This window comes from Sphingobacterium sp. UBA7249 (assembly GCF_002472835.1).
GTDB lineage: Bacteria > Bacteroidota > Bacteroidia > Sphingobacteriales > Sphingobacteriaceae > Sphingobacterium > Sphingobacterium prati.
This window is the reverse complement of sequence record NZ_DKST01000030.1, coordinates 173,015-230,685: the sequence shown is the minus strand read 5'-3', so window position 1 is coordinate 230,685 and position 57,671 is coordinate 173,015. Positions and strand designations below refer to the sequence as shown.

Annotated in this window: 37 protein-coding genes and 1 tRNA gene (2 of these 38 running past the window's edge); 20 read left to right on the top strand and 18 right to left on the bottom strand. The window is 39.3% G+C overall.

Annotated features, from left to right (window positions below; genetic code table 11):
- Positions 1-766, top strand: partial view of a hypothetical protein gene (locus B4A24_RS22465; RefSeq protein WP_293947189.1) — the 3' portion only. It extends 56 nt beyond the left edge of the window; 766 of the gene's 822 nt are visible here — the last part of the coding sequence; its start codon lies off the left edge, out of view; it ends in the stop codon at positions 764-766.
- A 52-nt stretch (positions 767-818) separates the two neighbouring features.
- Here the strand turns inward: B4A24_RS22465 and tsaD are convergent, their stop codons facing one another.
- On the bottom strand, positions 819-1,820 hold the full coding sequence (tsaD, locus tag B4A24_RS22460; RefSeq protein ID WP_293947188.1) for a tRNA (adenosine(37)-N6)-threonylcarbamoyltransferase complex transferase subunit TsaD: 1,002 nt from the start codon (positions 1,818-1,820) through the stop codon (positions 819-821).
- Positions 1,821-1,872: 52 nt separating this feature from the next.
- Between tsaD and B4A24_RS22455 the strand changes: the two genes are divergently transcribed.
- Positions 1,873-6,276, top strand: a complete 4,404-nt coding sequence (locus tag B4A24_RS22455; RefSeq protein WP_293947187.1) for a translocation/assembly module TamB domain-containing protein — start codon at positions 1,873-1,875, stop codon at positions 6,274-6,276.
- 204 nt (positions 6,277-6,480) lie between these two features.
- Here the strand turns inward: B4A24_RS22455 and B4A24_RS22450 are convergent, their stop codons facing one another.
- Both B4A24_RS22450 and B4A24_RS22445 read right to left on the bottom strand, forming a co-directional pair.
- Positions 6,481-7,806, bottom strand: a complete 1,326-nt coding sequence (locus B4A24_RS22450) for a trigger factor (protein ID WP_293947186.1) — start codon at positions 7,804-7,806, stop codon at positions 6,481-6,483.
- 68 nt (positions 7,807-7,874) lie between these two features.
- Positions 7,875-7,956 (bottom strand) — tRNA-Leu (locus B4A24_RS22445).
- Positions 7,957-8,106: 150 nt separating this feature from the next.
- On the opposite strand from B4A24_RS22445, the gene B4A24_RS22440 reads away from it, so the two are divergent.
- From B4A24_RS22440 to B4A24_RS22420, 5 genes are all read left to right on the top strand, one after another.
- Positions 8,107-8,718 (top strand): hypothetical protein, encoded by a 612-nt coding sequence (locus B4A24_RS22440; RefSeq protein ID WP_293947184.1) that lies wholly within the window; start codon positions 8,107-8,109, stop codon positions 8,716-8,718.
- Positions 8,715-9,017: a winged helix-turn-helix domain-containing protein gene (locus tag B4A24_RS22435; RefSeq protein WP_293947183.1), complete on the top strand. Its 303-nt coding sequence runs from the start codon at positions 8,715-8,717 to the stop codon at positions 9,015-9,017. Before B4A24_RS22440 ends, B4A24_RS22435 begins: the two co-directional genes overlap by 4 nt.
- 50 nt (positions 9,018-9,067) lie before the next feature.
- The gene (locus tag B4A24_RS22430; RefSeq protein ID WP_293947182.1) at positions 9,068-9,559 is read left to right on the top strand and encodes a hypothetical protein; all 492 of its coding nucleotides are present in this window, start codon (positions 9,068-9,070) and stop codon (positions 9,557-9,559) included.
- Between the two features lie 4 nt (positions 9,560-9,563).
- Complete coding sequence (creD, locus tag B4A24_RS22425) at positions 9,564-11,039, top strand: cell envelope integrity protein CreD (protein ID WP_293947181.1); 1,476 nt, start codon at positions 9,564-9,566, stop codon at positions 11,037-11,039.
- A 252-nt stretch (positions 11,040-11,291) separates the two neighbouring features.
- Entirely contained in the window at positions 11,292-13,373 is a 2,082-nt protein-coding gene (locus tag B4A24_RS22420) for a S9 family peptidase (RefSeq protein WP_293947180.1), read from the top strand.
- Between the two features lie 483 nt (positions 13,374-13,856).
- Here the strand turns inward: B4A24_RS22420 and B4A24_RS22415 are convergent, their stop codons facing one another.
- Both B4A24_RS22415 and B4A24_RS22410 read right to left on the bottom strand, forming a co-directional pair.
- On the bottom strand, positions 13,857-14,804 hold the full coding sequence (locus tag B4A24_RS22415; protein ID WP_293947179.1) for an MlaD family protein: 948 nt from the start codon (positions 14,802-14,804) through the stop codon (positions 13,857-13,859).
- A gap of 62 nt (positions 14,805-14,866) precedes the next feature.
- Positions 14,867-15,667 (bottom strand): N-acetylmuramoyl-L-alanine amidase family protein, encoded by an 801-nt coding sequence (locus B4A24_RS22410; protein ID WP_293947178.1) that lies wholly within the window; start codon positions 15,665-15,667, stop codon positions 14,867-14,869.
- 156 nt (positions 15,668-15,823) lie between these two features.
- Between B4A24_RS22410 and B4A24_RS22405 the strand changes: the two genes are divergently transcribed.
- From B4A24_RS22405 to B4A24_RS22395, 3 genes are all read left to right on the top strand, one after another.
- Complete coding sequence (locus tag B4A24_RS22405) at positions 15,824-18,499, top strand: putative LPS assembly protein LptD (protein WP_293947177.1); 2,676 nt, start codon at positions 15,824-15,826, stop codon at positions 18,497-18,499.
- Positions 18,500-18,642: 143 nt separating this feature from the next.
- Positions 18,643-19,902 (top strand): competence/damage-inducible protein A, encoded by a 1,260-nt coding sequence (locus tag B4A24_RS22400; RefSeq protein ID WP_293947176.1) that lies wholly within the window; start codon positions 18,643-18,645, stop codon positions 19,900-19,902.
- Positions 19,903-20,014: 112 nt separating this feature from the next.
- Positions 20,015-21,367, top strand: coding sequence for a dihydrolipoamide acetyltransferase family protein (locus tag B4A24_RS22395; RefSeq protein WP_293947175.1), 1,353 nt, complete (start codon positions 20,015-20,017; stop codon positions 21,365-21,367).
- A gap of 130 nt (positions 21,368-21,497) precedes the next feature.
- On the opposite strand, the gene B4A24_RS22390 is transcribed toward B4A24_RS22395, so the two are convergent.
- Entirely contained in the window at positions 21,498-22,877 is a 1,380-nt protein-coding gene (locus tag B4A24_RS22390) for an MATE family efflux transporter (RefSeq protein WP_293947174.1), read from the bottom strand.
- Between the two features lie 240 nt (positions 22,878-23,117).
- Between B4A24_RS22390 and B4A24_RS22385 the strand changes: the two genes are divergently transcribed.
- From B4A24_RS22385 to B4A24_RS22370, 4 genes are all read left to right on the top strand, one after another.
- The gene (locus tag B4A24_RS22385; RefSeq protein WP_293947173.1) at positions 23,118-23,633 is read left to right on the top strand and encodes a Sec-independent protein translocase subunit TatA/TatB; all 516 of its coding nucleotides are present in this window, start codon (positions 23,118-23,120) and stop codon (positions 23,631-23,633) included.
- A gap of 86 nt (positions 23,634-23,719) precedes the next feature.
- Positions 23,720-25,957: a Tex family protein gene (locus B4A24_RS22380; RefSeq protein WP_293947172.1), complete on the top strand. Its 2,238-nt coding sequence runs from the start codon at positions 23,720-23,722 to the stop codon at positions 25,955-25,957.
- Positions 25,958-26,089: 132 nt separating this feature from the next.
- Entirely contained in the window at positions 26,090-26,797 is a 708-nt protein-coding gene (locus B4A24_RS22375; RefSeq protein WP_293947171.1) for a hypothetical protein, read from the top strand.
- 4 nt (positions 26,798-26,801) lie between these two features.
- Positions 26,802-27,077 (top strand): hypothetical protein, encoded by a 276-nt coding sequence (locus B4A24_RS22370; RefSeq protein ID WP_293947170.1) that lies wholly within the window; start codon positions 26,802-26,804, stop codon positions 27,075-27,077.
- Positions 27,078-27,428: 351 nt separating this feature from the next.
- Here the strand turns inward: B4A24_RS22370 and B4A24_RS22365 are convergent, their stop codons facing one another.
- The 9 genes from B4A24_RS22365 to B4A24_RS22325 form a co-directional block, all read right to left on the bottom strand.
- Positions 27,429-28,586, bottom strand: a complete 1,158-nt coding sequence (locus B4A24_RS22365; protein WP_293947169.1) for a sialidase family protein — start codon at positions 28,584-28,586, stop codon at positions 27,429-27,431.
- A gap of 52 nt (positions 28,587-28,638) precedes the next feature.
- A complete protein-coding gene (locus tag B4A24_RS22360; RefSeq protein WP_293947168.1) occupies positions 28,639-30,618 on the bottom strand; it encodes a family 20 glycosylhydrolase in 1,980 nt (659 codons plus the stop codon).
- 4 nt (positions 30,619-30,622) lie between these two features.
- Entirely contained in the window at positions 30,623-31,843 is a 1,221-nt protein-coding gene (locus B4A24_RS22355; protein WP_293947166.1) for an AGE family epimerase/isomerase, read from the bottom strand.
- A gap of 32 nt (positions 31,844-31,875) precedes the next feature.
- Positions 31,876-33,981, bottom strand: coding sequence for a GDSL-type esterase/lipase family protein (locus tag B4A24_RS22350; RefSeq protein ID WP_293947165.1), 2,106 nt, complete (start codon positions 33,979-33,981; stop codon positions 31,876-31,878).
- A gap of 29 nt (positions 33,982-34,010) precedes the next feature.
- The gene (locus tag B4A24_RS22345; RefSeq protein ID WP_293947164.1) at positions 34,011-35,246 is read right to left on the bottom strand and encodes an MFS transporter; all 1,236 of its coding nucleotides are present in this window, start codon (positions 35,244-35,246) and stop codon (positions 34,011-34,013) included.
- A gap of 56 nt (positions 35,247-35,302) precedes the next feature.
- A complete protein-coding gene (locus B4A24_RS22340) occupies positions 35,303-36,442 on the bottom strand; it encodes a hypothetical protein (RefSeq protein ID WP_293947163.1) in 1,140 nt (379 codons plus the stop codon).
- Positions 36,443-36,536: 94 nt separating this feature from the next.
- On the bottom strand, positions 36,537-37,457 hold the full coding sequence (locus B4A24_RS22335) for a dihydrodipicolinate synthase family protein (RefSeq protein ID WP_293947161.1): 921 nt from the start codon (positions 37,455-37,457) through the stop codon (positions 36,537-36,539).
- A gap of 75 nt (positions 37,458-37,532) precedes the next feature.
- Positions 37,533-39,098 (bottom strand): RagB/SusD family nutrient uptake outer membrane protein, encoded by a 1,566-nt coding sequence (locus B4A24_RS22330; RefSeq protein WP_293947160.1) that lies wholly within the window; start codon positions 39,096-39,098, stop codon positions 37,533-37,535.
- A gap of 10 nt (positions 39,099-39,108) precedes the next feature.
- Positions 39,109-42,417, bottom strand: coding sequence for a SusC/RagA family TonB-linked outer membrane protein (locus tag B4A24_RS22325; RefSeq protein WP_293947159.1), 3,309 nt, complete (start codon positions 42,415-42,417; stop codon positions 39,109-39,111).
- Positions 42,418-42,565: 148 nt separating this feature from the next.
- Here B4A24_RS22325 and B4A24_RS22320 point away from each other — a divergent pair, with 148 nt between their 5' ends.
- From B4A24_RS22320 to B4A24_RS22305, 4 genes are all read left to right on the top strand, one after another.
- On the top strand, positions 42,566-43,294 hold the full coding sequence (locus tag B4A24_RS22320) for a FadR/GntR family transcriptional regulator (RefSeq protein ID WP_293947158.1): 729 nt from the start codon (positions 42,566-42,568) through the stop codon (positions 43,292-43,294).
- Between the two features lie 553 nt (positions 43,295-43,847).
- On the top strand, positions 43,848-47,030 hold the full coding sequence (locus tag B4A24_RS22315) for a SusC/RagA family TonB-linked outer membrane protein (RefSeq protein WP_293947157.1): 3,183 nt from the start codon (positions 43,848-43,850) through the stop codon (positions 47,028-47,030).
- A gap of 4 nt (positions 47,031-47,034) precedes the next feature.
- Positions 47,035-48,582, top strand: a complete 1,548-nt coding sequence (locus B4A24_RS22310) for a SusD/RagB family nutrient-binding outer membrane lipoprotein (RefSeq protein ID WP_293947156.1) — start codon at positions 47,035-47,037, stop codon at positions 48,580-48,582.
- A 104-nt stretch (positions 48,583-48,686) separates the two neighbouring features.
- Positions 48,687-49,112, top strand: coding sequence for a tetratricopeptide repeat protein (locus B4A24_RS22305; RefSeq protein WP_293947155.1), 426 nt, complete (start codon positions 48,687-48,689; stop codon positions 49,110-49,112).
- On the opposite strand, the gene B4A24_RS22300 is transcribed toward B4A24_RS22305, so the two are convergent.
- The gene (locus B4A24_RS22300) at positions 49,109-49,984 is read right to left on the bottom strand and encodes a glycerophosphodiester phosphodiesterase family protein (RefSeq protein ID WP_293947154.1); all 876 of its coding nucleotides are present in this window, start codon (positions 49,982-49,984) and stop codon (positions 49,109-49,111) included. The two genes, B4A24_RS22305 and B4A24_RS22300, sit on opposite strands and share 4 nt — an antisense overlap.
- Before the next feature lie 301 nt (positions 49,985-50,285).
- On the opposite strand from B4A24_RS22300, the gene B4A24_RS22295 reads away from it, so the two are divergent.
- Together B4A24_RS22295 and B4A24_RS22290 are read left to right on the top strand one after the other, a co-directional pair.
- Entirely contained in the window at positions 50,286-52,616 is a 2,331-nt protein-coding gene (locus B4A24_RS22295; RefSeq protein ID WP_293947153.1) for a TonB-dependent receptor, read from the top strand.
- On the top strand, positions 52,617-53,798 hold the full coding sequence (locus B4A24_RS22290; RefSeq protein WP_293947152.1) for a PepSY-associated TM helix domain-containing protein: 1,182 nt from the start codon (positions 52,617-52,619) through the stop codon (positions 53,796-53,798).
- A gap of 219 nt (positions 53,799-54,017) precedes the next feature.
- On the opposite strand, the gene B4A24_RS22285 is transcribed toward B4A24_RS22290, so the two are convergent.
- Together B4A24_RS22285 and B4A24_RS22280 are read right to left on the bottom strand one after the other, a co-directional pair.
- Positions 54,018-55,502 carry a RagB/SusD family nutrient uptake outer membrane protein gene (locus B4A24_RS22285; RefSeq protein ID WP_293947151.1) on the bottom strand — a complete coding sequence of 495 codons (1,485 nt, stop codon included), beginning with the start codon at positions 55,500-55,502 and terminating at the stop codon, positions 54,018-54,020.
- Between the two features lie 35 nt (positions 55,503-55,537).
- Positions 55,538-57,671, bottom strand: the 3' portion of a protein-coding gene (locus B4A24_RS22280) for a SusC/RagA family TonB-linked outer membrane protein (RefSeq protein WP_293947150.1). Its footprint extends 977 nt past the window's final position; only the last 2,134 of its 3,111 coding nucleotides appear in the window; the start codon falls outside the window, past its right edge — the gene reads right to left on this strand; it ends in the stop codon at positions 55,538-55,540.

Genomic DNA, 57,671 nt, shown 5'->3' with positions numbered 1-57,671 from the left:
TCAAAACCAATCCAAACCATCGGTTAAGAGTGAAAGTAAAGAACAGTCAATTTCACCTTATTTTGGCTTTTTGAATCAACAAAAAGATTCATTAATTGCACTTCCTATGGATCAAGCCATGGAAAGTCCCGAAAAATATAATTATGTTATTATCGAAAATCAAGTTAGCCCACTGGAATTTATACAGAACAAAACTGATAATAAGGAAAGTAATGGCCGACAAACAGCGCATAACTTTGCAAATAGCGAAGGTTCATTGTTTACAATAAAAAATGAAATTAAGTCGGGGGATTTTGGAATGCTCGTCAATCAGGTGTTCATGAATCAGTATAAAATTGAACCTTTTACAAAAGTTCAGCATGAGACAAGTCCGGAAATTAAGGAAAAACTTGAAAAAAAATATAATAGGAAAATAAATAAAAGCACAACTATCGCTGTGCTGAAAGACAAAGCTGAATTCAATCTAACAGTTTTTGAAAATCAGCAGGATTCAGCGCTGGCTGTATTCTCCTATACAAAAGAAGATCAGTTAATTAATCTAGATTTTCCGGCCATCTATGATGACATTAGTACATGGCGAGTCGATGATGGTGGCCAATTTGATAATGAGGCTTTTCAGATTCTCACCGTACTACGTTCGGAAACAGGCGTTAGTTTTGTCAGCATCTTTTGGGGTGCCGAAGGCTATGAGCTAAACTTCTATCAACCCAAAAAAGACAAATTTAGTTCAGCTGCACAGGCCTATGGCTATAGCTCACCTTTATAAAATAAGATATTGTTCCCTTAATCCAATTCATTAAAGGAACAATACTTTACTTTTAAAGATGCATCCTAGCCATCGGAGCGACATCCTGCCCAACAAACTCTCCTTTCAGGAATTTATAATATCCAGCGATAGCAATCATCGCTGCATTATCTGTACAATACTCAAATTTTGGGATAAAAACATTCCAATGATAGAGCTCTCCCATTTCGATCAATCCCTTCCTTAACCCTGAATTTGCTGAAACACCACCTGCGATGGCAATATCCTTTACCCCAGTTTGTTTCGCAGCCTTCTTCAATTTGTTCAATAAGATGGAAACAATACGGGATTGCACACTGGCACATAGATCTGCCATATTTTCTGTCAAGAAATCAGGGTTCAGTTTTAGCTGATCTTGAACGAGGTAAAGGATTGCTGTCTTTAATCCGGAAAAACTAAAGTTTAGCCCAGGTATCTGCGGTTCGGGTAATTTGTAGGAACTAGAATTGCCCTCCTTTGCAAATTTATCGATAAGCGGACCTCCGGGATAAGGAAGATTTAAGATCTTAGCCGTTTTATCAAAAGCTTCGCCTGCTGCATCATCCAGTGTCTCGCCTAATAATTCCATTTCGAAGTAATCTTTTACTAGGACAATCTGCGTATGCCCACCTGAAACAGTGAGGCATAAAAAAGGAAAACTTGGCTTCGGCTCCTCGATAAAATGAGCTAAAATATGTGCTTGCATGTGATTTATATCAATTAATGGGATATCCTGTGCGAGTGCAAATGATTTTGCAAAAGAAGTTCCGACCAAAAGCGCACCTAATAATCCAGGCCCACGCGTAAAACTGACTGCATCTATATGATTTTTGCTTATTTTTGCTTGACGAATGGCTTCGTCCACCGTAGGAATAATATTTTGTTGATGGGCACGTGACGCCAATTCAGGAACAACTCCACCATATTTTGCGTGGATTGCCTGAGTAGCAATAACATTTGAATGAATTTCACCGTTAATACAAATAGAAGCGGAGGTTTCGTCACAAGAGGATTCAATTCCTAAAATAATAGCCATAGCTAGAGGTAATAAATTAGAATACAAAAGTATCAAAAAAATAATTAAAATAATGTCAATAGTCCTGGGTAGTATATTCATTATACTGCTTGCATTGGCATTATCGCTACAGCTAAAACCTGTACAGAACTTTGTTGCCTTGAAGGCAATCAACTATTTATCCAAAGAATTAGATACCAAAATCAATTTAAAAAGCATCTATTTTAAACCTTTTAAATCCATTGTCATAGAGGGATTCGAAATCTATACACCGCAGGGAAACAAAATAATACAGTCTGAAAAAATTGAAGCCAGCTTCAATCTATCCCAACTGATAGAATTGAATAAGATTGTCATCAATACATTGAAGATTGAAAATACGGAAAGCAATTTCGAACAATATAAGGACAGTAGCAACATCTCATTTTTAGTTCGATACTTCAATCCACCAAAGAAAGAAAAGAAGAAAAGTTCAAAAAAAATAGTTTTCGATATCAAAGAACTTATCATTAACAATAATTCATTCAACTACGTTAATCACAATAAAAAACACTACAATAAAGTTGTTGACTTTGGTGATTTAGGCATATCAAAGCTTAATGCACACTTTAAGAATATTAAGATAGATTCCAATCAGATCTCCGCTGATATCAAAACGTTCAATCTTAATGAGAAAAAAGGATTGGTCATTAAAGGCCTTATCGCTCATGCGGCTGTAAGCAACAAAAGTATTGAGCTGACTGATCTCATGCTGACAACCAATCGTTCTACATTTAAAAATTATATAAAATTAAGCTACACCAATTTCTCTGATTTTTCGGACTTTATTCACAAAGTAGATGTAAAGATACGAGCACGCGACTCACGGATACACTCAGAAGATATTGCTTTTTTTTCCTCCCCAATGCATCAGGTCAAGTTTGATGCAAAGATCAAAAGGTCCAACTTAGAGGGTACTGTAGCCAACATTAATGCAGCACAAGTAGATTTAATTGTTGGAAAAAACACCAAATTAGCGGGTAATCTAAAAATTGTTGGTTTACCCGATATCGAAAAAACAGCCTTCATTACACCGAATATTTTTATTTCCTCTGAACATAAAGACCTTGAGAATGTCATCCGTGAACTTGGCCATTTAAAAAATTTCAAACTTCCTGAAGTAGTAACCCTCTTCAATAAATTCGCGTTCAAAGGCAGCCTAAATGGTCAATATAATAACTTTAAAACAAAAGGAACGTTCACCACAGCTATCGGCGATGTTACAGCTGACGGAACATTGGATCTACGCAAAGAAATAAAATACGCGGGTAAGTTTCAGTCCCCAAAATTTGATCTTGGTGCGATAACAAAAGTAAAAGATCTTGGCAGTTCGGGCTTCGACCTTCAGCTTGATGGAGTAGGCACCGATCCCAAGTACTTAAAGCTCAATGTTGCCGGCAATCTAACCAATTTCAGTTTCAAACAATACAGCTATCAGCAGATTCAAGTCAATGGAAATATAGATAAACAATTGTTTCTTGGATCAGGAACAATACACGACCCAAATCTCAAATTGCAATTTACAACGGATATCGATTGGTCCAGCCGTCCCGACTATCACCTTGATGCGGATATCCAGCAGGCTAATTTAAAAAAGCTCAATTTCTTCCAGGGGGACTCGATCAATATTATTGATACTAAATTCCACACAAGCTTGATTGGAGATAACATCAATAATATTACAGGGGAATTTAAATCTGATAGTGTAAGTTTCACTTCTTCCAAAGGTAAATTTGCGATTAAGAATATTAATTTCCTTGCAGATGGAGATCAAGAGGAGCGGTCGCTTACGTTACAATCTGCCATTGGGCATATAGATCTCAAGGGGAGAATAGATCTAAATACGATCGTTCCTTATTTTAAAGCACTCGCCATGCGCTACGCTCCGGCAATAGGATTTGAAAAGAACGCGTTCAATCGTCAGGATTTTGACCTTAATGTCAATATCAAATCATTCAAGCCCATTGCGACATTCTTTAGAAAAGATATCTCTCTGGATAGTGGGGCAACGTTGAATGCTAAATTTGCCAGCGAAAAGCAAACTGCAAATTTTAATTTTTATGCCCCTGAATTCAAATATAACGGTATTCGTCTCACCCATCTGATTATCGATCAAAATGCCAATTTAAACAATATGGAGTTACAAACATCCATAGATCAGATCAATTTTACCGATAGCACATATATTAAGAATGTTAATATTTCAAACACCTTGGTCAATGACAGTTTACAGTTCAACATTAAGATGTCAGAATTGGAAGCAAGCAACAGTTTAGATCTCAACGGTGTTATCCGATTTGCACATGCGAAGCCAGCTTTCATCAATTTTTACCCATCTAATATACTGATAAACAAAGAACAATGGCTTGTAAACAACGATGCACAATTGAAAATTTCAAGGGGAAAATGGTATTTCGAGAAACTCACATTAAGTCATGCAGAGCAAAAAGTACATATAGACGGTATCCTCTCAAATGACATTTCAGATCAAATCAATTTAAAATTCCAGGACTTCAACCTCACCTCTCTAAATGGGATTACGAAACCCCACGGGATTAATTTATCAGGGAACTTAAATGGAAAAATTGAAGTTAATTCTGTCTTTAAGTCTCCATTTGTCGTCGCGAACATAACGACATCTCCTATCTTATACAACAACATTCCAATTGGAGCTTTAACGCTCAGTGCCAATTATGATCCCGAAAATCAGCTGGTAAAGTTAGATAGTAAGATAGAAGAAGGAGATAAACTTATTCAACTCACTGGATCTTACAATCACTTAAGCGAAAGTAATAAGCTCGACCTTAAAGCTACTTTAGTAAACACAGATCTATTTGTTTTTCAACCGTTTCTACGAAGCTTGGTATCGAATATTAAGGGCAAAGTAAATGCAAACTTAGCTATTAGGGGCGACATTCTAAATCCCAAAATTACTGGATCCGGAAAGCTTGACAATGCTTCAATGGTTATCAATTATCTAAAAACTCCTTATCATCTTTCGGATGAGATCAATGTGACCAACAATAGAATATTCCTTACTGGTCTCAAAATATACGATCAGAAAAACAATGTGGCCACAATCGACGGTGTTGTTGACCTCAATAAGCTTAGTGACCCAGATATAGATGTAACCGCCGAAGCGAAAAATTTCATGGTATTGAATACAACCATAAAAGATAACAACATCTATTATGGTACAGCTTATGCCTCCGGAAATTTCCAGTTCAAGGGGCTGACATCGGCAATGAATATAAATATACGTGCAAAGTCAGAAGAAAACTCCGTTATCAATATACCTTTCAATAGCGCTAGCACCATTTCGGATAGTGATTTTATCTACTTTATTGAAAAAGACTCCACCAAAATTAAGAAAAATCGAAAGAAAAGGGATTTTAATGGTTTGACGATGAACATGGATCTCTTGATCACGCCAAATGCAGAAATCAACCTTTTTTCTAGCATGGGTGAATTATCTGGAAAAGGGAATAGCAACCTGAATATGCGGATATCTTCGCTGGGAGATTTTGAAATGTTTGGTGACTTCATTATAAACAGTGGTAAGTTCAATTTCACTGCACAAGATTATATCAATAAAATATTCGATTTAAAAGAAGGTGGAACTGTACGATGGGCAGGAAATCCAGCAGAGGCAAATATTAATATCAATGCAATCTATCAACAAAGAACGAGCTTAGCGCCATTATATAATGCAGCCGGAAGAGAAGAAAACCCAGAGCGCGTATTAGCGCAAGCGGATATGATTTTAAAAGGACAGTTGAGCCAGCCTGATATAACATTTGATATCAATTTCCCACAAAACCCGGGCGTCAAGGATGAATTACAAGGGTATTTTTCTGATGCCAACAATGTTAATCAGCAGGCGCTCAGTTTGATTGTAAGACGTAGTTTCACCCCAGGCACACAAAGTGATTTCGGAAAAGAGGTAAACAATACATTATTGTCTGCAGGAACTGAAATTGCATTCAATCAAATCAATAACATTATCGCACAGTCGCTCAATATTAATTTCTTCGACATCAATATTAAATCGCTTAATGACGCTTCAGCCTCACTTCGTTTATTTAACGATAGATTAGTCCTCACGGGCGGCATTTCAGATCGTCGGAGTCAGGCATTAACTGATTTGAATGTATTCTCAGATCGTGTTTCAACAGACGCAGAAGCGATGTTTTACTTACGCAAGGACGGTCGTCTTGTTCTTCGTGCCTCAAACCGCTTAAACACGAGAAATTTTCTTCTCAGCCCAAATGATGGGGAATATATCAGTGCTTTTGGGCTATTATATCGACAAGAATTCAACACTTTCTCTGAATTTCTAAAGCGACTGTTTCCTTTAGGAAAGAAAAATAATAATATTGTTCCAGCCCAAACAGAAATAAAGAAAGCAAGCCCAATTAACCAGGAGCGACTAAAATAAGAGAATTGACTAATCTAGTCCTCAGAAAATACACGAAAAAGTAATTAAAACAGCAGTGATCAGCAAAATGCAGGATCACGCGACAAATCAAATTCGGCTCTGACTTAAATAAAAGAAAGGAGCATATAGCACTAAAATTATTTTGCTAAAAACAAAAAGGCTTCCAAGATATCTGGAAGCCTTTTTTCGGTGATTAAAATTAGCTTACGCCAATTTTTCGAACTCTTTATATTCAATATCACTGCTGTTCAATTTAACCAAACCTTTTAAGTGATCAAATACTTTCAACGCTTTGGCTTCTTCAAACAAACGGTTACCTTGCTCTCTGTCTTGCAACAATTGAATCGCAAATTGGTTCAATTGCTCATCAGAAGGCTCTTCGTTGATATTGTACATTTTGATCTGCGCGTAGATGCGTTCTTTCGCTAAATTGATTACTTCGTCATATTTAACTTCAAGACCGTTTTCAGTAACGACACGGTTTTCAATGATTGTCCATTTCAGATTATTCAAGAAATCAGCAAAACCTTCGTTAAGTTCTTCTTCAGAAATGCTAGGGTTTGTCGCTTTTAACCATCTTTTCAAGAACTCTTCAGGGAAAGTAACGTTTACTTTCTCCATACCAAAAGTATACATATCATTACGTAATTTTTGATCTGAGTTTTGCTTGAATAAGTTTTCTACTTCTTCTTTTACTTTTTCGGTAAATTGAGCTTCTTCAGTCACTTCACCTTCAGCAAACAATTTATCGAAAAACTCTTGGTTAAGATCAGCTTCTTCTAAACGGTTGATGTTTTTGACAGTCAACTCGAATTTAGTTACATCCAAAGCTGTAGCTTCTTCTTCTGTGATACCTAAGATACGTGCTAAGTCCTCAGTTTTGAACGCTTTCTTAACATCAATTTTAACAGCGTCGTCTTTTTTAAGACCTACCAAAGATTTTTTGATTTTTGCATCTTCAACAATATCCGTACGAATCGAAGTTGTTTTCTCAAGACCTTCCTCTTTATCTTGTTTTAAGGTAGCATACAATACATCACCTTCTTCCGATACTTCTGGGTTAGTCATCTTTCCATAGCTACGACGTAGGTTTTTGATACGATCTGCCAAAGTCTCTTGATCAGCTTTGATATCGTAAACAGCAAACTCAGTCTCAGGGGTAAAAGGCAAATCAAAAGCAGGAGCTAAACCAATCTCATATTTGAAATTGAAATTGTCTTTATAATCCCAGCTATATTGCGCATCATCTTCCAATGGAAGAGGCTGACCTAATACTTCTAATTTATTCTCTGAAATATAATTCGTGATTCTATCATTCACCAATTTATTGATCTCATCAAATAAAATAGATTTACCATAGGTACGTCTGATATGTCCTACAGGAACTTGACCTGGACGGAAACCCGGTAATTTCGCCTTTTTAGCTTGCGCTTTAATCTCTTTGTCGACTTGAGGATTATAATCTTCAGGTGCTAATGCGACGTTGATTACCGCATTGATTGCATCTACATTCTCGTGTGAAATATTCATACTCTTTTTAGCTATATCGCATTCATAAAAAAATCCTCCCGAGGTTTTAAGTTCGGGAGGACATCAAGTGCGGAAGAAGGGACTCGAACCCCCACGCCTTGCGGCGCCAGATCCTAAGTCTGGTGCGGCTACCAATTACGCCACTTCCGCATTAGGATTTCTTTTGATGCCACAAAGATAGAAATGAAACCTATATCATGCAAGTATTTTCTCCTCTTTTTTTTATTTTTTTTTCAATGTTCTTCCTACCTCTTGCATAATTCATTATTATTCATTTACTTTGAATATCAAAGTACTTTTATGGAACAGAAAGATTTATTTAAAGAGCTTGGACAGATCAGATCATTGATGGAAAAATCTTCCAAATTTGTTTCGATAAGCGGATTATCAGGTGTACTCATTGGCTGTTATGCTCTATTGGGCACTTTGCTTGGATACTTTATTACAGCAAGCCCTGGGGACGCGACCAGTCGGCTTCCTGGCGACCTGACTACAGTAGACATCTTTCTCATCCTTGCGATCCTCATCCTAGTGTTCTCGCTATTTACAGGATGGCTAATGGCACGCAAGAAAGCAAAGAAAAATAAGCAATCTATTTGGAACATTACCAGCAAATCTCTTTTATTTGCAGTTTCAATACCTTTAGTAACTGGCGGAATCTTAGCTTTGGTCCTACTTTCGCAAGGTTATTATAACTTTATTGCGGGCATGCTACTTATTTTCTATGGCCTGGCTTTAGCTGCTGGCAGCATTTATACCTTTACGGAGGTAAAATGGTTAGGCATCCTTGAAATTAGCTTAGGTTTAATAGCAGTATCTCTTCCAGACCATGGACTGATATTATGGGGATTGGGATTTGGTGTGTTACATATCATCTATGGTTTTATCGTTTACAAAAAGTACGAATCGTGAAATTAGATCTTTCTTTATATGACAAAGTATTTGAAAACAGAGTCCGCTTACAAATTATGAGCGTCCTTGCTGCGAATGAAGAATATGACTTCAATTCACTCAAAGAATTATTGGATGTCACAGACGGGAATTTGGCCTCTAACCTTAAAACACTAGAGAAAGAAGAATATATCGTGGTAGAAAAAAGTTTTATTGACCGTAAGCCCAATACCAAATACAAAAGAACAAAAAAAGGATTAAAAGCATTTGAAAATCATCTGATTGCATTAGAAAATTTAATAAAACAACAGTATAAATAATTTTTTTACTTATCAACTTTGAAAATCAAAGTACTTTTAATACAATAAATATGAACGAGATTCGATTAAAATTCATGCTCCATCTGTACAACTGGTCCTCCAAAGTGTATGCAGATATTTTCAAATGGAACAAAAAAGCGTGGGGAATTAGCAAGGAGGAGTTTTTGGCCTATCCGAGTGGTAGCATCGGTCATAGCCTTGGCCTTTTTTACGCGGCCAAAGGATTTGATGTCATGCCTAAGCTAGAAAATCACGATGTTTTCCACATCTTAACAGAAACAGGAACCGAAATTCAGGATGAAATCGCCATGCAGTACCTTTTATTGGGCAACGGAAAATTCAGTCTGTATTTAATCGGAATGATCGTTATTGGAGGTATACTGTTTCCAGAACACGTTAGCTACTACCGGAAAACCTTTCACAAAGGGCAATCGCTACAAAGGTTCCATCATATTGAGTTCAAAGAGATCCTTCATTACCAACTTACCGAACTCCAAATCGCATTGTACAGTAAAAATACTCAAGTAGATCTAAACAACTAAAGTCATGGAAAATTACGATACGACCAACAACTCGTTGGCGCCCGAACAAAATTCATTGTTTGAAAGAGTTACCAATTCTACGGTGCTAAAATTATTTGTCATCCTATTTCTTTCCCTGCTACTGCTCATCCCCCTTTCGTTAATAAGTGATTTAATTGAAGAACGGAAAAACAGAGAGCAGGAAGTATCCGGGGGAATTGCGTTAAACTGGGGCAAGGATCAGGTCGTCTCCAGCCCTATCTTAGCTATCCCTTATCGCGAGACAATCCCGTTATCTGCCGAAAAAGCTCAAAATTCCAACCTTAGAGAAGAGATAAAATGGATATTTGTCTTACCCAAAACATCTAATATCGCAACAGATATTACTCCACAGCATCTCTCAAGAGGAATTTACAATGCTGTTGTTTACAATAGCAATATGACATTAGAAGGTTCTTTTGACACCATATCCCTGGAAAAACTGGAGATTCCCAATGAAAAAATTGACTGGAAAGGTAGCAAGCTTATTTTCGGTATTCAGGATTTTAAAGGCTTAGGTAAGCGTCCCGCATTAAATTGGAATAGAAATAACCTGACTTTCGATAAGGATTTTAATCATCTCAATTTATTTAACCAAAATTTGGTCTGTGCAATCCCTTTAGACCCGCATAAAACGGATAATCGCTTCAAAATAAACCTCAATCTGAAGGGATCCAAATCCCTAAGTTTCCTCCCTCTTGGTGATCAGACAAATATACAGGCGACGGGTAACTGGGCTAATCCAAGCTTCACAGGTTCATTTTTACCGAGCAAACGCAATACAGAAAGCTCCAATTTTTCGGCATCTTGGGAAATACCATCTTTCAGCCGAAAACTACCACAGCAATGGACAGGTGATGCACGTCCAATCTATCAGTTCGAGAACAATCTTGAAAATGAACCGGCGGACAATGAGCAGAAATCAGCTCAAGCCACTACTCCTACAGCGACTTCCGCCAATAACCTATTGGACAATTCAGACATGGTTACCATTCATTTTTTACCTGATATTAACAACTATCAGAAAACGACAAGAGTTGCTAAATATGGTATTTTAGTCATCATCCTGACCTTTACGTCCCTCCTATTCACCGAGGTCATCAAAAAGAAACGGGTACATATCATTCAATATATTCTGATTGGAGCAGCGATGGTTCTTTTCTACACCCTGCTACTTGCCCTATCTGAGCATGTCGGGTTTAATCTCGCCTATCTAACCGCATCGATCGCTACAGTAGCGCTGATCGGAAGTTTTATAAAAGCGATTACAAAAGAGCTTAAGTCCGCCCTTTTACTTGGATCTATTCTTAGTACTTTCTACTTATTTATCTACGTGCTGATGCAGCTTAGGGACTATTCCCTCATTGCTGGAACAATCGGTATTTTTATCATTTTGGCAATCCTGATGCGCGTTTCCACGAAAATCAATTGGTATCAATTCGACAATAATCATGCGCATTAAAAGACATCATTTCCTAATCTACTGCATCATTGCTAACATCCTACTCAAAAAATAAACATCATCGATTAAATGGCCGTCTTTTCACCAAATAAGATGGCTATTTTCACGCATTTCATAGCTTTTAGTCGCAAAATCTGTAACTTGCAGGGATATTTTTCAGCATTATATATGAAACCATCATGATTTATTCAATCGCATTGGAGAGTGAATAAATCTGATAGCTTCATCACAATGAAAAACAAATTTATGCGGATGAAAAAACTTACACTATTTACATTAGCGGTTATGGCATGCAACCTCAGCAATGCGCAAGAAAGCAAGGGCGGAAAATCCAGTTTTAAAATGGTTACCGAAACACCACAACCCATTAGTCCAACTGCGCTTTGGGATCTTGGGCGTGTATCAGCAGAAGGACTTTCTTCAGATGGCAAAACATTGCTGTATGGAGTTTCTAATTACAATTTGGAAAGTAATTCAAGTGAGAAGAATCTTTATACGATTTCATTAACCAATGGAACTGGCGGACAATTTACCGATCAGAAAGGTGGAGAAACAGTTGTACAAATCGAAAAAAATGGTGATGTAATCTACTTATTAAAAGGCCATTTGTGGAAAAAAAATCTCAACAACGGAGCAGCCATCCAACTGACGTCCGGTGAGATGGCATTGGAAAATGTCAAATTTTCCCCCGATGGAACCCACATTCTTTTTAGCCAATCTGTTTTAATCAAAAAATACCACAGCACTGATAAGTACCCAGAATTACCGAAGTCAGATGCCTATATTTATGACAACTTGGATTACCGGCATTGGGACACATTTAACGATGGAAAATTTAACCACCCTTTCGTTGCAAGTTATTCGAATGGAAAGATAGGAGATCCAGTCGATTTACTGAAAGATCAACCTTACTATAGCCCCCAGGCACCTTTCGGCGGAGCTGAAGATTTCATCTGGTCACCTGACAGCAAAGCAATACTTTACGTTTGTAAGAAAAAATTCGGGACAGATTATGCGGTGAGTACCAACACGGACATCTATCGCTATGAATTATCATCAGGTATGACAACCAATCTTACCGAGGGGATGAACGGCTACGATATCGCCCCCAGTTATTCTCCTGATGGAAAAAGCCTGACTTGGCTCAGTATGAAAACCGATGGGTACGAATCTGATAAAAATGATATCATCCTGTTTGACAAAAGCAGCGCTATTCGTTTAAATCTTACAGCACATTGGGATGGCACTGTGAACAGTTTTATTTGGAGCAACGACAATCGCAAAATTTACTTCACTGCTGCGACCAAAGGTACCGTACAATTATTTGAACTGGAAGTACCTGCGAATGTAAAATCAAAAAGTCTTCCTAAGATTCAACAAATTTCAACTGGCGATTTTGATATTACAGGAATCGTTGGCCAAAGTGGGAATAATCTTATTGTTACCTTAACCAAATTCACCCGTGCAACGGAAATTTTCAATTTTGATCTCAAAAGTAAATCCTTGGCAGTTATCACAAAAGTCAATGACAGCAAGTATGCGGCAATTGCAGAAAACAAAATCGAAAGACGTATTACAAAAGCGTCTGATGGCGCCGATTTGTTCTCATGGGTGATTTACCCACCAAACTTTGATCCCGCAAAGAAATATCCGACGATACTGTATTGTGAAGGTGGACCTCAATCCGCACTCACTCAATTTTACTCCTTCCGCTGGAACCTTCAATTGATCGCATCTCAAGGTTACATTGTAATTGCTCCAAATCGCAGAGGTATGCCTGGTTGGGGAGTAAAATGGAATGAAGCGATTTCCCAAGACTGGGGTGGTCAGCCAATTCGAGATTACTTAGCCGCTATTGATGATATCTCTAAAGAAAGCTATGTAGACACCGCGCGTCGGGCTGCCATTGGAGCAAGTTATGGGGGCTATTCAGTTTATCGACTAGCAGGGGTACACCAAAATCGCTTTAAAACTTTCATTGCCCACAATGGCTTATTCGATATGAGAAGCTGGTACGGCACGACAGAAGAATTATTTTTTGCAAATCACGAGCTGGGAGGCGCTTATTGGGATAATAAAAACGAGAAATCCTATAGTGAATTCAACCCGATTGAAACAGCAAATAATTGGCATACCCCAATTTTAATTTTTCAGGGCGGAAAAGATTACCGTGTGCCGGTAGGACAAGGGCTAGCGGCCTTCCAATTAGCGCAACTAAAAAAGATAAAGAGCAGACTTGTTTATCTTCCGGATGAGAACCACTGGGTTTTATCTGGACAGAACGCACAGGTTTGGCAAAGGGAATTCTTTACATGGCTTAAAGAAACGCTATAATATCGCTGTAGAATCTGATCGTGAGATTACCATCACCTACATTACTGATAAAACACAGGTAAAACATTACAATTACCAACGAATAACGCCACTCGTGGAGTGGCGTTATTCGTTAGGTTAATACCTGACCGCGGGGTAAACCGGATATTTCTAGATTCAGTATTATTACTATCCGCTTGAGTTTGACCAGCAGCATGAGATGTAGGCAATTTCATTCCATCATTTTTGATTGGATCAGATACCGAGGGATCAAGTTAACCTTTACTTAATACCACCTTCACTAGTAAAAGGGTAATTACAAGGTATTAACAGGGGTATAACAAGAGTGCTATTATGCTCTTAATAGTGAACTTAGTATCAACTTAATACGAAGTTAAGTACCAGTAGAACGAATTGATTCCAGCTTCTATAGTAGCCATACATACAAAAAGCCCACAATTTGCGGGCTTTTTGTATGTAATATGTGTATCTGCTAATCGAAATCTACTTCTCTCCTTTTTTTCCAAAAATAGAAAGCTTAATATATTTACCTGGTTTTTCCTTGACATCTTTCATCAGGTTATCCATCTCTTTTGACGCATTATTCAGGTTATTGTATAATTCTTCGTCATTGAGCAACAAACCAATTGATCCCTTACCACTATTGATCTTGCTCGTGATGTTCTGAAAATCGGACATTGCCGCATTCACCTTGTTGATGGTCTGTTCAAAATCCAACCGTGCTGCTTTATCTGTTATATTATTTAGATTAGCCATGATTGAATTTATTTTTTCACCATTTTGCGAGAAATTGGTGGTGATCGACTCCAGACTAGCCATAATTCTATTCAGTCTTCCTTTTTCATTTCCGACTAGACCTTCTACGTCTTTTGTAATGCCTTCCACATTCTTTAACGATGTTGATATGCTATGAATACTGCTCTTAAAATCGTCCTGAAATTGTTTATCCAATACCGAATTAACAACGGATAAGGTAGAATCCAATTTGATGGTTATGGTTTCAATCCGCTTCTGAATAGGCTCGACTTTGTCCATGATGTTTGCCTGTATACCCGAATTGAGGAAGTCACCATCTTTCGCCATTTCCGTACTATTCCCCATCTCAAAGACAATCGCTTTACCGCCCAATAAATCGGTACTGGAGATACGTGCAATGGTATTTTTGGGAATATTATAGTGTGAGTGAATCTTAAATTCAGTTTTTATTTTACCATCAGGCTGTAAAGTCATCTTCGACACCCGCCCAATTTGATAGCCGTTCACCAGGATAGGTTTGGAAGGCGTCAATCCATCGACCGTATTATAAGTCGTGTAAAATGTATTGTCGCTACTAAAAACATCGTTTCCTTTTAGAAAACTATACCCTATAAATAATAGGGCTATTGCAACTGTTGCTAATATACCGACTTTGGTTTCATTTGATATTTTCACAAATTATCTATTTTGTAGTGCGTCATTAATATAAGCTTAAAACAGCGCAAAAGCAAATCTGTTTAGCGTTCGACAGAATTTTTATATATTTTTATCGCCGAAACCAAATTATTAACAATTTCTTGTTGTCCTTCATCCGACAACAGGTAACTTTCTTCTTCCCTATTACTGATAAATCCAATTTCTGTCAAGACAGCTGGCATACCTGCTTCAGCAAGTACAGCTAAACCTTTTTCCCAGAATCCTCGACTATGTCTTCCCGCTTTTACATACTCACCTTCAATCATCTGTGCCAAGCGAATACTTTTTTCGCGGAATCTGTTTTTCATCAATGAGAAAATAATTGCACTTTCGGGATCTTTTGGATCAAATCCCTGATAGTTTTCTTTGTAATTCGATTCCAGCAAAAGTGATGCGTTTTCGCGAACGGCAGCATCCTGCTGTCCTAGACGATGGGAACCTGACACTAAGCTTTCTGTCCCATGAGCACTAGAGCCACCTGAGTTACAGTGAATCGAAATAAACAGATCCGCCTTATTTGCGTTCGCTAAGCGAATACGCTTATATAGTTCCACAAATTCGTCTGTCGTCCGCGTGTAGATGATTTTAACCCCTGGAATATCTTTTTGAATTTGCCTTCCGAGCTTTAGTGCGACATCCAAAGCTACATTTTTTTCTAGGGATCGACGGCCCTGTGCTCCAGTATCCTTTCCACCATGCCCGGCATCAATAACAATAGTTTTAATCTGATAATCGGGTGGCTCGGGCTGACCATTGTTTAATTTGAAAGAATTCAACAAAAAAAATCCCAAAGTAGCAAACATAATGCTACACCATTTTCTAATTCTTAAATCTGATTTCATTGAATAATTATTTGCTCTACTATAAACGAAACAAAATGAGTCAATATTATTTCTTTAATAGATAACGATATTTAACATATTTTCTATTTGTTTTTTGACTAATTTTGTCCTTCGAAGTTTAACATTATTTCACAAAAATAACATTTGTCTTTAATTTTGAAGTCGTTAATCAACATTTTAACACTATTTATCATTCTTGCAACGAGCAATTCAACGTTGGCTCAGAGCAATATTCCATTAAAACAGAACGGACTTCAAAGTAAGGACCCTGTCTCGACAACCAGTAAACTGCAGGACACAACAAAAATTAAGCCTGGAGATTCAACTAAGTCCTCGCAGGATACCACCAAGAAAAAAGGTAATGGACTGCAAGCAGAAGTCAGTATTATTGCAGTCGATTCTCAAAAATCTGAAGTTGCAAAGAATATAAGTCATTTATATCGCGGTGCAAAAGTAAAGTATCAGGATTTTGAACTTTCAGCTGATTACATTCGTCTCGATCGTAATCAAAAAAAGATTTTCGCATCAGGTATTTATGACAAAAATGGCAAATATGTAGGACGTCCTATTGTCATTATGGGAAATGGCGAATCGCCTAAGACAGTGGACTCACTCTATTATGATTATGAAAAGCAAGAAGGGAACACTTATGGTATTATGACGGAAGTCGATGGAGGCTTTATCCAGGCCAATATCGTTCGAAAGAATATCTATGATGAGATGTCAATCTATAAGGGATTATACAGTACCTGTAATTTACCTTACCCACACACTCACTTTGGAATACATATATCAAAAGGTATCGTTACCAAAAATCAGATTATTTCCGGCCCTGCTTACTTAGTGGTGATGGGTGTACCTATGCCCGTAGCCTTCCCTTTTGCTTTTTTTCCGAAACCCGATAAGAGAGCCTCCGGATTTCTCTTTCCTTCTTTTGGTGAAGATTATACAAGAGGTTTTTCGATGCGTGATATTGGTTGGTATTTAGCCTTCAATGATTATTGGGATAGTGAGATTCGAGGCTCATTATATTCTAAAGGTTCATGGGAAGCGTCCATAAACACTCGATATACAGTCAATTACAAGTTTAATGGTGGTTTTAACATACGCTATGCTAATACGAAAGTTGGGGTAGAAGGTACAGATAATTATGGTTCAAATAAAGATTTCAATGTAACCTGGAACCATACCCAACGTCAGGAAGCTAATCCTGGAACATCTTTCTCCGCAAGTGTAAACTTTGGTACGGCCTCCTACTTTCAAAATACAGGTACGGGAAGTAATCAAACAACCTATCAAAACTTGGCTCAAAACAGAATGGGATCTTCCATCAGTTACGGAAAAGTCTTTGCCGATGGTAAGGTTAACTTAACAGCCAGTTTAACACATAGTCAAGATATGGCTAATAGGACTATTCAATTAAGCTTGCCTAATATTAGTTTGAATGTTTCTTCTTTTAATCCATTTGACAGCAAAGATCGCGTAGGCGAACAAAAATGGTATCAACGGATCAATGTGGGCTATAGCTTCCAGGCACAAAATACAGTCAGTACAGCAGATTCTCTGCTTTTCTCGTCAGGAGGCTTCAAAAGATTTCAAAATGGCTTCCAACACAATATTCCAGTCAGCTTATCACTTAATGCTTTTAAATATTTTCAATTCAACACAAGTGTAAACTATACCGAACGTTGGTATCTACAAAGTACCAGACAACGTATTGATAACACGCCCTCAGGATATAAGCAGCGGCTTGACACCCTTCAGGGATTTAATCGTGCTTATGATTACTCCATATCGACTGGTCTTTCAACAAAGATCTACGGTATGTATCCAAAGATCGGAAAAATTGAAGCGATTCGGCATGTGGTCACACCCTCGATAAATTTTAATTATAGACCAGATTTCTCGGACCCTCGCTATGGTTTCTATCAGCACTATAATGATCAATACGGCAACCGCAATGTATACTCCATTTTTGCACAAGGAATATATGGCTCACCTTCGGCCGGAAAATCTGCAGGTATAGGCTTCTCTATTGATAATAACATTGAGGCTAAAGTGAAGAGCAAGTCCGACACCACCGATGGAGGTTTCAAGAAAATACCTATTCTTCAGGGTTTAACTTTTAGTGGGAATTACAATTTCGTGAGAGACTCTCTAAAATTAGATCCAATAACTTTTTCCGGCCGGACTGCTTTTTTCGACCAGAAAATGAATGTCAACTTCAACGGTACATTCGATCCATACTCCATAGATGACAATGGTGTTCGTATCAATAGGTATGCGATCAAAGATGGAAGTTTGGCCCGCCTGACAAATTTTGGTTTATCTTTTGATTATAGTTTAAATCCAAAAGCTGCTAGGTCACGCAATGATAACATTGATTCGTTAAGAAAACAAATGTCTGGTGCTGGAATGACTCCGGAGCAAGCACAGGCTTTGGCCAGAATAAGTTCTGACCCAAATGCGTTTGTGGACTTTAATATCCCTTGGAATCTAGCGGCCTCATTCAGTTTTAACATGTCCAAGTTCTTTAATACAAGTACACGACGCATGGACAAGCAGATTACTAGTACACTAAATTTACATGGGGATTTTAGCGTTACACCGAAATGGAAAGTTACTTTCCAGTCCGGTTACGATTTCAAGCAAAAAGAAGTTGTCATGACTTCATTCAATATTTATCGGGATTTGCACTGCTGGGACATGTCTTTTGGTTGGATGCCGTTTGGGCGATATCGAAGTTACAATGTCACCATTCGAGCCAAGGCATCAATCCTGCAAGATCTTAAGCTAACGAAAAGAGCTAGTTCTGGCGGCGGTTATTTTTAAAATAACCGCTTTTTTATTCTCTCCACACAGTTGTACGTCGCAACCTCATCCTTAAAACAGCAGGCGGTGGATCACTTTTTATTTCTTTTTATCAAAAAAAAATTAGCGGATTGTAGAAACGTAATTTTATGTAAGTTTATACTATGAAAGCAGAAATTATTACCATTGGCGATGAGATTCTTATCGGCCAAATTATCGACACCAATTCCGGCTGGATTGCACAACAATTACAAAAATTCGAAGTCGACATTGTTCAGATGACATCCATTCCCGATACTGAGGAAGCTATTTTCAATACCTTAAAAAGTGCTTCCTCAAGAGCCGATTTGATTTTAATCACAGGAGGACTTGGCCCCACCAAAGACGATGTTACCAAAAATACCGCAGCAAAATATTTTGGCACAACCTTAACCCGGGATGAAAGAGTACTTCTGCATGTAACCAGTTTCTTTGAATCCCGCAACTTAGAAATGTTGGAGATTAATAGACAGCAGGCTGATGTCCTGGCAAATTGTGAGGTACTCTTCAACGATTATGGTACAGCCCCAGGAATGTTAGTTTCACAAGGAAACAAGCACTATATCTTTATGCCGGGTGTACCTTTTGAAATGAAACATCTGATGGAACAACGTGTTTTTCCTTTAATCGAAAGCCAGTATAAAGATTCGGTCATTCATCACGAAACGATATTAGTTGGCGGTATTGGAGAATCTTATCTCGCAGAAGAAATAAAAGATATCGAAGCAGAACTCCCACTAACTATTAAATTGGCCTATTTGCCTACATTGGCATTTATCCGCCTACGGCTCTCTGGAAAAAGTAAAAACAAATCAGATATTGTTCAGGAGGTAAAACTTTTTAAAAGCAAACTCCTCCATCGTTTAAAAAATTATGTTATTGCCGATTACGACACCACTATAGAAGCTTTTTTAATCAAGCAATTTATGCATCAAGGGCTTACGTTGACAACAGCAGAAAGCTGTACAGGAGGTAGTTTAGCGGCCTCGATAACCGCGAATCCTGGAAGCAGCGAAATCTTCGTCGGTGGTACTATCCCCTATTCGAATAAGCTAAAACAACAGTTGTTAGCTGTCCGCGAAACTACTTTAAATCAATTTGGCGCCGTCAGTGAACAAACGGCCATCGAGATGGCAGCTGGTGCAAAATCAATGTTTGGTACTGATTATGCTATAGCTACTACGGGAATCGCAGGCCCTGGAGGAGGATCTACAGAGAAACCAGTGGGAACAGTTTGGGTAGCTGTAGCCGGGAAAAAAGAGATTATCACAAAGAAATTTCAATTCAACAACGATAGACTCGTAAACATCGAACGGACACGGATGAATGCGCTTCTCCTGCTTTGGAAACTACTCATAAAAGAAGAAGGGCAAGGATACGAATAACATAAAATAATATTTTAATAAAACCCTTTTTTAAGGAATAATATTTCAAATTGTTGAAAGTAAACCACAATTTAATTAACTTCGTTTTTGTATAACGAGATTGCTAAAAAATATGGCTTTATATAAACTCTTACTTCCAAAAATGGGAGAAAGTGTATCGGAAGCAACAATTACCAAATGGTTAAAACAACCAGGTGACCTGATTGAAGAAGATGACACTTTATTGGAAATCGCAACGGATAAAGTTGATTCAGAAGTCCCTTCTCCTGTTAGAGGTATTTTGAAGGAACAACTTTACAGTGCTGACCAAATCGTACAAGTTGGTGATATCGTGGCAATTATAGAAATAGAAAGAGATACCGAGACAGATGAAACCGTTGTTGAAGCGGAGCGTAACCTAACTACTGATGAGCCTACATTTTCAACAGAAGCGGCAGATTTGAAAATACCGGGTCTAGATCAATTGAGCAATCCATCTGACGAAGATACCGGTGCAAATTACGAACACACAACTCGTTTTTATTCCCCCTTAGTAAAAAATATTGCCCGTCACGAGGGCTTATCGCTAGAAGAGCTCGATCGTATTCAAGGTACTGGAGTTGAAGGGCGAGTTACTAAAGAAGATATTCTATCTTATGTAGCCAACAGAGGTTCCAATAAAGATATTGATCATTCGAAACCGACAAACGCTCCTGTTATCAAGAGCGAACCTACGCAAACCGTTCCAACAACAACAGTTCATACTGTTGTGAACGGTAATGACGAAATTATCGAAATGGATCGTATGCGACGCTTGATCGCTGACCACATGGTCAAGAGTGTTCAGGTATCCCCACATGTTTGTTCATTTGTGGAAGCAGATGTGACTAATCTTGTCCTATGGCGCAATAAGGTAAAAGATGCGTATAAAAAACGTGAGGGAGAAAACATTACGTTCACACCACTATTTATAGAAGCAATTACCAAGGCGCTAAAAGACTTTCCTTTGGTTAATATATCTATAGATGGATATAATATTATCAAGAAGAAGAATATCAATATCGGTATGGCTGCTGCCCTGCCCAATGGCAATCTTATCGTTCCGGTAATAAAAAATGCGGATCAGTTGAGCCTAGTAGGACTAAGTAAATCAGTTAATGATCTGGCACAACGCTCCCGGGCCAATAAGTTAAAACCTGATGATACACAAGACGGCACATTCACATTCACTAATATCGGCGCCTTTGGTAATATTATGGGCACACCAATTATCAATCAGCCTCAAGCGGCAATACTGGCAGTCGGTACAATAACAAAAAAACCAGCTGTAATCGAAACTGAATACGGTGATATGATCGGAATAAGACATATGATGTATCTGTCCTTATCTTACGATCACCGCGCAATCGATGGCGCGCTTGGTGGTACATTTTTGAAAAGGGTTGCCGACTATCTCGAAAACTGGGATAGCAACAGAGAAATTTAGAAACAATATCATCATTATAAAAAAGTGGCCACCTTTAGGTAGCCACTTTTTTATCGCACATCTTATCTCAGAGGAAATTTATAATTTTCCCGTGGGTAGCACATTCATTTAATTGTCGAATATCCCTTTTTTATGTTTTAATTATACTGTTTTCAAACTGGAGTTTCTTTTTCTTAATGACCAATTGGAATCGTAAATAAAGTAAGACCGATGAAGTCAATAGACCTAAGGTAAGACCATACCAGATGCCTTTAATCCCCCAGTCAAAAAGTATCCCCATCACATAACCACTTGGTAATCCGATAATCCAGTAGGCAATAAACGTAATGATGGTCGGAATATTAACATCCCCCATACCCCTTAATACTCCCAATCCAACAACCTGTGTACCATCAAATAACTGGAAAAGGCCTGCAATAATGAGCAATTGAGCGGCAATCGCGACGACCGCCTGATCAGATGTAAAGATATAAGGCAGGTAATTATTGAAAATTGCAAACAAAGAAGCTGTAATAAACATAAAAACCAAAACTAACTGATACGAAGAGATCGCAAAGCGTTCTAAGCGGAACAGGTTTCTGTTGCCATAACTATTACCCACTTTAATTGTTGCCGCGGCAGCTATACCGCTGGCCATCATATAAGTCATTGCTGCTAATTGTATGGCTACCTGATGAGAAGCCTGGGCGGTAGCACTGATTGTACCTGCCAATAAAGAGGCCCCAGCAAATGCACCGATTTCAAAAACATACTGCATCGCAACGGGAGCGCCAATCCGCAATATTTTCCCCAATCTTACCTGGTCTATTACTGTAATTTTAAAATGCTGTATATAGCCATTAAACTTCTTTGATCGCAATACGTAAGTCATCATAACAGCCATCATCAAGATACGATCAATTAAAGTACTGTATCCAACCCCTTTCACACCCATGGGTGTAATTCCAAACATACCTTTGACAAAAATGATTGCCAAGATAATATTGAGAACATTGCCCCAGATAGTTACATTCATAGCCTGCTTTGTAAATCCCAGCCCCTCGGCAAATTGCTTAAATGTACTAAACACCATCAATGGTAGCATAGAAAGACTCAAAATGAGCAAATAAGGTTTCGCTTCTTTTACAACAGCCGGATCTTGGTTCAGATGATCTATTGCAAGCATTGAACCAAAATAAACCAAACAGAACAATAATATTCCTGTAATAATATTTAACCAGAAACTATTTGACAATAATACAGCACACTCCTTCTTATTATCACGGCCATTTTCCTGAGCGATCAATGGTGTGATTCCATATGCAATTCCCAGTCCGACAACCATAACGATCATAAATACAGCATTTACAAGTGATACAGCTGCCAATGGAATTGTTCCAGCAAAATGCCCAACAATAACGCTATCCGCAGTATGTACCAATGTATGGCCCAATTGTGAAATGACAACCGGACCGGCCAATACAATCGTACTTTTATAATACGGCTTAAATGTTTTAAATTTCCCCAACATAATCAATTCCTCAAAAAATAGGCACAAAAATACAAAGATATTTCTGCTCTATCGTCATATTAAAAAATATTTAGCAAAAATATAACAAAGTTTACCTTGCAAATAGTCGCCCGATGTTACGTAATTTTTATGTTTCAAATACCTTAAAATTATCTTAAATTTACCTGTTGGTCTAAGAACTATAGAAATATAAATTGTAACTTAGCATCTAATTAGTAATCAAAAGAAGAGGAAAAGAGTATGTACAATCCAGTAATAACATTTCTAAACATCGGAACACAGGAGATGATTTTAATCGTGTTTGCGATCTTGTTACTTTTTGGTGGCAAGAAGCTTCCTGAATTGGCCAGAGGTTTAGGAAGAGGGATTCGAGAATTCAAAGATGCATCAGAAGGCATCAAGCGCGAGATTTCAGATCAGATCAATAATTTTGAAAAAGATATAGACGTTAAGACAGAAGTCAAAGAGGAGGCCGTTCCAAATGAGGTAAAAGTTGCCGAAGAACAGGCCAAAGCAGCGCAAGAGTCCGAATCGGTGGAAACTGCTGAAAGCTCAGATTCCGAACCAGCAAAGAAAAAATATGAATTTACAACTCCCACAGGAGTCGTGGAACACAATCCGCACAAGCAATTAGATTACGGCGAGGAGCCTTCTCATATTACCTACGGATACAATGACCACTTTGCTGAGGCCAAAAACGACGAGGTAGTGGAAAAGAAACCCACAGAACAGGAAAACACGAATAAACCCGCGTAACCTCATTGCATTAATTTACAATAAGATATTAATTAGAGCTGTTGAATAACCATTCAACAGCTTTCCTTTTTAAAGAAAAACCTACAATGAGCTTATTATCACACGAAATCACAATCGCTAACGAGCTATCCATAAGCGAAAGACAAGTTCGCACGACTATTGAACTATTAAATGAAGGTGCTACTGTCCCATTTATTTCCCGTTATCGGAAAGAAATGACAGGTAGCCTAGATGAGGTGCAGATCACAAACATTCGGGATCGCTCACAACAACTAAAGGATCTAGATAAACGTAAAGAAGCTGTTTTAAAATCCATAAATGACCAAGGAAAATTAACGCCAGAACTTGAAAAACAAGTAATGACAGCCGAGACAATGGCAAACCTGGAAGATATTTATCTGCCTTACAAGCCTAAACGTAAGACGAGAGCTAGCATTGCCCGCGAAAAAGGATTACAGCCTCTGGCAGATGTTCTTCTAGCCCAGGACAAAACAGATTTTTTAGCGCTTGCAGATTCATTGATCGACGAAGAAAAAGGAGTCAAAAACAGTGAAGAAGCGCTAGCGGGAGCAAGGGATATCATTGCCGAAATTATTGCTGAAGATGCGACAGTAAGAGCCAAATCTAGGGCAATATTTCTAGAAAAAGGAGAATTCGTATCGCGCGTGGTTCCGGGAAAAGAGGAAGCAGCAATTAAATACAAAGATTACTACGAATGGTCGGAATCGTTAAAAGATGCACCTTCACATCGCGTTTTGGCCATGCGCCGTGGTGAAAAAGAAGAATTACTGTATCTGGATATAGATATCAATGAAGACGCAGTCATTCCAACCATTGAGTCGCTTTACATCAAAGCCTCAAACGAAGCCGCTTCACAAGTAAAATTGGCGTTGACAGATAGCTACAAACGCTTATTGAAACCATCAATGGAAACCGAAATCCGCGTGTTGACCCGTCAAAAAGCGGACGAAGAAGCGATCAAAGTCTTTGCGGACAATGTTCGTCAACTACTTTTGGCCGCACCACTGGGACAAAAGAGATTACTTGCTATCGACCCCGGCTTCCGAACGGGATGTAAGACAGTTGTCTTGGATGAGCAAGGTCAGCTCAAAGAAAATACCGCTATTTTCCCACACAACGGTGCCAATGGACTTGCTGAAGCTCAAAAAACAGTTAAATATTTAGTATCTAAGCATGATATTCAGGCCATTGCAATTGGTAACGGTACTGCAGGGCGCGAGACCGAAGATTTTGTAAAAAAACTGGGACTCAGCAATGTTACCATTGTGATGGTTAATGAAAGTGGAGCCTCAATTTATTCAGCGTCAGAGACAGCACGTGAAGAGTTCCCTGACCACGATATTACGGTACGTGGCGCTGTGTCAATCGGCAGAAGATTAATGGATCCGCTAGCTGAATTAGTCAAAATTGACCCTAAATCAATCGGTGTTGGCCAATATCAACATGATGTGGACCAGAACAAGCTACAAACATCACTGGATGACACAGTCATCAGTTGTGTAAATGCTGTCGGTGTAGAACTGAATACAGCCTCAAAGCAAATTCTATCTTATGTCTCTGGACTGGGCCCAGCTTTAGCCCAGCAGATTATTAAATATAGAAATGAGAATGGTCCATTTGCCTCACGTCGCGAATTGAAGAAGGTACCTCGTCTTGGAGACAAAGCTTTTGAACAAGCTGCAGGCTTTCTTCGGATAAGACATGCCGACAACCCTTTGGACTCTTCAGCTGTACACCCTGAGCGTTATGCCCTGGTTGAACAGATGGCAAAAGACTTGGGAAAAAAGGTAGAAGACTTACTTAAAGATGCAGAATTAAGAAAATCCATTCCTTTAAAAAACTATATTTCCGAAGAAGTAGGACTGCCAACATTAAATGACATTCTACATGAGCTGGCCAAACCAGGACTTGATCCAAGGGAAAAGTTCGAAGCTTTCTCTTTCACTGAAGGTGTGAATAGCATTGGCGATTTACGGGTGGGGATGAAACTTCCCGGTATTGTTACCAACATCACCAACTTTGGTGCCTTTGTTGACATTGGCGTACACCAAGACGGACTGGTACACCTCAGCCAATTGTCCAACCGCTATATCTCCGATCCGCATGAGGTGGTTAAAGTACAGCAACATGTCACGGTCACTGTGACAGAGGTCGATGAGCAACGTAACCGCATCGCATTATCGATGAAAACTGATGAAAAACCAGTTCTTCCTAAGAGTAAGAGAACCGATGGAAAAAGACAACAAGAGCCAGAAACGGATATGGCAAGTAAGTTGGCGGCATTAGCAAGCAGATTTAAATAGATTTCCTTATCCAGGTTGGTAGAAAGGCTGATTTTTTAATAAAAAATCGGCCTTTCTGTTTGCCGTAACCGACCAGATTCATTTCAACACTTTTATTTCGTATCTTTAGAAGACAACAAGCCTTAATATGATATGAAACACTGTATTATACTCCTGTGCTTCTCGCTTGTAATGCTGGATTTTCAAGCTAAGGCCCAATTGGGCGACGGAGCATATATTTCCCAAACTGGCACAAGCAAAAACTTAATTTTGATCAAAGATCATTACCTCTCTTTCATAAATTATGACGATACAAATAAACATTTCGGTTATACTTGGGGGGGTGCTATTCAACAACGGAATGACAGCATACATGCGACTATTGAATATGACACAAAAGATGCTGGCCATATTGGTAAGACGATCAGCTTATACATTAAACAGCAGGATGGTTCTGTCCAGATAAAATCGTCCCGTTTCAATGGCCTTTTTGTCAGGCAAAAACCGATCACCCAAGATCTGGATGCGCTATGGCGGATCACTGGTAGACAGCAAGACTCAAAAATGCATGAAATCCCAAAAGCAGATCGCAAAACAATAAAGATCCTGGTGGATGGTTATTTTCAATGGATTGCCATTAATCCTGTACAAAAAGGATTTTATGGAACAGGTGGTGGGTCCTATAAATTCGAAAACAATCATTACACCGAGAAAATACAATTCTTTTCAAGGGATCATACGAGAGTGGGGCAAGAGCTTCACTTTAGCGGAAAGCTGGAAAATAACCAATGGCATCATAGCGGCAAGAGTTCAAAAGGCGATGACATTTATGAAATCTGGAGCAAGGAACTAACAAATTAAGAAAATGACAGAAGAAGAATTTCAATTATTGGATCATCCTATCCAAAACTGGTCTGCAGTACAAAAGTCATTATGGTACGACAAAAAAGGGGACTGGAAAACTGCACATGATCTTATCGATCAGTTGGATGGCCGAGATGCTGCCCATGTACATGCTTATCTCCATCGCAAAGAAGGTGACCTATGGAACGCCCGTTACTGGTATAATCGAGCCAAACAAGCGGTTTACACAGGTAGCCTAGAGGCTGAATGGGATGAGTTGTTTAAATTATATTTTTAATTACTCTGGTTATCAGCATTTTAATCCGAAAAATATAACATTTACAACGCGGCATTTATAGGCCAAACTAAAGAGCTTATTATCCCAAAAAAACGACACTGTAATCAATCCAAACCTATCAATACGGTGATTTTAGTAACAAAAATAACACAAAAGAAAATAATAAAACAACAAAAGGAATAATGGCATGAATATTGAATATAATTTTCTATACTTTAAAAAGTATACTTTTCATAAATTTAGGTTAATAATTGGTTAGGTTAAACACCTGAGGTTCCCCACTTCAGGTGTTTTTTTATACCGAGAAATATCTTCAATTGAAACCGAAGGATAAAAACACCTTGGTGCAGCTTATTTGAAATTTACTGGCAAAAACACAATCTTGCTATAATTCTCCTTTTCGAATAAAACACCGATCGTACTTTTACCTAAAAGAACTAAATCGGAATAAGCAGCATAATCCCCTTTTATACCTTCCGGTGCTTTGGCTACAACCTGATTGTAATACCATGACTTGCCTTGATCTTTGCTCAATCGAAGCGTTAAATTATCTCTTCTGTTAACGGTTGCAGCATTGCAAACTGCTAGCGTGTACTTTCCTTTTCTTTGCCAAGAAAGTACCGACCCCTGATTGACTGGGTCGGGTAAATTACCATCATAATATGTTGTATCCCAATTAACGCCACCATCATTTGAATAAGATACGATCCTTGATTTTACATTACCTTGCTGATTCCGGGAATTCATATAAACCCCAGTACTCGATATTTGTGCAGCCATTGTCTCATTTGACCCCTCAAATGTCACGCTCGCCCCTATCTTGAATGTCTTCCCATGATCGTCCGAGTAATAAGAATGGGCAAAATAGTCTTTGCCATTTGCTTTTGGATTTCCTTCCGAATGATTAGCAGGAATATAAATTCGCCCTTTATACTTTCCTGAATCAAATTGCAATGCATGCCCTGGTGTATTTGCATAAGTTCGCCAATCCTCCTGAAAGTTATATTGCATATTTACGGAAGGCTGATTGGGACGGTGGGTCGCAAGCGTAATATTTTCTGGATTAGACCAAGTCTTACCACCATCCGCCGAGCTAATCGACCAACATTCTCTTAAACCATTTCCTTTGCGCACCTCACCCTCATGGTTATTACCTGTATTATAAAAAAGTAATAGACGGCCTTGAGGATATTTTGGATCCAATATATCAACCACTGGAGCCGGATTCCCCACTTGTAGATGATCATTATCAACTGCAACATGCAATTGTCCCCATGTTTTTCCATTGTCCTGACTAATTTTATAAACGATGTCCACATTACCAAAATCACCAGCATGGTCTACCCTACCTTCTGCAAAGGCAATCAATTGTCCACTTTTATCTTTTACAATAGCAGGTATACGGTAGCTTTTATAGCCATCTTCACCGGAAATAAATACATTCACTTCCTGTGCCTGACAAAATCCTGTTAGCATCACAAATGCCCCCATGATACATAATCTCTTCATAGCTCTTTAAATTTATTGTTATTTTTATTAATTTTCTTATTCGTCCATGATGCTACTCATCTTCAATCGGCAGACAGGTGAACATCCATTTTAATGGATTTTGCCAATCTTTCCCCTGCAGTTTCCCCACGGGAAGTTTTATTACAATCGTATTCCATCCCTTCTGCAATGGGATAATGCTAGGACTTCGATAACTGTACCCTTCATCAACCAACGGAAGCTTTAAGTCGCCCTTTTGTCCTGCGTGTTTCCAATTCGGAGGTAGTACTTCGGTCCCATTGACCCAAAGTTTGCTCATCCTATCATCCCAAGTACCCAAATTTGGCGAATCACTGGCATAGGAACGCGAAAGATCATTAAAACCAATCAAAAAGTTTTTGTCTTGCTCTTTCTTACTCCATACTTTGCCCACTGCATATACGGTACTATTTTCAAGTGGTCGGTCAATAGCTCCTTTGATAACATCAGACCACCAATGCCTTAATACAACGGTGCCTCCATAATATTTACCGATCTTGTGCAAAGAGCTGAAATCTCCCCTAGCTTCGTTATTCAAGGCCATCGTTAGATCGCCTTTATTTTCCACAGGTCCATATAACACCCATTTCTGCCGACTTTGTCGATAGTAAGGAAAAATAAGATTTCTAAAATACAACTGTTTATGTTGAATCAAACGCTCTTCAAATTCAGAAAATTCGGCAAGCCCTTTCACATCTGTTTTGATATTACTACGCCATTCAAAATCTCCTCCTCCTCGCCAGCTTCTTTCTGCAAATGTTAATAAAGCGGGATAAATTCCATTTTGACGAAATATGTCGTTTTCATTCTTTACCGCACGATCGGGCCATGAACACAGTGTTGCGCCCATTAACTTTTCGTTTTCTGAAGATTGTCCTCCAAATTGCCGATAGAACAAGGTAACCACAGTTTCCAAAGGATCCATATGATTGATATACAAATGCTTTGAATCAATCACCTGATAAGGAAAATCTGCAGTAACAACCTGCGGCCCACCCATCCAAAGCTGACGGATTGTCTGCGGTTGTAGATTACCTCCGGGTTCCCAGCCAATGGTCTTCATACCAAGACTTTCGGTCCATCTCGTCATTATTGGTAAAAATTCTTGATTATGAATTTTCACCTCATCCCCACCAATATGTAGATAGGGCAATCCAGGATAAGTCATTGCAAATTCATGAACCAGTTCCTTTATAAAGGCTAAACCACTATCACTTTGCATATCGGTTTTAAAATAACGACGAAATGCTGCTGAATGCCCCGGCATATCAATTTCTGGTACGAGCTGGATATGTCGATCGCGACAATATCGGATTAGCTCGTGCATTTCGTCAACCGTATAGTAATTTCCCTGCCACCGATCCATGTTGGAAGAATCGGTCAGACCGGGGTATTTCTTGCTGGTAAGACGCCAGGCGATATCCTCCGTGAAATGGAAATGGAAAATATTCAGTTTATACTGTGCCATGATATCGATCTGCTCTTTGAGCACATCCAGAGACTGGAAATTTCGTCCCACGTCAACCAGATATCCACGCCAGCGAAAAGAAGGATAATCTGTAATGGAGCAATAGGGCAACCGGCCATCCCGATCGCCCAGTTGACGTAAAGTTTGCAAGGCGTAGAAAATCCCTTTGCTATCTCTACCTTCAATGTTTACCCCTCTTTTATCCACAACTATGCGATAGCTTTCCAAAGATGACGAGGGTAGTTTCACTTGTTTATTGCAGCTGATGGTTATAGCTGTGTTTTTTTTGCTATCGAAGTCTACCTGAGTTACAGTCCAATCTTTTAAAAGGGCTATTAAAGTCTGTTTATCAATAGTTGAAACTTCTCCTTTGGTGCACACGCCAACAACATGCTTGACCTGATAATACCCGACTTTCCAAGTAACCGACTTGGGCATGGGAAGCAAAGGTCTGATTGTTTCGGACATACAGTGCAGAGGGGCAATCAGCATGATGATGATAATCAGTCTCGATAAGAACTTAATTGGGGAGACAGTTTGTCGCATAAATTTATTCCTTAATCGTATTGAGTTCCTTTAATATTTGCATACAATACCACTCCTGACGAGGGAGATGGAAAGGGCCTTTAAATAAATTACCCTTTGCCGTTTGCGCAATCTTCCCCTCGCGATGGAGATAGCCATACCATTCGCCATTGACTTTATCATGAAAGTGGTCATAGGCATATTGATTGATCTGTTGATGCCAATGCTTATATTTCATATCACCTGTCATGACATAGGCAAGCAATGTTGCTATAATGGCTTCATTCTGCGGCCACCAAAATTTCATATCTTGCCAGTATTCTTGTACTGGCTTCCCATAAACGTCTCTAAAATACAGAATACCACCATATTCTTTATCCCAACCGCGTTCCCACATATAATCCAGCATACGGCAACCGAGATCAATCAGATGCGCGTCATTGTCCCTGTATCTCGCTTCATGCAAGATAAACCAAGCGCCTTCGATGGCGTGTCCGGGATTGAGTGTCCGTCCGTCAATATGGTCGACAATTTCACCCTCAGGCCCGACTTGTTCCATCACACAGCGGATATCGTCTTTTACAAAATCACGTTCAATCTGTGCGATAAAATCACTGATAACAAAATCGCAACGGGGATCACCAATCGTCTCACGAATTTGCTGTGCTGTATTAATCATAATCATAGGCACACCGATTCCTTTCATTGGCCTTGTCTGTTCATATTTTGGTTCCACCAATCTTTCTCCATATGCATACGCCAGACAAATTCCAAACAGCTCGCGTGCTTCCGCTGCAATACTGGCATCACCACTTGCTTTTGCATAGGCAGCAAAAGCAATAGCGGCAAATGTTTCGGAAAAAAAATAACGCCGCATACGAATAGGATTCCCTAGGCGATCGACATGAAAATACATTTTTCCATTTGCGTCAAAGCAATGCTTTTTCAAAAATTCATAACCTATCCGGGCGCCTTCCAGCCATTCTCCTTTCTCTTCGACGGTATTGTAAAGTGTCGCCAGCAACCAACATGCCCGTCCTTGGATCCATACAGCTTTATCAGTATCAATCAAGCGACCATCGTGATCACGCATGAATAGGTATCCACCACATTCATGATCAATCGATCCCGGAAACCAAAATGGTACAGTATCTTTTAAAAGCTGATCACTATAAAAAACTTCCAACTCCTTCAAGTAATCTGAGTCTAGTATTTTTGCTGTATCTTTTATATTTATCTGTTTCATCTTTTTTAATTTTTACATCAATTCATTTATGTTTATTTAATCGTCATATCGAAAGTAGACACCGGTGTGCCAATTTCATTCTGAAGATTTGCCCTACTGAAAGCTTCGTACCCATACAAGATTCTAGTTACTTCGAAATTTGGTATATTGATTTCGACAGCATTATCCGAAATGATATTTGCGCTTACATTGAAAATCTTTCCCTTATTGTCCTCCAGCTGAAAACCTTTCACAGCTGTATTCTCCTTGGTCTTTAATTTTATACAGTGATCAAATGTCACTAACAGCTTATCATCATGAAGCGTATACCTGACCGGATTAGGATGATCCGCATTCAATTCAACTCCATACAAATGTTGACGTGCTAAGTTTGCCAAACGTCTACCTACCACGATCTTTTCACGGGGATGCACATCCAGAGAATCACCCACATCTATCGTTACTGCCATATAAGTCCCTGCAATCTGTTTCTCCAATAAGCGCTGTGAATTTCTAAAATCTCCCCATGAAGGCCGATCTAGACTTGTTAACTGAACAATGAAGAAGGGCAGGTCCTGATGAAAACTTTTGCGCCAGGAAGAAACCAATGTTTTGAAAAGACGCTCATGAAGTTCTATATTATGAGCATTGCTTTCACCTTGATACCAGAGTATGCCTTTCAATCCTGTACTCAACCATTTGCTAACGCCCGCTTCAAAATTATAGGCAGGTTGATAAGGATGGCGTTGATTTTTCACTTTTGAATGGACCAAATTTTGACTACCACGTTCCCGACAGAAATCTTGCAGAAAATCCGATTTTTGCCAGTTATGAATATAAGAAGCCAATAAATCATCGTTTTCCAAGGATTTCCGATCTATCCACGATTCGGTATTCGAGCCACCAACGGACAGGTCAATAATGCCGATAGGAATATGCTGTTCTTTGGCGATTCGTTCAGCAAATGAATAAGCTACTGCGGAGAACTGTGCAGCTTCATCAGCTGTCGTTTGACTCCAGTTGCCATGGAAATATGCTAAATCATTCACTTTTTTTAAGACCACCGTATCCCATGCAACTGCATGGGTCTCTATTAGATTTTGACATTTAAAAAGGCGCAGATTCCGTAGACTGCCTGTATTTCTGATCAAGGAATCACTTTTTAGGGCACCACGAAGTTGAAAAGCCATATTCGATTGCCCAGAGGCAAGGTATACATCGCCAAAAAGAATATTTTTCAATTCGATTTTCTGGTCACCCGAGCTCACTGTTATTTCATAAGGTCCCCCAGCCCCCATCTTGGGAAGCTTGATTTCCCAAAAGCCGTCGGGATTCACGATGGTCTTATAATTCCTTTTATTAAATACGATTTTTACCTCAGCCGTAGCTGTTCCCTTACCATGGATACTATTTTCCCAATCACGTTGGAGTACCATATTCGAACCGAAAGTTTCGGCAACTTGCATATCCTGTGTAAGGGGGACTAATACGTTAGCTACCTGTTTTGCTATTATTGCTGCTCCTTGTCGATTCGGATGTAAATAGTCGTCAAACAGATCAATTCGCATATGAAGTGGAGTATTAAGATCAATCAAACCCGCCTGATTACTTTCCGCTATTTGCGGTATAAGCGCCTGAATCTGATCATACCAATCACGTGTCCCGGATAGGAAACGCGAATGGCCACTAAAAATTGGAGTCAACCGACATATGTATATCCGCATTTTTGGATTGACAACCCTTATCGAACCAATTAATGCCGCATAATCTGATGCAAATGAATTCCTATAATTCGGCCAATTCCTTGGATCCGTATCATTAAGCCCCAGATGGATAATGGCAACATCAGGTTTAGAATCCAATGCATTTCGGTATTCAGGAGTTTTATCATACGGCCTATGCCCCTTGCGCAATAGTGTGGCTCCCGAGTGACCAAAATTACGCACCTCAAACCGCTGTCCCAGCAAGGTTTGAAGCTGGCTCGGATAAGAATCCTGAGCGGGATTGGCGAGACCAGAACCAAAGGTTACGGAGTTACCCATACAAGCAACCTTAATAGGAGGTTGTCCTAGAGAGATTGAAACAGGAACAATCAAACATATAAAAAGTCTAAGCTTTTTCAGCATGTGATTGGCGATCGTCTTAATTATAGATTTCATCTTTATTGGCTAATTTATTAAGGATATAATTATTCCTCCGTCGCTTTCGGTTTAAGAAATAGGAGTTGCAATAATAGCGCGAGCAATACGACGATCCCCAATAGGGCAAACCCCAGCCCAAAATGTCCTTCATCCTTAAACTTTCCTAGCCATTGGGTGATGGCAGCCCCCGCAAACACACCTACCATATTCATAAAGCCATAGGCTGTCGCGCGTAGGTTTTTAGGTACGATCTGACAAAGGATAGGCATATTATTGGCATCGAATATACCAAAGCCTATTCCAAAACAAACTGCCGCTCCCAAAACTGCAGGTAACGTCTGCCCCAGTCCTAAAAACAATAAGGCAGGTATTGTTAATCCGAGACCAATAGCGCTCGTATATATGCGGCCCCGAATATGCTTTTGTACCCATCGATCACTGACTATTCCGCCAACAATGACACCGATGAAGGATGATAGCGCGATTGTAATTGTAGAAAGAGGACCCGCACTGGACATTGGGATATTCAAGCTATCCGCAAATAACGTTGGCAACCAATTCTTAATGGCCCAGCCTGGCAAACTTGGTGCGGCAAAATAAAACAGCAAAATCCAAAATGCAACATTGGAAAATATGAGCGATAGACTTTTGAGTAGTGACAGTTGACCTTTCGAGCTTTTCTCTTCTGCTGTCGGCTCCTGCTTTTTCTCTATCAACAGCAGAGCTAGGACTAATGCATAACAAATACCCACTATCCCGAACCAATGAAAGGCGGTATGCCATCCTTTTGTAGCAGCCAAAGTCGCTCCAAAGCCCCCAAGTGCCTGTCCGGTATAGAGCCCTGTCATATGCAACCCAATAGCTAACGACCGATTTTTCCCTGTATGATAATCTGCGATTAACGAAAGCGCTGTAGGAATATATAAAGCTTCACTAAATCCCATAATGGCCCTTAATACCAATAGTGTTGAATAGTCATTTGCCATACCCATACCATAGGTAACTGCTGACCAGACAAATAAACTTCCTACGATTAGCCATTTTCTATTACTCCGATCAGCAACAATGCCGGCTACTGGACTCATCACACCATAGATATACAGAAAAATGGCCATCAGTACACCAAAAGTTTCGGCACTTTGCAATTGAGGAATATCGACCTGCATGGTGTCACGCATGGTCGACAGCATCTGTCGATCCATATAATTCAGCAGTGCTACCCCCCAAAGAAGGGTAACGACAAGCCATGGGTAAAAAGATTTATGTTGTAAAGAAGAGATCATTTTAAGCGTTATCAGGTTTATATTGTCTGTGTTTTATATCTTATTTCTTTTATGTCTTATTCTTTTAAAAATTCAGCTATTAAGATCTGAGGGGTACGAACTCCGGCCTTTATTTCTCCGCTAGGCACTATAACCATATTATCCCAGACAACTGCTGTGGTGGTCACCGGTCCATCAGCAGGTAGCTCCCCCATTTGATTCCATTCCTTCAATTTCAAATCATATCGCCATACCGCTCTGCCAAAGCCTGGATGTTTTACTTGAAGTTGGTTTTTTGATGCTATCAGCTGCTGTGCTTTCTGTGGATCAGATGTCTTTTTTGCTTCTGCAATAAGCGTCTCCACACGATGAAAGGTATCACCATGATCTGCACTCAATAGCCACAATCCATTGTCAGGTAGGATACAGGACACAGCTGCGGCAGCTTTAAAGGGAATTTTCGGTAGTTTAGCCCAATATTTTCCACCATCTACAGAACTGAATAGTCCTTGGTACAAAGTAGAGGGCGCATCTTTATTCGCTCTTCTTCCGCCAACCAAATAAAGGTTAGCTTGTTTATCGGCCAACAATTGCACGTGTGAGACTGCATAGGGAAGTTTCCCTATACAGATCCATCCTTTTTCAAGATCATTAAGATCTAATTGCAACACTTGATCAGATACCGTATCCTGTCCTTCGCCCCCTGCAACAAAAAGTTTATTTTCAATCGCTACTGCTCCCATATTGGTCAACGGAAATGGAAGATCTGGATAATTAACCGTTGAAATCTGCTCGGTATCAGCATTACATTGAATCAGTCTACAAGCATTGGTTTTGCCTTCTGAAGTCTCTCCGCCGATAACGAACACCCCTATAGGTAAACTCAAGCTCGCTCCATAAGCAATAGGTTCAGCAAGGCTATCTTGTGCTACGCATCGAAGTGTTTCACCGTCTTTAACATAGGCGAAGACTTCCTTTTGAATCTTTTTTACACCACCCTTCCAAGGTGGCAAATCTGGAAAATTAGCACCCCCACCAATCAGCAGATAGCCATTTGACATCCCCACAACAGGGCCTGCGATCCCGAGATGCATACTCTCACCCTGCGGAGATGGTAACTCGACGGATCTATGCCATTCCAAACGACCCGCCTGTCCATTAACATTACCTGCCAACAGTATTCCCACGACAATTCCCATCCAATTTTGTTTTGTCATATCTATTTATTCTTGACATCTTATCCGTCTTACAGGATTTCCACCTCCATAAACAAAATGCTTACAACGAGATGGAAACCAAATAATGATGCGATCAATGTGCGCAAAACGTTTCAAAACCGATTTTGTTCACATCAGCCTTAAAAAGCTCAAACTGCTCCGGGGACATATTTTTCACCGGCAATCGAAATTCACCACAGTTCAGACCGATTAATCTCATATAAGCCTTTCCGACCGAAATACCACCATACTTACCTAACAATATGATCATATCAATTGATTGCTGCTGCAAGGCATTTGCCTTTTCAAAATCCCCCCTGTCATAAGCTTCCATGAGGTCAAGATACAAAGGTGCGGCATAGTTATACGTACTTCCGACAGCTCCTTTATTACCTAATACTAGCGCAGATAACATATTCTCATCTCTCCCCCAGAGCATGTCATATTTTCGATCAGCATAATTCATGCAGGTCAGAAAGTCCATAAAATCTTCATGCGTATATTTAATTCCCCTAAAATTGGGTATTACGCCATCCACTTTTCTCAATAATTCGATCATTTGAAAATTTCCACCAGTCAATACGGGAATATGATAATAGTAAAAAGCAGTATTGGGTGCAGCGTTTGCGATTTCAATGCAGCAGTTTGCCAGCTGATCCACATTTGTGGGTTTAAAATATGACGGCGATGTAAAGGACACGACATCTACGCCTACCTGCTCCGCAAGTTCGGCTAGTTGTTGACATTCTTTGATATTCGTCCCCCCCAATAGCATCATTAATGTGAACGCCGGATCTTTCTTTGTCAGTTTAGCCCAAGCTGTCATTACCGAGACTTTTTCGTCAAATGTAAGCGATACGCCCTCTCCAGTAGAGCCACAAATAAAGGCACCTGATACGCTATTTCTCTTTAGCATCTCATAATAGTGTGGAATCAGCTCAAGATTCAGTTCACCGTTTTCGTCAAAAGGAGTAAATGGCGCTGCAATTAATCCCGATATTTTTTGATTTAGCATATGATAATTTATGTGAATAGTTGTAAATACCAACTTCAATTAATCCGTTTAAAATTGAGATAGGTCATTATTGGTTTAAGTTCCTTTATATCCTGGGTTTTGCTGATCGTTTAACTGAGGGTCTTCTGTTAAAGTCTGTAAGTCAATCGGCCACAAAATTTTATGTTTTTGGCTATCATTATTATCCAAAACTCCGACCAAATTCAGATTTTTACGAAATACCAGTGGCAGTCCATTTCCATCCTGCATTCTCCTTAAATCAAACCATCGTTTACCTTCCGACACAAACTCTTTGGTACGCTCGTAGAAAATTGCGAGCTCATTTGCTTCAAAACCTCCATTGTCAAAAGTAGGAGCCAGCCCTCCATAAGCACGGTTTCGAACGGCCATAATTTCAGCGGTGGGATCTTCACCCAGTTTATTCTTAATCTCCGCCAATAATAAATACGCTTCAGCAGCACGATAAATAGGATAGTCATCCGAATAGTTACGTACCCCATCAATTAAGGTCCCCAAGAACTTTCTAAATACAACTGCAGATGTATTTCCTTTATTAAAGTTTAGAAAAGTAGCATTGGCTCTGCTATCCTTAGGTCCATATAATCTATACAAATCCATTTTATATTCGTAACGGATCAATCCTGTGGATCCCGTTTGCAGCGGATCTTTGGGAATTACTTGGCCATTATCGTCCACATATCCGGTAATATCGTCACTGGCAGCGTAAATAAAATTGTTAAAAAAGGAAGTGGTCTCACCATTTAAATATCGAATGACAAAAATCATTTCAGCATTTCCCTTCATCGTTGGCATACTGGCAGATTTAAACTGTTCAGCAAAATTGTTGATCAGATTATATTTAGGTATTATCTCCTCTACGGCAGCTTTGGCCAGCAGCAAATCTGAATTGACATTTTTTGGAGATTGTCCATCTATGCTCACTTTCGCAGACCAAAGATAAACTTCGGTTTTCAGCATTTTTGTTGCTGCCAGGGACCATTGTGCTTTTTGATTTTTTGTCTCATAATTTCCTGAAAATGATTTTTCAGATTTGTCTATCTCTGATTTAATAAAATCAAAAGTTTCTTTTTCCGTGTCTGTTCTCGCTTTATAGGCCTGATCTGCCGACGTTGGCGTATTTACCGCAGCTTGAGGTTCCGTCACCAACGGTACCCGTCCATAGGTTCTGAACAGATAAAAATAGTAAACCGCGCGAAAGCCATAAGCCTGCCCCAAATAGTACCCTTTTTGAGCCTCAGTCAAATAATCAGCTTTCTCTACCTGATAGATAAAATTATTGACTTGAAATATCGTGCTATACAAGCCAGCCCATCCGGTTATGCCTGGTGCGCTTTCCCGAATATCTTGCGTAATTATCCCTGCCGAGTTCAAGGATGCAGTTCCTGTAAAACTAGTGCCATCCCTTAGCGTTCCAGCCCGCAGTTCACCCAGGCTCCACAAGTTCTGCTGTTGGCCACGCAATTGACTATGTAGCCCTAACATCGCTCCGGCAACTTGATCATTACTTTTCCAGAAACTTCCACTTGCAAAATAATCTTCCGGCGTAATGTCTAGATCAATTTCTTTACAAGATGTAAATGCCGCAATGATAACACAGCAATAAACAAATATCTTTTTCATAATTTAACGATTAAAAGGTTAATTGAAGGCTGAAAATAAACGTCTTGGGTAGAGGATATCCACCGCTGTTTTGATCTACTCTACCGCTTTCAGCCGAGAACAATGTGTTTTTTGTCCAATAATGGAGATTTTGGCCTGTCAGTGAAACCCGCATTCCCTCCATTTTGATTCTTTTTGCAATGGCATTTGGCAATTTGTATCCTAAAGAAATCTCACGTAATGCCAGATAATCACCCTTATTATAAAACATACTGCTTTCACGGCTGGTGTTGTTCTTGAATAGTTGATCTGCCCAATAGTAGGTTGGGTATTTAGCATTTGGATTATCTGCTGTCCAGGTATCGAAAACCGCGTCTGTCGTATTAAAGGTGCCTTGCATCATGCCCAAAAACCAGGCTCTAGGCCCATCATAAGCGACAAAACCCAGGGCATAATCCAATCGTGTATATAGGCTGAAGTCCTTGTAGCTCAATGTTGTTCCAAAACCTCCTGTCCAACGCGGTACAGTATTGCCCATATATACACGGTCATACGAATTAATTATGCCATCGCCATTTACATCTTTCCACATGACATCACCCAACGCAAGCGGATAATACAGTTTCTTCTGATCTTCTGGCAATGCATTATAGGCATCCGGATGAACCAGTGTTCTCGCACCGATCAAATCTTTCAATTGACCTGCGTAACGATCTAAGTCGGCTTGGGTCCGAATGATTCCAACCGCCTCGTAAGCATAAGCAACGTTTGGATCTTGACCTTCCTGGGTTCCACCGACCCAAATCAATTCCTTTGAGCTAGGGTCGTAAACCTGAATTCCTCCTTGACGATTATTCGCCACACCATTGTAAGGAAGTTTTAGTACTTTATTTTTATTATAAGCGGTATTCCAATTAACACTCAAATTCCAGTCATTATTACGTAGTATTTGATAATTTAAATCCACCTCAACACCTTGGTTGGACATATCTCCATTATTGGTTCGAATTGTACGAAAACCTGCCGATTGCGGCAAGGTTAATGTCGCAATTTTATCCTTTGTCGTTCTATGGTAATAGGATAAGCTTAAGTCCAAACGGTTAAACAATCTGGTCTCCAAACCGATCTCTTTCGTCTTCAAACTTTCCCATTTCAGGTTGGGAATGGACAAGGATGTCATCGTATAGCCTACGGAACCATCGTATTTCGAACTTCCATAAGCACCTTGTAAAATATACGAATCTCTTGTTGTTTGGCCTTTGAATACGGCATCCACATTACCATTTTCACCATAGCTCGCTTTTAATTTCAAGGTATTAACTAACTTATCCGAACCAATATAATCCTTAAGAACTTCTTCGTTATGCAAATTCCAGCCTGCGGAAATTCCCGGAAATGTTCCCCATCGGTTATTCAAAAGGGTGGAATATCCATCGCGACGTGCTGTCAATGTCATCAGGTATTTTTGTTGATAATCATAATTGACACGACCAAAAAACGATGTAATACGCTGACGATCATGATAGGAATCTATACTTCGCTTATTCGCGTCTGGACTGGTCAATCCCAAATCCATAAAATCATCCGTTGGCGCACCAGTCCCCGAAGCGGAGAAACTTGTGCGATAGGAATCAAAAAATTCAGTGCCCAACATCGCATTAATATGGTGGTCTTCACTAATAGTTGTATTGTAGTTCAATACAGCGTTGTACGTTTGATTAAAATTTTTGTAATAAGATGCGCCCGAATTGCGCGTTCTAACGTAATTGCCGGGGCTTGCCAGATAATCTCTATTAAACGATTCGTTTGTTTCTTGATTAAAAAACCAATTACCGCTGACCTTTAAACTCAGATTATCCAAAAAATCAACCGTGAAAGCCTGTCCCAAGGTCAGTTTTTGATTGATATTCTTGCGAATAAATTTATCATCATTGACGAGCGGATTACCATCTTGCCAATCACGTCCCACCAGCAAGTCTCCGCTCATGTTTGTACCACGCATCGTGGGTGGCGCGCCCAATGCCCTTGTCATATAATTCGCTTCACCATTTATCGCGTCTCTCCATTTTGTATATGCAAAATTCACATTCGAATTAGATTGCAACCAAGGTTTGATTTTGTAATCGCCATTTAAAACGAAGGTTGTCCGATCATAAAACGTATTGATGGGCAATCCTTTCTCATTGTACTTTCCTACGCTGGCATAATAACTCCCCTTTTGTGTCCCTCCTTGTAAAGCAACATTGTAGTCTTGCGTTAAACTATTGTTCCTTAATGCATAATCCTCATAGTCAAAATTTTTAAAAATTAACTCTTTCCCTGTTATGGGATCAATCATTGTCTGCCATCCCTGTTGTAGCAATTCACGATTGCTATCGTCCAAATACATTGTACTCCATACGGCATTACTACTGACATTACCGTCAAGATAATTTCCCTGATCATCCTTAAATTTGTTACCTGTTCCAAAAGGCCCCACAGCTGACAATTGATTCAGCTGATTTGGCTGATAAATTCCTGAGGTTTGCACCCCTTTTCTAGACCAGTATAGATAATCTTTGGCATTTAGGAAATTAAAAGGGTTATTCAGTTTATTGACACCAATTTTTGACTGAACAACAATATTGGACACACCCTCTTTTCCACGTTTTGTTGTTATAAGAATTACCCCATTTGAAGCTCTTGCACCATAGATGGCTGTAGCCGAAGCATCTTTAAGTACATCTATTGATTCAATATCATTTTGGTTGATATCATTAAACCCGTCCCTGATGATACCATCCACAATGACTAAAGGAGTTCCGCTACCATCATAATCTGTTCCACCACGTAAGACAATCTTAGGAACAGCCCCAGGTCTTCCGGAAGTTTGTTGCACACGGATACCTGGTACGGTACCGGCTAAAGCAGAGGCAGGATTGGAACGAATACCGGTTTCCAGAACCTTCTTATCGAGCCTACTTACAGAACCAGTCAAATTGGATTTTTTCATTTTACCGTAGCCCACCACGACGACTTCATCCATCTGCTCCGTACTGGGCTCTAATTTAATGTCCAATAAGTTTGTTTGTCCAACTTTCACTTCAAAGGACTTATAACCTGTTGATGTAATTATTAAGACTGTGTTAGGATTTGTGCTAACAGCGAACGTTCCATCAGCATTTGTTTGCAAGGATTGACTTGTTCCTTTGACTTTAACAGTGACTTTCCCCAAAAGTTCCCCTGTCTTAGCATCAGTGATTCTCCCTTTTACCGCATGGTCTTGTGCTTGCGCCAAGAGCAGATTACTTGTCAATATAGACAAGGCTAAAAGGGATCGTAATTTTAGGTTTGAATACATATTGGTATTTGTATTAAGTATTACATATATACAAATATATAGATTAAAAAATATTAAAAGCAAATTTTAATTCAATTATGTATTACATATTATTAGTTTTTATTAATTATCTTTGTCTAAAGGCGCCTAATGCGCCATAAAAATAGATATGGAATCAAATTCTTCGCTCATAGAACATCTTAACACCCTCGATACCTCTTCATTAGTAGACCGTGCAGAGAAAGAGATCATCAATCTCTTCGTCAACCAAGGTTTAAAAGTTGGGGATGCATTGCCAAAGGAAATCGAATTAGCAGAAACACTTGGCGTAAGCCGTACAGTTGTTCGTGAGGCGATGCTAAGATTGCGTATGGTTGGATTAATAGAATCCAAGAAACACCGGGGTGCGGTGCTCACGAGCCCTGATCTTATAAAGCCATTGCGGAAGTCGCTTTATCCTACGATTATGGAGAATAAGACTTTACAGGATCTTTTTGAAATGCGTATGATTTTAGAGGTAGGTATGGCCGATATATTATTTGAACATATACAAGAAAAAGATATTGAGGAGCTGGAAGTCATCGTAGCAAAAGAACCCGTCAATGCAGACAATACAATTTTTGATATTGAAACAGAAGTTGCCTTCCATGGAAAGCTTTATGAAATAACTGGTAATACTATCCTCAAAGATTTCCAGAACATGTTATTACCTGTTTTTCAATATGTACACATTAGTGGCCTATTAACCAGTCCGAGTGAATCAAAAAGTTTTATCTCACACCGCGGATTAGTGGATATACTGAAAGTTGGTAATGCAGAGGTTTTTCGCAATGCGATGCGCAAACATCTGGATAACCATTACCAAAGGCTTTTTCTATATAAGAAATCTGTTGGATAAACTGCCCTTACTTCCTGTTAAGAAATAAGAGATCAATCTTGGATAAATATCAATAGACAAGGATATGAACATGGAGTACTAGCTCAAGATGTTCAATTCTTTGGAGGATATGATGACGGGTGGTAATTTTAAACGAATAAACCAAGCACAAAAGGATAGTTACATTGCCCATTACCGCCCCATTTATGAACAACTACAACAAAGCAAGCTAACAGGCGAACAGTTAGAACTTGCTTACTTTATGAATACTATCCATACTAGATCTATTCAATAAGGATACGTGGGTAGTGTTCAATTCATATACCAATGTATTCTCTGCCGATGAATTTAATTCAAGCATTCTGACCTTTTTATTACAAAAAACAAAAAAATAAAGTATAGTTATCAGGTGGATTTTATATATTTGTATTAACATTTTTTAACACATGAAACTAAACTATCTACTAATGCTTGAAAAACGAATGTCACAAGGAGATGTTTTCCAGGTAATTATTAAATATCTCCGATAACCCCTTCCAAACAGACAATAATAATTCATTATTAACATTTTAATATGGCAAAAAATAATATCGATTTTGTCGTAATGGCTGCGCTTTGTTTAAGCTCCAGCACATTATACGCTCAATCCACCATAAAAGGTAAAGTAGTCGATAATAACAATAATCCTATCCAAGGGGCGACTATTACAGAAACAATAAGCAAAAAACAGGTACAAACGGATATAAATGGTCTCTTCGAGTTGCCTTCAAATGGAAGTTCTATCAGTATCCAAGTTCAATTTATTGGTTTTGACTCCAAAACTGTTCAAACCAATCCAGGCGGGCTCACTACTATTCAACTTTCACCGACAAGTTCCCAACTGGACGAAGTTGTTGTTACCGCTTTAGGTATTTCACGTGAAAAGAAATCATTAGGATATGCCGTACAGGAAGTCAAATCTGTTGAACTTCAAACACGTCCTACTAACGCGCTTAGTGCACTCTCAGGAAAAGTTGCTGGTCTTCAAGTGACTACATCCGGTGGTAATATGGGCGGATCCTCCCATGTTTTGCTTCGAGGTATCAATTCAATTGCGGGAAATAACCAACCGTTGTATGTTATTGACGGTACGCCAATTGATAACACCGATTTAAACTCCTCATCGACCATCAATGGTAGCGCAGGCAAAGATGTCGGTAATATGATACAAGATATCAATCCTGACGATATCGATAACATCTCCGTATTAAAGGGGCCTTCAGCTGCCGCCTTGTATGGTTCCAGAGCTGCTAATGGTGTTATATTAATTACCACAAAGCGTGCGTCAAAGGGGGAAAAGATAGATATATCGTTAAACACTGGCGTTGATTTTGAAAATATTGTCCGACTTCCGAAAAGACAACATTTATACGGCCAGGGTTATTCTACTGTTTTTCAGACTCAAAATATCAATGGTAAAGACTATAAAATCGTAGACTATGCTGCAGATGAAAGCTGGGGTCCTAAACTCGATGGCACACCTGTCTTACAATGGTATAATTTAAACCCTGAAGACGAATCCAATTACCTGAATCCGTCGCCATGGCTTTATCCAAAAAATGATGTCAGCTATTTTTTTCGGACTGGTGTAGCCAATACCAATAATTTTGCTATCGCCGGCAATAGTGGAAATACAAATTACCGATTTTCCTACACCAACAAAAATGTAAAAGGAACAACTCCAAATTCTAGTTTAGGTCGTAATACGTTTAACTTTTCGGGAGGAACGCAGCTTGGCAAATTGAAAATCAATTCTAATTTCAACTACATCCGTAACGCATCCGTAGGCCGCCCATGGACAGGTGCATCCAACAGAAATATTATCCTCGAGGCATTCCAATGGGGAGCAGTACAAGTGGATTACAAGATATTGGAAAATTATAAACGTGAGGATGGAACTCCATTAGCATGGAACCGTAGCGGTTGGCAAAATACACCCACGGACGAAGCAACAAAATTCATAGACAATCCTTATTGGTCGGCTTACGAATCATATATGGAAGATAATAGAGATCGCTTTTATGGTAATATTGGATTACAATATGACTTAAATAGCTGGCTTTCCTTGGGAGCTAAAGTACATGGAGATATTTATTCGTTCCAATCCCAAGACCGAATCGCGGTATACTCACGCAGCACTTCGCAATATGAAGAGACAAGTAATAAACTGAACGAATACAATTATGAATTTTTAGCTACAGCCAAAAAAAACTGGGATAAATTCTCACTTATTGGAAATATCGGAGCCAATCTTCGTGACCAGCAGCGCAAGCAAGATTATGCCATTACGCAGGGCGGTCTAATTATTCCAAATTATTATAATTTAAGAAATGCCAATTCAGTCGAAATTAAAAACTATAAATATCATAGACGCATCGCATCTGTTTATGGAAGTTTTTCCTTGGGCTATAATGATTTGCTATACCTAGATGGAACAGTGCGCAATGACTGGTCTTCAACATTACCAACAGATAACAACTCATTTATATATCCTTCCTTAACAGGTAGTTTTGTTTTTAGTCAATTAGAAGCATTTAAAAATTTGAATTGGTTAAGTTTCGGAAAAATACGTTTAGGATGGGCGCAAGTCGGCAATGACACAGATCCTTATCAACTGTATAAGGTCTATGAACCTGAGCAATCATATGAAGGGCAAGCTTCCTATGGCCTCCCGAGTATTAAACCAAATGCTAATTTAAAACCAGAAATTACCAGTTCTTGGGAAACAGGTCTGAACGTGCAATTGTTCAAAAATCGCTTAGGATTTGATATAACCTACTACAACAATAATTCTAGAAATCAAATCCTTCCTGTTCCTGTTTCTTCGTCTTTTGGATACGCAAGCAAAGTATTTAATGCGGGGAAAATTAATAACAAAGGTCTCGAAATTGTTCTTAATGGTACACCAATCAAAAATGAAAACTTTACTTGGGACGCTACAATTAACTGGGCCAAAAACAAAAACAAAGTGATCAAATTAGACGATCAGGTAAATACATTGAGTCTAAGTAATTCGTTAGTTGAATTAGTCGCACGTGAAGGTGAATCTTATGGGCAATTTTTAGGCTATGATTTTGTGTATACTAAAGATGGACAACGCGTTGTACAAGCAGATGGAACTTATATGAAGACCTCCCAATTAGTTCCACTAGGATCAATTCTACCTGATTTCACTTTTGGCTTTCAAAATAGCTTCCGCTACAAAAACTTTAGCTTGGGATTTTTAGTATCAGGTCGTGTCGGTGGTAACTTCTTCTCCCAAACCTATAAAGTTGGTATGTATTCAGGCATCCTGGACAAAACAGCGGCTAATAATATCCGTGAAACGGGTGTTATTTTGGATGGTGTCAAAGGAAATGTTACGTTCCATAGTGACGGAAGTTATGAGGTGAAAAACGTCGAACAAAATACCACCAATATTACAGCACAGCAATGGGCGCGCAATGAGTACAATGGTCCGACCACTTTTTCCATTTTTGATGCCACTTATGTTAAACTGAGAGAAGTGACGCTGGGTTATAATTTCAAATTAGCCAATGCCAAAGTCATTAAAAATATTGGGGTCAATGTCTATGGCCGTAATCTTTGGAATATCTATACCAAGAGTAAATACATTGATCCTGAATTCACCTCCAGTGGCGGTAATGTACAGGGTATCGAAGGCGGTGCTATTCCATTGCCTGTTACCTATGGTTTTAATGTCAATCTTAAATTCTAAAAAAATGAAAATATTAAATATACTATATACAACAGTAATCGGTATTTCCTTTGTTGCATCTTCATGCTCCAAGTCCAAGTTTGCTGATATTAATACCGATCCCAATCGTCCCGCCACCGTCACAACTCCAACAATCTTGGTAACTGCCGAAAAGCAATTGGTTAATGCCTTACGAAGCGAAGAGGTCAGCTTACGTGGAGCACAATTATTTTCACAATATTTTGCCCAAAATATTTACACTGATCAATCACGTTATCAAATACCAACGAGTTATTCCGACAACTACTGGACGGCAACTTACAAAGCATTGAATAACTTAAATGATATTATCAAACTCAATACCAATGAAAGCACCAAAGCGATCGCAGCAGCTGGAACGGCTGGCACCAACGCGAATCAGATTGCTATAGTGAGAATTCTTAAATCTTATGCTTTTCAGTCATTAACCGATGTTTTTGGTAATATTCCCTATGAGTCCTATGGCAATAAAGATGCTGATTTTGAAGCCCTGCAACAGGACCCAGACAACTTAACACCTAAATATGCAAGTCAGGAGAAAATCTATAAAGATATTCTAAACGAACTGCAACAAGCGGCAGATACACTTCTTAAATATCCAACTGTCAGGACTTTTGGATCTTCGGATATTATCTACCAAGGATCCAATGCCAGTTGGGCAAAATTCGCCAATTCACTACGTTTGCGTGTGGCCAATCGCATGAAAGCCAAAGATTCCGCATTGGCAGCGACCCATATTGCCGATGCGATAAAGAAAGGCATATTTACCACCAACAGCGACAACGCCGTATTTAAATATTCTAAAACTCCACCCAATGAGGCTCCACTATTCCGAGCCACTGTGACAGCCAAACGGCAAGATTTCGCCATTTCAAATGTGCTTATCGAAGCTCTACAAGGCACACGTGGTCCCTTTAAAACTGTAGACCCTCGCTTGTCTAAATTCGCAAAACCAACATCCTCAGGAAATGCCTATTTCGGCCAGCCGTATGGGCTTCCCTTAGCCGCCGGCAATCTCTTTCCTGTAGCTAAAATCTCACTCCCGAGCGATATTATTAATGCTGCAGATTATGGCGAAGTACTCTTAGAATATGCCGAAGTAGCGTTTCTTCTGTCGGAAAATAACAATTGGGATCAAACTAACTATGAGAAAGGAACCCGCGCTTCGCTGGAAAAATGGGGGGTATCACAAGAAGATCTAAACAGCTATATCAGCAAACTACCAGCTGCCAATAAAGAACATGTGCTTTCTCAAAAATATCTGGCACTTTTCAATCAGAGCATAGAAGCTTGGTCAGAAATCAAAAGAACGGGCTATCCACTATTTCTCATCAAAAAAGGAGATGTTACCTGGAGTGGCACTATCGATGGCAAACCCGTCACCTATACCTTTAATCCCGAAGTTGGCGATGCCATACCAAGTCGTTTGGTGTATCCATTGAAAGAACAAAGTACAAATAGATCAAATTATCAAGCAGCCCTGGCACAACAAGGAGATGATGTGATCAACACCAAAGTATGGTGGAATAAATAAAAAAGTATTTTCCACCCATTTGAACACCTGAAGTTTAAGATTTCAGGTGTTTTTTTTTTCCAATTATTTCCTAACTTCGTAAAAGACCATTAAGAAAGAATGCCATGGATGATCAAATATTAGATAAAATCGACCAACTGAGTGAAGAGGGTAATGCCTATTGTGATGAAGAGAACTTTCGCGAAGCAATTAGGGTATGGGCTGAGGCGCTCAATTTAATCCCTAGCCCACAAAATGTCCACGCTGAAAGTCTTTGGCTAGAAGCCTCTATTGGTGATGCTTATTTCCTGCAAGATGATTTCGAAAATGCACTTTCTCACTTTGAAAATGCCAAAAGTAATATCATAGAAAATGCCTATGAGAATCCCTTTATCATGCTGCGGTTAGGACAGTGTTACTTTGAAACAGCAAATACAGAATCTGCGCAAGAATACCTTTTACGTGCATACATGATGGAAGGAAAGGAAATTTTTGAAGAAGAGTCTCCCAACTATTTTAGTTTTCTAGCCGACAATGTTGACTTAGATTAATCTATTGCCCCAGCGGCCTCCATTGGTAAATCGGATTCAAGAACAGACGCACCCTGGCTGAATATCGCCCGGTATTTTTCCCTTCTTTCTTCTTTCTTTGTTAGCTTGTCATAAGTAGAAGCTGAAGAAATCATACACATCACCCCTTTTTTGTTAAAAAAGCGATACATTTCGAGATTAGATTCCCTTAACTCAGCACCTATATAGACAATCATCCGATCATACGGCAAATCTGACGCCTTAAATTTCTCCAATGCCGGTTGATCCTTAATGTGCATGGACATATACTGATCCGGATTTTGAGCCAAGTAATAAGCCGCTTGCTCTACATTATGTACGGTCACCCACACCCAATTATACGCGTTATGCTTTTTTATAATCGCTGCAGTAGCGGACAGCGGTAGATCTTTCTTATCGAGATTTAAAATGGTTTTACCCTTTGCCCATTCAATAACTTCATCTAGGGTATTTATAGGATAATCGGTAATATTTCCAGCATGATCTTTCAGGCGAAGTTTACGCAATTCAGCCCAAGTATAATCTGATACTTTTCCTGCCCCATTTGTCACCCGTTCCAAATTTGCATCATGAAGTAATACCGCAACACTATCTTTCGTATAGCGCGGATCTATTTCGAAAATTGCCGGAGTTTTTCGTAACACGGCCTCAAAAGTCGCAATCGAATTTTCAGGAAGACCATCTTCGATTGTTCCCCGATGACCGCTTATAATTTTCTTCCCTTTGGCATATTTAAAATAAGTACGCATTGCTTCTCCTGAATTAAATTTCAACCAATGATTCTCCTGAGCAAATGCTGGAGCATGCGATGAGATGACCAAAAATAGTGACAGAAACACAAATATCCTTTTCATTTTATCTACAAATAATTATTAACAGTTAAATAACGAGTTATTTCAAAAATATGAACCGCTAAAATAATGATCTAATATCAATAAAATGTAAACAGCATATTTCCTCAAAATGAAGCAAAGCAATTAACACTATACCTTCCCTCTCAAACAGCACGCATAACTAATAAAAAAAACATAAAAACATGTCACCAAAAGCATATTAACCATTGATAACTGAATAAAAAAATATCATTTTTTCAAGGTAAAAAAACATAAATATTCTATATTTGCGTCAATTTATATTTGATCTAAATAAACTACCATGAACAATAGAACACGCTATACGATGTTCGCTACAGGAACCCTTATCCTTCTTGGGACACAATTACGTGCACAAAAGTTATCTCTCCTCGTACAAAATAAAGATAATCAACCCCTGGCTCAGGCCAACATACGACTCAACGGAAAAAACATTGGCTATTCGAATCAGAACGGACAATTTCAACTCAATAAAATAACAGCACAAAGCCCGCTTCAATTTCGCATTTCTTATACAGGCTATTCGTCTGTTGAAAAAACAGTACGTTTAGATACAGTCAAAGGACCTATCCTATTCCAATTAAATGCAACCCAAACTTTAGACGAAATCATAGTCACTGCTGGTCGTAAGCCTGAAAGTATCTCGACAGTCCCCTCGTCGGTATCCATTTTAACAACAAAAGAGATCGAAGCACAAAGCCAGATCAGCACCAATCTTTCGACGATCCTCGGCAATACAATACCAGGTCTGGGTACCTCAACCAATAAAGCGACCAATTCTGGCCAGACCTTACGTGGGCGGTCGGTACTCGTCTTAGTAGATGGTATTCCACAGTCTACGCCATTGATGAATGGACAGCGAGATCTGCGTACCATCGATCCGAGTGTTATTGAGCGTGTCGAAGTTATCAAAGGAGCTACCTCCATCTACGGAAATGGCTCAGCCGGTGGGATTATTAACTATATCACCCGCAAACCTGCGAAAGATTCTGCCCCCATCCAAGGAATTACGAGCCTACGGACGACTTTCAATCCCGTCAATAGTGCAGGGACATTGGGTTATCGTGCCTCCCAAACATTATATGGAAGAAAAAACAATTGGGATTATACCGTCAGCGGATCTGCAGATTATGTTGGCCTTCAACGTGATGGGGATGGAACGCCACTCGGTCAGACGGATGGCCTTTCAAATACCTATCAATATAATGCATTTCTAAAACTTGGTTACACCATTGATAGCAGTTCTAACCTAGCCGCTGTATATAATTTCTACCGAAGTAATCAGCACAACCGGTACATAAGTAAAACAGGCATCTATGGACAAACCCCGACCATCGGTGTGAAAGGAGAAGACCCGGGTAAACCAGCCGGTACTCCCTACAACCACAATGCGATGTTAACCTATGCCAAAAACGGCCTTTTTGGATCTACTTCATTGGTTGCATCCGCTTATTACAACACATTCCGATCCATGAATCGCTATGTTGAGAAAGCCTCGGCATGGTATGGTCCGGGCCAAACGCAAATCAATTCAGAGAAAAAAGGATTACGGATCAATCTCAACACACCATTTCAGGTACTTGGCTCTAACGCGGATATCACCTATGGGCTCGACCTTCTGAACGATGTCACCGATCAGAACCTCACCGATGGAAGGGTCTATATCCCCTATATGAACATGTTTAATCTGGCGCCTTATGCACAGGTAAAAATTGATTTTCTGGAAAATCTAATTTTCAAAGGTGGTGTTCGTTATGAAAATGCAACGGTCAAAATAAAGGATTTCAGTACCATTGCTACAGGACCTAATAATGAAGGCAGTATTGCCGTAAAAGGGGGGAAAATACCTTACAAGGGCGCAACGTTCAATGCGGGCCTGCGCTATAATAAATATTCATTATTTAATCCTTTCGTAAGTTTCTCACAGGGTTTTGCCATCAATGAACTTGGACGCATTGTCCGTAGGGCAACAGACAACGACCTGGACAGCCTCAAAACAGATCCTATCATTACCAATAACTATGAAGTCGGCTTCTCCAGCAATTACAGTATTTTCCAACTGTCTGCTTCCTATTATTATAGTACCTCAAAAATGGGTGTAGAACTTGTAGATATCGGGGGGTACCTGATGCCACAACGGCTTCCTGAGGATGTCTATGGATATGAGGTAGCCCTAAGTGCAAATATTAGCCCCGAACTTACTATAGGTGGAACATACGCCTATGTTGAGGGAAAATCAAAAAAAGAAGATGGCACAAGATCTTACCTCAATGGTTCACGCATTTCTCCGATCAAAGCGACTGGCTATATTTATTATACACCGATTAAGCCATTGACCTTCCAAATATTCTGGGTGCATACCGGATCCCGTGACCGATTTATGCCTAATGATAAAGGTGTCTACAAAAACAGCGAAGGACCTGTAAAATCTGTCGATTTATTCAATTTAAATGGAAATTATCAGATCAATAAACAGTGGTCATTGGGATTGGGCATCGAAAATCTGTTCAATAAAAACTACTATCCAGTCGTGAGCCAGTACCGCGCATTAAATGAGGAGTATGTAAAAGGTCAAGGAATGCTTGCGTCCTTTAATATCAATTACAAGTTTTAAATGATAAAGTCTGGCATACTCTGGTTACATAAATGGCTCGGGATTATCACCGGGATTGTCGTATTTATTTTGAGCCTAACGGGATGTATATATACCTTTCAGGATGAGCTAAAACTATGGGCTTATCCTGAAAAATATTTTATAGACATTGTGGATGCCTCTTCCAGCCCCCTCCCATTAAGCACCTTACTGTCCAATGCGCAAGGCAGTCTTGAAGATGGTCAAAAAATCAGCCGGGTGGACCTCTATCCGGCCAAGAATAGAACCTGGGTCTTTCGCGCCATGAAAACCAATGAGAACGCTTTTGGTCACTGGAATTACTTCCAGTATTATAAAAGGATATTCATCAATCCGTATACCGGTCAGGTCCAGGAAGTTGAAAACACGAAAACAGAGTTCTTTCAGCTCGTTTTACAGCTTCATCTCAACTTGTTATTGGGCAAAAAATATGGTCATGCCTTAGTAAGCTGGTCTACAGCACTATTTATTGTCATTTTATTGAGCGGGATCGTATTGTGGTGGCCAAAAAAATGGAAGGGTAAAAATCTCCGCAGGAGCTTTTGGGTAGACGCCAAGGTTAAATGGAAACGCCTAAATCACGATCTGCACAATGTCATTGGCTTTTATAGCCTTTTCATCGCACTGGCTTTTGCAATTACCGGACTAGCTTTTGCATTTCCAGCGTTCAAGAAAACTTATGTCGCTACATTTAATCTTTTTCAGCAAGATCCAGTTTCTATAAAGAACACCAAATCAAGGTCATTACCGTTAATCTATGATAAATTTCAAGACAATGCACTGCAGTTTAGTCTAAGCAACTATCCAGAGGCCGAAATGCTGTCCATTCGCCTGAAAAAAGATACCGCTCAGGAAATAGATATTCAGGTTAGACGGTACGAAAAACGAAGCGGTGTATTTAACTGGTTATATTTTGACACAAAAGCGGCTAGCGTAAAACAAATCAAATCCAGTGAGAACCTAAAACTCGGTGATAAGCTTGGATCACTCAACTACGATATCCATACCGGCAATATCGGTGGCCTAACAACAAAGATTATTGTCTTTATCGCAAGCCTTTTTTGTGCTTCTTTACCAATTACGGGTTATATTATCTGGCTGAACAAAAGCCCAAAGAAGAAAAAAAAGAAGGGTTATCAACATAATGTTAAGAAGTACTGTTAATAACTGGACCTATCGTTCTAAACAAGTTATTAACACAGTTATTAACACAGTTATCAACATAATGTGGAAAAGTAGAGAGTTAATCGCCTACATTGTAAAAACAAATGATGTGACTAAAATTTAGTTTTATAGATCGAGTTATTTGCCATAAATAAAAAAGAAAGCCTGTATTGAACGTACAGGCTTTCTTGGAGTAATAATAAACCAAAAGATTTATTACTATAGATTCGGATTTCTTACAGTTTCTTCGTACGGGATAGAAAATAAGTAATAAGGGCTATTGTTGACAAAAGCCGATCCGTCAGGAAACTTAATAACGCGATGCCCTTGTCCATTCACCAGCTTAGGTTTGCCATCAGCTCCGATAATTTCTACTTGGATAGCTTTTCCCTCTGCGTCAACATAGGACTTCCGGGCTACCTTACCCTGCGTACGAAGAATATCAGATAACGCAAATCCTTCACCCCATAGTTCCTTGCGTCTCTCAATAAGAGTTTCAGCAATTAATTGATCACTATCATTTCCAGTAAATAATTTCGCATTTCTTGCTGTACGCAATTTATTCAATGCCGATATTGCTCTATCTTTTTCTCCAGCTCTTGCATAGCCTTCAGCTTCAATCAATACCATCTCCGAGGCGCGCATATAGACGATATCACCAATCAAAGTAGGTTTAAATTTAAACTTTTTATAACGCAGAAAACCTTCTCTACCAGGCAGATTATCCCACTCAAATAAAGAATACCGCACATCATTACTATCAAACAAATCCTTAAAATAGGGGTCAGCCATAAAACTATAATAATAAGAGCCTGCTGATGAGACGTCCAGATAATGAAAAGTATAACTCGCCACACTTTGCTCATTAGTTTGTTTATGTCCCCAAATCCATTCTTTATTTCCAAGATCGTTGAATCCAGCCTGATAATCTGAAGCATTCATTAGCTCATAATTTTTAGCAGCTTTTCCCGCATATTCTGCAGCTAGTCTCCATTCACCTGTCTGTAGATAAGTCCGAGCCAGTAAACCGTTGACGACATTAATATTAATATCGAATTTCTCTCCTAAGTCCGCCGAAGCCAACAACTTTTCACTCTCCTTCAGGTCACTCACGATAAGCTCATATACTTCCTCTTGTGTCGCCTGGGGTTTCCCCTGAGTTTCAAGGGTACTCGGCTCCGTGTATATGGGCACCGATTTAGCCGTTTTGTCCTTTAAGTAACTAAATTGATAATAGGTCGCCAAATTCAGATAAGCAAATGCACGCAATGCGTGTGCTCTTCCTTTTAAAATCCCCTTAGCTTCTACTGATCCCGCTGCATTATCTACTTTCGCAATGACATTATTCATATTATCAATCACCTTATACAACATGATCCAAAAGGAATTGACGCGGTTCGAACGATTATTTGTTAACTCGGTAAATGCATAAGCATCCCGATAACCATATTTTGTCGTCACGGCAACATCGCTACCCATTGCGTCACTTGTACGCATTATTGAAGTATAGCCTGGATTCGCATAGGTAAAATAGGTATCATTTAAATACTTCCACGTTCCATTGATGACGGTTGCCACGTTTTCTGTGTTTTTAAACACATCTTCTTCAGCCACTGACGTCGTTGGATCTGTTTCTAAGATATCCTTACAGGATGTGTTCACCAGCGACAAGGCCAGGATGATATATGCGATTCTTAATTTCATGATTTTCATTTAAATTCTTGGATTAACAACAGTAATTAAAAAACAAACTGAACACCCCCAGAAATTGTGCGCATTGCCGGATAACGGAAATAAGTTGCACCATTAACTGTCTGCTCGGGATCCATTCCCTGATGTCCGTAAAATGTAAATAAATTCTCAGCAGTTGCAAAAACGCGGAGTTTTTCTACATTTATTCTTTTAATTAGTTCCGATGGCAGACTATAACCTAAACTAAGTGTTTTAAGCCGTGCATAAGTACCACTATATAGAAAACGTGTTGATGAGGAAGTCCAATTCAAATTATCTGTAGTCAATTTAGGTACATCAGTTTGTGTATTTTCGGGTGTCCAACGCTCGAGTATCTCTTTCGACCAGGCGCGCCCGACATTGCTTCCATTATGCATAATTTGAATATAGTCATTATCCAATATCTGACCTCCCAAACTAAAACTCAGCAAGGCAGACAAATCAAAATTTTTGTAGCTGAAGCTATTCTGAACACCTCCAACAAGATCTGGAAGTGAACTACCGACAATAAAATTACCTGCTTTTCCATATTCCGAAGTCTTTTCACCGGTTTTATTGCCATCCTTGTCAGCAGTATACCATTGCGGCAAGCCATTTTCTGGATTTACACCAGCCCATTCAGGTAAATAGAAATCATAGATACTTCCACCCACACGCAAGAGCTTGTTTCCTGTGGGAATAGATCTATTGTTATTTGGTAATGCTGTAATCTTATTTTTATAATGTGAAAAATTAAGATCCAAATTCCATCTAAAATTATCATTCTGAACAGGAATGGTGTGGATATCGACATCGATACCTGTATTTTTTAAGGCTCCAATATTAGCATCATAACCTGTATACCCTGTTGAATATGCCATTGGCATCGTGAACAGTAAGTCTTTACTCCGTCGGTTAAAATACTCAACAGTAAACGATACCCGGTTGTCAAAGGCCGACAGGTCAACACCTACATTAAGATTGAGATTCGATTCCCACTTTAAATCCGGCGTTGCCAATCTCCCTGTATAGGTCCCCCCTCTACCCAAACTATTGGCAATAGTATATAGGCCTTTGTACGCATAATACGTTCCCAGGTTATCATTTCCTTGTCCACCATAACTCGCCCTCACTGTCAGCTGATTAATCGTGGTATTATCCTTCAAAAAGTCTTCCTGTTTTAATTTCCATGAACCACCTAAGGACCAGAATGTACCCCAACGTGTATCTGGGGCAAATCGAGAGGATCCATCTGTTCTTAAAGATCCAGATAGATAATACTTATTATCATAGTTATATTCTACCCTGCCCAAAAAACTTAATAATCTATAATCAACACTGGATCCGGTAAAATCATTCAATTGTGAAGCAGCCACAGGCTCAAAAAGATCGGGCATAACAAAACGCTCCCTGCTACCACTGATATTGCTACTATTGAAAGCATAATATTCCTGCCCAGCCAATACATTGAGGTAATGCAAGCCAAACTGTTTTTCATAAGTCAATAAATTGTTCCAAGTCTGGGCAACAGTACGCACATTCGAACGATACACATAGCCCCCAGTATTGACACCATCCCCCAACACTGGGTTGGTATAATCATGTGTATTTCCGTTCGTATAATCGACACTATAGGTTGATTTCAATTTTAAATTTTTGGTAAACAATGCCTCCAAATAAGCACGAGCAGAAAGATTCTCCCGCCGGATATTATTTTTATCCAGAGGTAAAGAAGCTGCCAGATTATTTCGCGGCGTTGCGCCACTCGGTCTATACTCCCCAAAATCATACACTTTATTTCCATTGGCATCGAGTACAAAAGAGCCGTCTGGATTTCGTTCATAATAAGGATAAAAAGATGGAACCAGTCTCGTAAAGTTGATAATATTAGCGGTATTGCTATCCTCCGATTGCGGGTATTTCTGTTGCGTACTACTACCCCCAATATTCATCCCCGCATTTAGCCAAGACTTAACCTTACTATCAATATTCGCTCTTAAGTTATATCTTTTAAAACCCGATTCGATAGCTATGCCCTGGTCATTCAAGTATCCTCCCGAGATGTAATATGTACTTTTCGCACTTCCGCCACTAAATCCAAGATCAGCCTGTGTACGTACACCTGTACGTTGCAACACATCTGTCCAGGGATCATCCCAAAGT

What these genes read in the sequence shown, in the direction of transcription:
- B4A24_RS22355 (WP_293947166.1), bottom strand. Translation starts at nt 31,843, where the DNA reads ATGAAACAGATAAATATAAAAGATACAGCAAAAATACTAGACTCAGAT.
- B4A24_RS22350 (WP_293947165.1), bottom strand. Translation starts at nt 33,981, where the DNA reads ATGAAATCTATAATTAAGACGATCGCCAATCACATGCTGAAAAAGCTT.
- B4A24_RS22440 (WP_293947184.1), top strand. Translation starts at nt 8,107, where the DNA reads ATGGAACAGAAAGATTTATTTAAAGAGCTTGGACAGATCAGATCATTG.
- B4A24_RS22455 (WP_293947187.1), top strand. Translation starts at nt 1,873, where the DNA reads ATGTCAATAGTCCTGGGTAGTATATTCATTATACTGCTTGCATTGGCA.
- B4A24_RS22290 (WP_293947152.1), top strand. Translation starts at nt 52,617, where the DNA reads ATGATAAAGTCTGGCATACTCTGGTTACATAAATGGCTCGGGATTATC.
- B4A24_RS22385 (WP_293947173.1), top strand. Translation starts at nt 23,118, where the DNA reads ATGTACAATCCAGTAATAACATTTCTAAACATCGGAACACAGGAGATG.
- B4A24_RS22315 (WP_293947157.1), top strand. Translation starts at nt 43,848, where the DNA reads ATGGCAAAAAATAATATCGATTTTGTCGTAATGGCTGCGCTTTGTTTA.
- B4A24_RS22450 (WP_293947186.1), bottom strand. Translation starts at nt 7,806, where the DNA reads ATGAATATTTCACACGAGAATGTAGATGCAATCAATGCGGTAATCAAC.
- B4A24_RS22330 (WP_293947160.1), bottom strand. Translation starts at nt 39,098, where the DNA reads ATGAAAAAGATATTTGTTTATTGCTGTGTTATCATTGCGGCATTTACA.
- B4A24_RS22285 (WP_293947151.1), bottom strand. Translation starts at nt 55,502, where the DNA reads ATGAAATTAAGAATCGCATATATCATCCTGGCCTTGTCGCTGGTGAAC.
- B4A24_RS22340 (WP_293947163.1), bottom strand. Translation starts at nt 36,442, where the DNA reads ATGACAAAACAAAATTGGATGGGAATTGTCGTGGGAATACTGTTGGCA.
- B4A24_RS22380 (WP_293947172.1), top strand. Translation starts at nt 23,720, where the DNA reads ATGAGCTTATTATCACACGAAATCACAATCGCTAACGAGCTATCCATA.
- B4A24_RS22420 (WP_293947180.1), top strand. Translation starts at nt 11,292, where the DNA reads ATGAAAAAACTTACACTATTTACATTAGCGGTTATGGCATGCAACCTC.
- B4A24_RS22365 (WP_293947169.1), bottom strand. Translation starts at nt 28,586, where the DNA reads ATGAAGAGATTATGTATCATGGGGGCATTTGTGATGCTAACAGGATTT.
- B4A24_RS22310 (WP_293947156.1), top strand. Translation starts at nt 47,035, where the DNA reads ATGAAAATATTAAATATACTATATACAACAGTAATCGGTATTTCCTTT.
- B4A24_RS22295 (WP_293947153.1), top strand. Translation starts at nt 50,286, where the DNA reads ATGAACAATAGAACACGCTATACGATGTTCGCTACAGGAACCCTTATC.
- B4A24_RS22430 (WP_293947182.1), top strand. Translation starts at nt 9,068, where the DNA reads ATGAACGAGATTCGATTAAAATTCATGCTCCATCTGTACAACTGGTCC.
- B4A24_RS22360 (WP_293947168.1), bottom strand. Translation starts at nt 30,618, where the DNA reads ATGCGACAAACTGTCTCCCCAATTAAGTTCTTATCGAGACTGATTATC.
- B4A24_RS22390 (WP_293947174.1), bottom strand. Translation starts at nt 22,877, where the DNA reads ATGTTGGGGAAATTTAAAACATTTAAGCCGTATTATAAAAGTACGATT.
- B4A24_RS22345 (WP_293947164.1), bottom strand. Translation starts at nt 35,246, where the DNA reads ATGATCTCTTCTTTACAACATAAATCTTTTTACCCATGGCTTGTCGTT.
- B4A24_RS22370 (WP_293947170.1), top strand. Translation starts at nt 26,802, where the DNA reads ATGACAGAAGAAGAATTTCAATTATTGGATCATCCTATCCAAAACTGG.
- B4A24_RS22410 (WP_293947178.1), bottom strand. Translation starts at nt 15,667, where the DNA reads ATGAAATCAGATTTAAGAATTAGAAAATGGTGTAGCATTATGTTTGCT.
- B4A24_RS22305 (WP_293947155.1), top strand. Translation starts at nt 48,687, where the DNA reads ATGGATGATCAAATATTAGATAAAATCGACCAACTGAGTGAAGAGGGT.
- tsaD (WP_293947188.1), bottom strand. Translation starts at nt 1,820, where the DNA reads ATGGCTATTATTTTAGGAATTGAATCCTCTTGTGACGAAACCTCCGCT.
- B4A24_RS22375 (WP_293947171.1), top strand. Translation starts at nt 26,090, where the DNA reads ATGAAACACTGTATTATACTCCTGTGCTTCTCGCTTGTAATGCTGGAT.
- creD (WP_293947181.1), top strand. Translation starts at nt 9,564, where the DNA reads ATGGAAAATTACGATACGACCAACAACTCGTTGGCGCCCGAACAAAAT.
- B4A24_RS22395 (WP_293947175.1), top strand. Translation starts at nt 20,015, where the DNA reads ATGGCTTTATATAAACTCTTACTTCCAAAAATGGGAGAAAGTGTATCG.
- B4A24_RS22300 (WP_293947154.1), bottom strand. Translation starts at nt 49,984, where the DNA reads ATGAAAAGGATATTTGTGTTTCTGTCACTATTTTTGGTCATCTCATCG.
- B4A24_RS22325 (WP_293947159.1), bottom strand. Translation starts at nt 42,417, where the DNA reads ATGTATTCAAACCTAAAATTACGATCCCTTTTAGCCTTGTCTATATTG.
- B4A24_RS22400 (WP_293947176.1), top strand. Translation starts at nt 18,643, where the DNA reads ATGAAAGCAGAAATTATTACCATTGGCGATGAGATTCTTATCGGCCAA.
- B4A24_RS22320 (WP_293947158.1), top strand. Translation starts at nt 42,566, where the DNA reads ATGGAATCAAATTCTTCGCTCATAGAACATCTTAACACCCTCGATACC.
- B4A24_RS22335 (WP_293947161.1), bottom strand. Translation starts at nt 37,457, where the DNA reads ATGCTAAATCAAAAAATATCGGGATTAATTGCAGCGCCATTTACTCCT.